The organism is Billgrantia pellis (assembly GCF_008297955.1).
Taxonomy (GTDB): Bacteria; Pseudomonadota; Gammaproteobacteria; order Pseudomonadales; family Halomonadaceae; genus Halomonas; species Halomonas pellis.
Window position 1 is genome coordinate 1 of the sequence record NZ_VTPY01000010.1, and the last position, 46,753, is coordinate 46,753.

A 46,753-nucleotide genomic window follows, 5' to 3' on the forward strand; every position below is an offset into this window, starting at 1 on the left:
GACGCTGGTGGCCTGGATCTGCACCAGTACCTCGCCCGCCTTGGGCGGCTCGACGTCGATCTCGGTGAGCTCGAGCGGCTTGCCCGCTTCCCAGGCAACGGCGGCGCGCGATTTCATGGCGAACTCCCTTGTTGTTGTCGTGACGGTCGTGGTAGCGACCGGATTGGGCGACGCTGATTCAGTCTAGGTGAGTGCAAGCAAAACGATTGTGACGTGACAACACAACAGAGTTGCTTATCGGCAACATTAGCGCGAATAAAAACAGGCTGACGCTCCATACAGAGCATCAGCCTGTCGAGTCGTGCGTCTTGTCTGAAAAGTCCTTGCCTGACGAGTTCAGCGGTTGGAAATGTACAGGGTCACTTCGAAGCCCAGGCGTAGATCCGTATAGGTTGGCTTGGTCCACATAGTCATTCCTCCACGTGGTGGATTGCGGCGTGCCTTCTCAGTTAAGCAGCTAACGGCATTCGTTCCTTTCGACTTAAGTCTAAGATATCCCGTTCGGCGTGAGTAGGATGCGCTGAACCCGCGTATGACGCGGCTTGGAAACGGATCGGAAACATTATTGCCACGAGGCAAAAGTCATTTGACTCGGAGCGGAGGGCTAAATTTCCTCTCTCCAGCCTGCCGATGCCCAAAGTTGTGCTAGACCTTTTGTGTCAATAGCTGAAACACAACTACACAAGATGTGCCGATTCCCCAGGCACACCTTCAGTGAGACGGAGAAAAACGCCATGCTTCGGGAGATCGGGTATGCCCTCACGGCCACAGGGCTAATGGCCGCATCGGTAGCTTACGCCAACCAGAACCAGCTCGAACTCCAGCAGAACCCCGACTTCTGGGCCACTCAGCTGGGCAATTATCAAGGCAATCGCTTCAGTGAACTGGATCAGATCAATCGCGACAACGTGGGTGAGCTGCGATCGGTCTGGCAGTTCTCCACCGGCGTGCTGCGCGGACATGAGGGCGGTCCCCTCTACGTTGGCGACGGGCGCCTTTACATACACACTCCCTTTCCCAACAAGGTTTTCGCGCTCGATCTCGAGGATGAGGGGCGCGTGGTCTGGAGCTACGAGCCGGACCAGGATTCGCGCGTCATTCCGGTGATGTGCTGTGACACGGTCAATCGCGGGCTGGCCTATGCCGACGGCCGCCTCTTCCTGGGCCAGGCCGACAATACTCTGATCGCCCTGGACGCTGAGTCGGGCGAACTGTTGTGGGAGGCCAGCAACGGCGACCATACCGTCGGCGAATCCAATACCATGTCGCCGCTGGTGGTGCACGACAAGGTCCTGATCGGCATCAGCGGCGGCGAGTACGGTATTCGCGGCCACATGACTGCCTACGATGTCGAAACCGGCGAGCAGGTGTGGCGGGGTTATTCCACCGGTCCCGACGACGAAGTGCTGATCGACCCCGAGACCACCACGATGCTGGGCGAGCCGATCGGCGAGGCCGACCTCGGCGTCTCCACTTGGCCCGAGGGCGAGTGGGAGCGGGGCGGCGGCGCCCCTTGGGGGTGGATCACCTACGACCCTGAACTCGACCTGGTCTACTACGGCACGGGCAACCCCGGTACCTGGAACCCCGAGCAGCGCACCAAGGATGGCGAACCGGCTGACAATAAGTGGGCCATCACCGTCTTTGCTCGCGATCCCAACGACGGGTCGGTCAAGTGGGTCTACCAGAAGGTGCCCTTCGACGAGTGGGACTACGACGGGGTCAACGAGAACCAGTTGATCGACATCGAATACGAGGGCGAACAGCGCAAGGGCCTGGCGATCATCGACCGTACCGGCTTCGGTTTCTTGCTCGATCGCGAAACCGGCGAGCTGCTGGTCGCTGAAAAGTTCGCTCCCGAAACCAACTGGGCCGACGACTACGACATGGAGACCGGCCGGCCCAACGTCAGCGAGGAATACAGCACCTACCGCCAGGGCGTCGATGTCAACACGACCGACATCTGCCCCACCGCGATGGGCGCCAAGAACATGCAGCCGTCCGCCTACTCGCCGCGTACTGGGCTGATCTATGCGGGTATCAATCGGATCTGCATGAACTACGAGCCCTTCGAAACCGAATACGTGGCCGGCCAACCCTACGTCGGCGCCACGCTGACCATGATGCCGGCGCCAACGCAGGAGGGCGATATGGAAGGGCGCATGGGCAGCTTCATCGCCTGGGATCCGGTGGCTGGCGAGACCGTGTGGAAAGTCGACGAGCGCTTCGCGGTATGGAGCGGGGCGTTGGCCACTGCCGGCGATCTGGCCTTCTACGGCACTCTCGAAGGCCACGTGAAGGCGGTCGACATCGAAACCGGTGAAGAGCTATGGCGCTTCAAGACCCCCTCCGGCGTCATCGGCAACGTCAATACCTTCATGCACGAGGGCAAGCAGTACCTGGGCGTGCTCTCCGGCGTTGGCGGCTGGGCCGGCATCGGCTTGGCGGCCGGCCTGGAAAACCCCGAGGACGGGCTGGGCGCGGTGAGCGCATTCTCCGCGCTGGGGGACTACACCAAGCTCGGGGGCGTACTGACGGTATTCGCCCTGCCGGATTGAGGTCGGTTCATGATCGGGCGGGTACGGCGATGCCGTGCCCGCCACGCCCCGTCTTCCCGGCGACGTCAGTCTCGACGCGCCTGAAGCTCCTGAAGTTGTAGAAGGAAGTCCTGCATGACGGTATTCGCACGTGCTTGTCGCTGTACCCTCCCTGTATGCGTTGTTTCCCTGCTGATGCTGGGGTTGCCTCTGGCCGGCCTGGCCGATCGCATCACCGGCGAGGCGCCCGGTGCCTTCATCGTCGAGGACGGCAAGGTGGATCCCAATACCTACCAAGGCTATATCGCCTATACCCGGTCCTGTATGGCCTGTCATGGTCCGGATGGCTTGGGCTCCTCCTTCGCCCCTAACCTGATCCGCGTCGTCGAGCGCCGCGGCTGGGAGAACTTCGCCGGTACCATCGCCTCCGGGCGCGAGGTGCAGCCTGGCCAGGTGATGCCCTCCTTCGCCGACGATCCCTATGTCATGGGCAATATCCCAAACATTTTCAGCTACTTGCGCGCGCGCGGCGAGGGTGATCTGGGGCGCGGTCGTCCCAAGATCATCGAGTCGATGCAAGAGCCGGACGAGGCGGATAATGAGGAGGCCGCCGACGTGGGGGACGATGCCACAGAGGAAGCGGATGCCGCAGAAGCGGAGACACCCAGCACAGAATAGGCGACGATCGTTCGCCAGAGCGTTTCCCGAAGCGGAGGATGCATGAGAGCAGGCTATCGTATCGCATCATGGGCGATCGCCCTGGCCGTAGGGCTGGGAGGGATGGCCGCTGCGTCTGCCAACCCTCCCGAACGTCAGGAGCGCGAGGCCTTGCGGGTCTGTGCCGATGGGAACAATCTGCCCTTCAGCAACCAGGCCGGCGAAGGATTCGAGAACCGCATCGCTGAGCTCATGGCCGAGGACCTGGGCGTGCCGCTGACCTACGTCTGGTCGCCCCAGGTGATGGGCTTCGTGCGCAATACCCTGGAGCTACGGGTCTGCGACGTGATGATCGGCGCCGTCGCCGGCTACGGATTCGTCCAGAACACCAACGCCTACTACCGTTCGGTTTACGCCCTGGTGGTGCCCGAGGACTCGGAACTCGAGGTGGCGGGCCTTGGCGATCCGTCCTTGGCCGGGCGTCGCATCGGCGTGGTGGCGGAGACGCCGCCGCTGGTGCCGCTGCGGCGCATGGGGGCGCGCGTCGAGGGCTACCCGCTAATGGTCGACACTCGAATGCGAGCGCCGGTGCGCGACGCCATCGAGGATGTCGCCACGGGAAAAACGGACGGCGCCGTGCTATGGGGGCCGCTGGCTGGTTACTACGCATCCCGTCAGGACCCGCCGCTCAAGGTCGTTCCCTTGGTCGACGACGACACCGGGACACCGCTCGACTATCGCATCACCATGGGCATTCGCCATGGCGAGGTTCACTGGAAGGACTGGATCAACGCGTTCATCGAGCGGCATCAGGAGGAGATCGACGCCATCCTCGCCGAATACCATGTGCCGCTGCTCGACCGCCATGGCCGGCTATTCGACCCTCAGGGCGAGGGAGGTGGGTCATGAACCGCTCCGGTAGCCTGGCGCTGCGCCCCTTGGTACTGGGGCTTGCCATCGGCCTGGCTCTGGCCGGCGCGGAGCGGGGCGAAGCTCAGCGCGCGGCCGCGGGGCCGCCTGATTGGCCATGCGTCCAGCGCCTGATTCCCGAAATGGCCTGGGGCTCGCTGTGGACCGGGCCACCGCTGGACGAGCTGGAACAGGCCTGGTGGGAGGACGAGGAAATCGGACGGGTAGTGCGCTTTGCTACCTCGCGCTCGACCTCCGAGGAGCAAGCGCTTGAGCGGGTGCGTGATTTCATCGACTCGGTGGAAGAGGAGGAAGCCGAGCGGCGCCTGACCCTGCTCTTCGCCGGCTTGTTCGAACTCACCAACCGCGAGCGTCGACACGCCATCGAGGGGATCCGCCAAGCCGCACGCGCTCAGATGGCCCGTCTCGACACCATCTCGTCGATGGTCGATGAGCTCGAGGCGCGTCGTGCCGAGGAGACGGCGGACGAGCGGGAGATCGAGCGGCTCTCCGAGTCTCTCTTCTGGGAGCAGCGCACTTTCCAGCATCGTCAGCAGGCGTTGCCGGCGATGTGCGATCAGCCCTACCTGCTCGAGGAGCGGCTGGCGCGAATGGTCAGGGAGATCATGACGCGCATGCCCTGAACCAAGAAGATCAGGAACGACAACGACAATGGCGGCAGCGCAGGTTGCCTGAGGAGCACGCATGAAAACTCTACCGAGTTCCCTTCGCTGGGTGGCGATGGGGGGGCTAGCCATCGGCCTGGGCTGGTCGACGCTGTTGCCGGCCGATACCGTCGAGACCCTGACCGTCGGTTATATCGGCATGCAGCGTGATGATAATGTCGAGCCGCTCTCGGTGCTCGATCCGGTACTGGACGATGAGGGGCTCCAAGGGGCACGCCTGGGAATCAACGATAACAATGCCACGGCGCAGTTCCTGGGCCAGGAGTTCATGCTGCACGAGGTCGAAGTCGCGCAGGGCGGCGACGTCGGCGAGGCACTGCAGGCGCTGGTCGACGAGGGGGTCGACTGGATCGTCAGCGGTTTGCCCGCCGAGGCGCTGCTCGACGTGATGGCGCATCCCGCACGCGGCGACCGGGTGGTCTTCAACGCCCAGGCGCCCGATGACGAGCTGCGTGGGGAGGCGTGTCATCCCGACCTCTACCACACCACGCCGAGCCGGCGCATGCTGTCCGATGCCCTGGCCCAGTTCCTTGCTTTCAAGCAGTGGGATCGCTGGGCGCTGGTCTATGGCAATACCGAGGAGGATCGCATCCTGGCCGATGTGCTGCGCACCGCGGCCGAGCGCTACGGCCATCGCATCGTGGGTGACAAGCAGTGGCCCCACGACCCCATGGCGCGCCGCGCCGAAGGCGGCTTTCATGCCATCCAACGCGAAATACCGGTGTTCGTGCAAGACCTTCCCGAACACGACGTGCTGGTGATTGCCGACGAGACCGACTACTTCGGCGAGTACTTCCCCTATCAGACCTGGGCGCCGCGCCCCGTGGTGGGTACCCAAGGGCTGGTCGCCGCACCCTGGCATCGTGCCCATGAATCATGGGGGGCGGTGCAACTGCAGCGGCGCTTCGAGGACCTCGCCGAGCGCTGGATGACGCCGCGCGACTTTGGTGCCTGGCTGGCAGTACGTTCGCTGGGCGAGGCGGCGGCGCGCACCGGTTCCGTCGAACGCGATGCGATACTCGACTACCTGCTCAGCGAGGAGTTCGAGCTCGCCGGTTACCTGGGCTTGCCGGTCAGCTACCGTACCTGGAACCACCAGCTGCGCCAACCCATTCTGGTGACGGGGCCGCGCATGGTGGCTTCGGTGTCGCCGCAAGAGGGCTACCTGCATCCACGCACGCCACTCGATTCGCTGGGTGCCGACGAGGGGGAATCGACATGCCGTTTCTGAGTCAAGGGGATAGGAAACCCACCACCAAGCATTTCACCCTCGGGCTGGTGCTGGGAGGGCTGTTGTGGCTGCCGCTGACCGCCCAGGCCGAGCGTATCTTCATTTCCAATGAGAAGGACAACACTGTTTCGGTCATCGACGGCACGAGCCTCGAGGTGATCGAAACCATCCGGGTAGGGCGCCGCCCCCGTGCAATGGCCTTCAGCAGCGACGGCAGCGAACTGTTCGTGGCCGTGGGAGACGACGAGGCGATCGACATGATCGACCTGGAGACATTGCAGGTGGTGCGCAGCCAGTCCTCGGGCGAAGACCCGGAAGTCATCCGTGTCGATCCCAACCGGCCCTACATCTATGTCTCCAATGAGGACGACAACATCGTGTCGGTGCTCGACTACGAGGCGCGTACCCTGGTGACCGAGATCCCGGTGGGCGTCGAGCCCGAGGGGCTTGGGATCAGCCCCGATGGCCGCTGGCTGATCGCAACGACCGAAACTTCCAACATGGCCCATATCATCGATGCCGAGGCCATGGAGGCGGTGCATCACCGCCTGGTGGGCGCCCGCCCGCGACATGCGGAATTCTCCCACGATGGCAGCGAGGCCTGGGTCTCGTCGGAGATCGCCGGCATGGTAACGATCCTCGACATGGAGGAAACCTTCGACGTCAAGCACGTCATCCGGTTCGACGTGCCGGGCGTGCCACGCGAAACCGTGCAGGCGGTCGGTGTCGCCCTGACCTCCGACGGGCGCTACGCCTTTGTTGCATTGGGACCTTCCAATCGGGTGGCGGTGATCGACCAGCAGACCTATGAGGTGCTCGACTACCTCCTGGTCGGGCAGCGGGTCTGGCACCTGGCGCTCAATGCCGACGAGAGCCGGCTCTATACCACCAACGGGGTCAGCGGGGACGTGACCGTGATCGACGTCGAGGGCCTGAGGGCGATCAAGTCGATTCCGGTGGGGCGCTTTCCCTGGGGCGTCATCGTCGAGCCGTGAACGAGGTGGCCGAGGAACGCAGCGAAGCGAGGCCTGCTCTCGAGGTCGCCGACCTGAGCTTCGCCTACGACAGGAAACCGGTGCTCGAGGCGCTCACCCTGGCCATTGCGGAGGGAGAGTTCGTCGTCCTGCTCGGGCCCAATGGCGCCGGCAAGACCACCCTGTTCTCACTGATTACGCGACTCCACGACTCCCGCCATGGTGAGGTTCGCATCGGAGGCTTCGATGTGCGCCGCCAGGCGGTGCAGGCGCACGCCCGCATCGGCGTGGTGTTTCAACAGCCGACCCTCGACCCCGACCTCAGCGTGGCGCAGAACCTTGACTATCACGGCGCCTTGCACGGGATGAGCCGCCGCGAGGCGAGTTCGCGCGCCGAAGCGCAGCTCGCCCGGATCGGGCTCGCCGAGCAGCGCCGAACGCGGGTGCGTCGCCTTTCCGGTGGCCAGCGGCGGCGGGTGGAGATCGCCCGGGGGCTGATGCATGCTCCGCGCCTGCTGCTGCTCGATGAGCCCACCGTGGGACTCGACATCGCGTCGCGCCGCGACCTGGTCGAGCACGCCCACCAGCTGTGTGCCGAGGAGGGCGTGGCGGTGCTGTGGGCGACCCACCTGATCGACGAAGTGCGCCCCGGCGACCGGGTGCTGGTGCTGTATCGCGGACGGTTGCTGGCCGATGGCCCGGCTGAAACGCTCAGCGAGCGCCTTGGCGTCGACACCCTGGGCGAAGCCTACGATCGGCTGGTGGGGGAGGAGAACGCATGAGGCCGACGCCCTGGCTGCACTGTCTACGCGGCGTGGTGGGGCGCGAACTGCTTCGCTTTCTCCATCAGCGCAGCCGCTTTCTGGCTGCGCTGGTGAGGCCGTTGGTGTGGCTTTTCGTGTTCGCCACGGGGTTTCGCATGGCGCTGGGCGTGGCGATGACCGAGCCCTATCAGACCTACATTCTCTATGAAGTCTACATCGTGCCGGGACTGGTTGGCATGATCCAGCTGTTCAACGGCATGCAGAGTTCGTTGTCGATGGTCTACGATCGCGAGATGGGCAGCATGCGGGTCCTGCTGGTGAGCCCCTTCCCGCGTTGGTACCTGCTGATCTGCAAGCTGTTGGCGAGCACTCTGGTCTCGATGGTACAGGTCTACGTGTTCCTGGCCATTGCCTGGGCCTACGGCATCCAGGCGCCTGCGCTGGGCTATCTCTTTCTGCTGCCGGCGCTGCTGGTGACCGGTTTCATGGTCGGTGCCCTGGGCCTGTTGCTCTCCTCCCTGATTCGTCAGCTGGAGAATTTTGCCGGAGTGATGAACTTCGTGATCTTCCCGATGTTCTTCCTCTCCTCGGCGCTCTACCCCCTGTGGCGCATCCGCGAGGGCAGCTACCTGGTTTACCAGATCGCCGCGCTCAATCCCTTCACGCATGCCGTTGAGATGATCCGCTTCGCTCTCTACGAGCGCTTCAACATGGAGGCGGTGCTCATCAGCGTGTCGGTGGCAGCAATACTGCTGGCGCTGGCCATTCTGGGGTACAACCCGTCACGGGGCATGATGGCCCGCAAGGGCGGCTGAAGCGGTGCGATCCTCTGCCGCCGGAGTTGCACCGCCCTGCTCAGCGCTCGCCACTTTCGCTCACGAGGTAATCGATGATGCGTCCGCGTGTCCGCTCGTCGAGCCCCCACAGCACCATGCGCGTTCCGGGTAGGAAGTCGTCGGGGCCGGCAAGGAAGGCGTCGAGGGTGTCCCGGTTCCAAACCAGATCGGCCTCGCGCAGCACCGACGAGTAGTCGAAGTCCGTCAGGCTGCCCGCAGGACGGCCCACCACTCCGTGCAGGCTGGGGCCCGCCAAGTGCACGCCCGGCTCGATGCTATGGCAACCGACGCACTGAGCGCGGAACAGGCGCTCGCCTTGAGCGCGTTCGGTGTCGGTGCCCGCATGGGCGAATGTAGCGCCCAGCAACGCCAACCACAGGCCGGCGGCGAGGCAGGAGACAGCGGAGCGAACAGAGGCGCCTGGCATGGGCGCCTCAGAAGCAGCGCAGGTTGGCGTCGGCCTGGGCCTGATGCAGGGCGTCTATCTGATCCTGCATGCCGCGCTCGGTGCGGAACAGCACACCGAGCTCGCCGCGCTGATCCTGCATGCCCAGCACCGTCTCGACTTGCTCGTAGGTCTTGTAGGGCAGATGCTCGGCAATCACGTCGATGCTGCACGAACATTTCTGCATGGTCAGGTAGCTGTTACCGTTGGCCGCCATGCAGCCGAGCACGTAATCGACGCGTGCCTCGGTGGGGTAGTCGTTAGCCTGGGCGGTCCAGGACAGGGAGAGAAGCAGCGTGCCGAAGACGCAGAGGCGCATGCGCCTGGGCGTCATCCGAAGTCGAAGCATTATTGTTGTCTCCGGAGCGTGAGTGTCCTGTTTCAAGTTATGGCAATCGAGCCGTTTTTGCCACCGTGAGCGTTAGCTTATCGTCCCGATGGCGAAAGCCTATTGGCCGTCGCCGAAGCGAAACGGTAATGTGCCTAGGTCGGCTTAGGCCGACTGTCTGCATCCCCTGCATGACAGGCTTTCGACCCGCCTCCTGGCGGGTCTTTTTGCTTTTCTTTTTGCTTTTCTTTTTTCTTTTGCTTACCTGCCGCGCTCGTCGTCCCTGACCTGGTAATCGCCCTCGAGCAGCTCATGCTCGGAGTGCCTTCGGCCGTCTCGGTAGACCGTCTCCTCGCGATAGTAATAGCCGCTGCCGGCGTCCCGGGCCTGCTCGGCGCGCATCTGCTCAAGGCGCTTTTTCATGCGGTGGCGTACGAACGGCAGCATCGCCCAGCCGATCAGCAGGAAGAACAGGCCGAGCAGCGTACCGACGATCAGCAGCAGTCCGAATAGCAGCCAGGTGAAGATCAGCTTCAGCCCGCCGAGAGGACCGCCCGGGGTCTGACGGGTGCGGGCACGCCATTGCTGGGCCGCTTGCCAGGCGGCGTTGCGGCGCGGATCGTTGGGGTCGAGCATGGGCATCTCCGGTAATGATGCCGCGAAGCGGCATGCGGAATGGCTGTCCCTTTGAGGCTATGGGGCAGGGATCGTTCCCCTATGCGACCAGCCGCCACAGGGCAGCGGTGAAAATGCCGGCGGCAATGGCGGGCAGCGGCTTTTGCAGCGTCAGCATCGCAGCGAGGGTGGCGAGCAGCGCCAGCCGGGCGCCCCAGTCGCCCTGCACGGCCATGGGCGTGATCACCGCCACCAGCACCGAGCCCGCCATGGCGTTGATGAAACGCTCCACCCGGGGACCGATGGGGAGGCGCGACATCACGAACACGCCTCCGGCCCGGGTCAGGTAGGTAACCAGCGCCATGATCATGATGGCGATGGCGGCTCCCGCCGCTGTTGAAGGCAGGCTCACGCGGTTGCCTCCCGCTCCTCGCGAGCTGGAAACAACAGGCCGGCCACTCCCCCGGCCAGCGCGCCAACGATCACATGGGAATGCATCGGCAACCAAGTCATCGCCGCCAGGGCGGCCAGTGCGGCGGCCGTCCACGGCAGCAGCATGGAAAGATCGCGGCGACCGCCCACCAGCATGGCCAGCAGGAAACAGCCCATGATCACATCGAGGCCGAAGCGCTGCGGCTCCTCGATGCCGCTGCCGAAGATGACGCCCAGCAGCGTGCCCAGCACCCAGGTCAGCCACAGAGCGATACCGCCGCCGACCAGCATGCCGACATTGGTCTCACCGTTCTGGCGATCGGCGGCGGCCATGGCCCAGTTGGAGTCACTCATCAGCACCAGGCTGCCATAGCGTTGGGTCGGCGGCAGGTGCGCCAGCCAGGGCTGGATGGCCGCTCCCATCAGCAGATGGCGGGCGTTGATGGCGAAAGTGGTGGCGATCAGCGGCAGTAGCGGAATCTCGTCGCCCCATAGCTCGAGGGCGGCGAACTGGGAGGCGCCCGCGAATACCAGCGCACTCATCATCAGCGCTTCCAGGCCGGAGAGGCCGCGTGACAGGGCGGCCACGCCAAAGGCCAGGCCGAACACCACCACGAACAGCGACAGCGGCGCCATGCGGCGAATGCCAGTGAGAACACCGGCCAGGTCCATGTGGGCGCCAGGTGTCTCCGAGCTCATGACCGCCACACCTCGGCCACGATTTCATAACTCCTCAGCCGGTCCGCGCTGGCATAGGCGTCAGTGTTGAGCATCAGCTCGTCGGCGCCGGTCGCTTCGAGAAAGCGCTCGAGTCCTGCGCGTACGGTGTCGGGGCCTCCGATTACCGCGGCCCCCAGGAACTGCTCCACCTGGATCCGCTCCATCGGCGTCCAGTCGAGCGTCTCCACCGGCGGTAGCGAACGGGTACGTCGCCCACGCACCATGCCGAGGAATTTCTGCCGCGTGGTCGAGGCGAGGAATTGAGCCTGTTCGTCGGTCTCGGCGGCGATCACCGGCAGGCCGACCATGGCGTAGGGACGATCGAGCACCGCGGAGGGGCGGAAGTTGTCGCGATAAAGCCGCAGCGCCTCGTGCAGGTAGCCGGGAGCGAACTGGGCAGCGAAAGCGAACGGCAAACCCTCGCGGGCGGCGAGCTGAGCGCTGTAGCCGCTGGAGCCGAGCAGCCAGATCGGTACCCGGGTACCCTGACCGGGCACCGCGCGGACGCGCTGACCGGGCCGCTCTTCGTCGAGGAAGCCCTGTAGCTCGGCGAGCTGATCGGGGAAATCGTCGACACCGGCGTAAGGGTCGCGGCGCAGCGCGGCCATGGTGGCGGCGTCGGAGCCGGGCGCCCGGCCGAGCCCCAGGTCGATGCGGCCCGGATACAGCGTTTCCAGGGTGCCGAACTGCTCGGCGATCACCAGGGGGGGATGATTGGGCAGCATGATGCCGCCGCTGCCGATGCGCATGCGTGAGGTGGCGCCGGCGATGTGGCCGATCAGCACGGCAGTGGCGGCACTGGCGATGCCGTCGAGGCTGTGATGCTCGGCCAGCCAGTAACGGGAGAAGCCCAGGCGTTCGGTCAACTGGGCCAGCGCCACGCTCTCGGCGAAGCTGTCGGCGATGGTGCCGCCCTGACGGATCGGCGCCAGGTCGAGCACGGAGAGGGGAGTCCGGGGGAGTCGGGGCATGGAAATTTGGCCCTTGTCGAATATGTTTAGCCTGCTGGGTTTCCCCAGAATCGTCCGGGAAGCGATTCGATGCAATGGTTTGTGACTTCGACCGCCAATCGCGGTAGAGGATCGTGTGCCCTCGCGGATGGGCTGATAGGATAGAGACACTCATGGATGAAACAGAAGGAACCGCACATGGCCAACCACGGAGGGCAGCGTGTCTTTGCCGTCTCGGCGTTGATCATCGCGACGCTGGTGATGATAGGTGCCAGTTTTCCCGAGAGATTCGGCAGCGCGGCCGATGCCGCGCTCGCGAGCGTGACCCATTTCTTCGGTTGGTTCTATCTGCTGTCGGTTTTCGGCTTCGTGGTCTGCCTGCTGTTTCTCGCATTTAGCCGCTACGGCAAGATACGCCTGGGCCCTCAGGACAGCACGCCGAGCTTCAGCTTCTTCTCCTGGGTCAGTATGCTGCTCGCGGCGGGCTTCGGGGTGGGCTTGGTGTTCTATGGCATGGCCGAGCCGATGTTGCACTACGTCGAGCCGCCTTATGGCGACTTGCCGGCCGAAACCGCCGAAGCGGCGCGCTACGCCATTCAATACAGCTACTTCAATTGGGGCGTCCACCAATGGGCGGCCTTTTCGCTCGTGGGACTGATCATCGCCTACTTCCAGTTTCGCAAGGGGCAGGCCGGCCTGGTCTCCTCGGTGCTATCGTCGATCGCGGCCAAGCATCCGCGCATTCGCCCCTATGCGCCGGCGTTGGATGTTTTCGCCGTGGTGGCCACGGTAATGGGGGTGGCGACCTCGCTGGGGCTCGGCGTACTGCAGCTCAACGGCGGTTTCAATGCCGTGTTCGGTCTGCCCGAGAACCGGTTGTGGCAGTTCATCATTCTGTTCACCATGTTCCTCGCCTACATGGCATCCACCTGGTCGGGCCTGGACAAGGGCATAAGGCGGCTCTCCAACCTCAACATGCTGTTGTGCATCGCCCTGATGCTCTACGTGCTGATAACCGGCCCCACGGTGGCGATCCTCGAAACCATCACCCTGGGTATCGGTGATTACCTGCAAAACTTCGTCGGCATGAGCCTGCGCATCGCCCCCTTCGGTGACAACGCCTGGGGCGCCAATTGGACGATCTTCTACTGGGCCTGGGTGATCGCCTGGTCGCCCTTCGTGGGCACCTTCGTGGCGCGGGTTTCGCGTGGGCGCACCATCAAGGAGTACGTGTTCGGCGTGTTGATCGTCCCGCCACTGCTGGCCTGCCTGTGGATTGGCGTGTTCGGCGGCGCGGCGCTGCATATGGAGCTCGGTGGCGACGCCGGGTTGGCGGCGGCCACCGCGGATAACATCACCGTGGCCCTATTCGAGATGTTCGAGCGCATGCCCTTCAGTGGCGTGCTGTCGATCGTGGCGATGCTGCTGATCTTCATTTTCCTGGTGACTTCGGCGGATTCGGCCTCCTATATCGTTGCCCAGATGACCGACAACGGCTCGATCAACCCACCGTTGTACAAGCGGGTGGCGTGGGGTGTGCTGATCGCTGCCATCTGCTTCACCTTGATCGCCGCGGGCGGGCTGAGCGGACTGCAGTCGGCCGCCGTGCTGTCAGCGTTGCCGTTCACCTTCATTCTTTACGGCATGCTTATCGTGCTGGTGCGCGAGCTGCGCGCCGACCGACAAGCCATGTTGACCCAGCTCTACCGTCGCCATGGCGAGACGCCAGTGGGCGCCGACGCCTTCGAGGCCGAGCTGCTAGGCGAGCAGGAGCGATTGCGGCGTGCGCCCAATGTGGTCAATCGGAGGATCAATCGTCGTGACGGCGGTTGAGGCCAGTCAGCAGTGGCAAGGCGTAAGCGCAAGCCGTAAGCTCAGCGGAAATGAGGAACCGGATCGCTACCATGTCTCTGATCGGCTCGGGCCGCGGCCCGATTTTGCGCGGCGCTACCCGCCGGCGCCAGGCACCGCGCCGGCGTCCCGCCAGCTTTGATCGCTGGCTCGACCGTGCGGTCGATATCGCCGTGATCACGGCACTGCTGGTGGGCGGCGTGGCGCTGGTACTGCACCTCTGGCTGAGCTGATACGGCGCTCATGCGGTCCTTTAAGGTCCTGCTGCTCGTATCGGCGCTGGCGGTTCCGTCCTGGTGGGGCTTCGAGGCGCGCATTCCGCGCCACTGGCACCCATGGCAACCGCTGACCGTGGACGATCCGCTGACTCCGGTAACGCGCTGGAAACTGCGCCGGCTGGGTGACGATCCCGAGGGCTGTCTGGCGGCGCTCGGCACCGCCCCCGATGATGACTTGCGCGTCACCCCGCTTGATGACCACGAGCCGGTGGCCGGCTGTCCGCTCGAGAACGTGGTGCGGGTTCACCGTGCGGGTGTGACGTTCAACGCCAGCTTCGTTGCCACTTGCCCGCTGGCCCTGGCCTGGACCCTCTACGAGCGACATCGCCTGCAGCCGGCAGCCGAAGCCCACTTCGGCACAGGAGTGGCCCACGTGGTGCATTATGGCAGTTTCGCCTGCCGCGGGATCTACGGACGCGAAGAAGGACGCCCGAGCGAGCATGCCACCGCCGAGGCGCTGGACGTGGCGACGTTTCGCCTGGCCGACGGCCGTGAGGTATCGCTGCAACGGCACTGGGAAGATGACGGGGCACGCGGCGATTTCCTGCGTGCCGCCCGCGACGGCGCCTGCGATCTGTTCGGCAGCGTGCTGGGGCCCGACTACAATCAGGCTCACGCCGATCATCTCCATTTCGGCATGCGTGGCTTTCGCCTGTGTCGCTGAGCGCGTGGGGCTCGCTTGCCACCGCCCGCCCCCGTACACTCAAGGCATCGCTCTCAGATCGCTGAGTTACGAGGCTTATGCTGGGATTTCTGCAGGGATTTGCATACGGACTGTTCGTCACCTGCCTGCCGTGGTGTCTGGTTGGCCTGGTCAACCCGCGCCTGGCGCTGCCCACCGACAACCCCACCCGTTTCCAGGTGCTGTTCCGCTACTGCTTGCTGGTGCCCTTCATCAGCACGGTACTGTGGCTGACCTCGCTGTGGGGCGGCTTCGGGCCGAGCCTGGGCGGTTGGCTGGCGGGGCTGGTAGCGGTAGGGGTGTCGCTTCCGGTCGAGCGTGGCTGGCGACGCTGGCGGGCTCGCCGGCATCAGCGCCGGCTGCGGGAGCGGCTCGAAGCCGAGGCCGAGCGTCGGCGCGCCGAGCGTGAGCGGGAAACGCGCGAGGCGGGAGTGGCGGAACTCGACCCGGCGCACCCGCCAGCGGACGCCGATGACCTGATCCTGGCGCTCTGGCGGGCCAAACAGGCGCTGCTGGAGGTGCGCCGTCCCAATCTGGCGACCCAGGTCGACCGCTGTTACACCCGATACTGTCACGTCATGGCGGTACTCGGCGCTCGCTTCGATAGCGGCGAGCTGGCCTTCGAGCGTTCGCAGGGGCTGGTCAGGGAGGTGTGTCTCGGGGTGGTGGACTCCTTTACCTCCATGGCGGCTCAGGCACGTGGTGTGATGGGACTGGACGAAGCCTACGTACGTCGCCGGTTATCGCAGGAGGAGGGGCAACTGGCGATCGAAGAGCGTATCGCCCTCAAGCGGCGGCTCGAGCTGATCGAGGAGACCGACAAGCGCCTGCGGCGCTTGGCGGCGCGCAACGAGTCGGCTCTGACTCTGCTCGACGATGCCGCGGTGGCACTGGCACGGGTCGAGACGGGGCGCCCTCAGGCGTCGCTGGCAACCGATCAGGCGCTGGAGGAGCTGCGACGCTTCATCGGCCGGGCGGAGCGATACAGCCGCAGTGATCGGCACTGATGCACCGACCCCAAGTATGGCTTAATGTCACCAACGCGTTGAAATGGGGAGACGAACATGAACCCGCCATCCGAACGTGGCTCGCCCCTCTCGTTGCCGCCAGTGGAGGAGATCGCCAGGGAACTGGAGGAGATCGCCCCCGAACCGGTGGATGGCGCCGAGGTCGAGGACGAGATAAACGATCCCGAGCTCGAGACAATGGCCGATCGCTTTGTCGAGGAAGTGCTGGCCAGCGGCGACGGCGCCGATCTCGATCGCCAGCGTCGCGCGGTGGACGAGATGGGACTCGAGCTGCAGCAGCAGGCCGCCCACCATAGCGAGATGCTGCAGACGCCGCTGCGCAAACTGGCGCATCAGGGTGACGAGGGCGGGCCGGTGGCCAAGGCGCTGATCGATCTGCGTGGGCGCATGCAGGAACTCGACCCGCAGCAGCATCGGCTGGCGTCGGGCCCACTGGATCGGTTGCTGGCGCGTATTCCCGGCGCCGGCAGCCGCATACAGCGCTACTTCCGCAAGTTCGAGAACGCCCAGCAGGCGCTGGACGCGATTATCGCCGACCTGGAGTCGGGACGGGATATGCTGTATCGCGACAACATCACCCTCAGCGACGACCAGGAGAGCCTGCGCCAATTGCTCGAGCGACTGCAGCGCCAGATCAACCTGGGGCGGCTGATCGACCGGCGCCTGGGACAGGCGCTGACGCGATTGGGCAACGACCACCCGCAGCGTGCCTTCATCGAGGAGGAGCTGCTCTTCCCGTTGCGCCAGCGCATCGTCGACCTGCAACAGCAGTTGGCGGTGAGCCAGCAGGGCGTGCTGGCGCTCGAGGTGATCATCCGCAACAATCGCGAACTGATGCGTGGCGTCGATCGGGCGATCCATGTCACCGTGTCGGCACTGACCGTGGCGGTGGCGGTCGCCCTGGCGCTGGCTAACCAGCGGCTGGTGCTCGATCGCGTCGAATCGCTCAACACGACCACTTCCGAGATGATTGCCGGTACGGCCAAGGCCCTGCGTCAGCAGGGCGTGGAGATCCAGACCCGCGCGGCCTCGGCGCAACTCGACATGCAGGCGTTGGAGCAGGCGTTCGGCGATGTGTTGGGCGCCATCGACGATCTGTCACGCTATCGTCAAGAGGCTCTGCCAAAGCTCGATGCCCAGATCGACCGACTGGCGGTGCTGGCGCGACAGGGTGGCGGTGCGATCGAGAAGCTGCAGCGCGGCAGCGAAGTGCATGCCGCAAGCGACGGCCTCACGCCAGGGGACGAAGGCGGCGGCGAGCGGCAGGGTTGAGCCGACCGGAAATCGGATCTTAGGGTGACCCCCCCGGCGATCGGCGTGTCGGCTCGTCGTCGTCAGCATTCCGATCCGGCGCGTGGGCGTAGGCATCGCGCAAAGCCTTGCGCATCAACTCCCAGGCATCATCCAATCCTTCCCGCAGCGATTCCCAAGCCGCTTCGCTGGCGAATTGCAGCGCCTCCAAGCGCTGCCGAGTCTCGTCCCGGCGACGCTTCAGCCGCTCGATATCTTCCCGATAGCGGGTCTGGGTCTCGGCGCCGGCTCGCCGTGCCCGGGCGGCCAGTTCATCGATCTCGGCATTCCATTCGTCCAATTGAGCCTTCATGCGCTCAATGAATTCATCGCGTCTGTTCATGGTGGCGTGCCTCCGACTGGGACTCCTATCGAGTCTACGCGTGCGAGAGGGTTCCTGCCCAGGACTCAGGTCTGCGAGGCGACTCGATCACGCCCCTGATGCTTGGCGCGGTAGAGCTGGCTATCGGCTTGGGCCAGCAGCGTCGCACGATCGCTCCTGCCGTCGGCGGGAAAGGCACTGGCCACGCCGAGGCTGGCCGTGACCCGGCCGGCCTGGGTGGAGTGGGCATGCGGAATGTTCAGGTCATGGATTGCCTGGCGGATGCGGTCGGCGACCTGGCGGGCGCCCTCCAGGTCGGTGTCGGGCAGCACACAGACGAACTCCTCGCCGCCGTAGCGGGCCACCAGGTCGGAGGCGCGATTGACCACTCGTGTCAACGTTTCGGCCATGGCGCGCAAGGTATCGTCGCCGGCCACATGACCGTAGTGATCGTTGAATTCCTTGAAGTGATCGATATCGAGGAAGATGACCGACAGCGGGTGACCGCAGCGGTGGGCGCGCTGCCACTCCTGAGTCAGGAAATCGTCGAAGCGGCGGCGGTTGGCGATGCCGGTCAGCCCATCCATGGTGGAGATTTGGTGGAGCCGGTCACGCTGCTCGAGGCCCTGCTGGAAAGCGTTGAGCAGCTCATCGAGGCTTTCCACCAAGTGCCCCAATTCGTCATTGGCATGGCCTCCCATGGCGGGCTTCGGCCAGCGACCGGGCTGACGCGGATCGGCGCTGACGATGGCGGCATGTACCTGGAGCAGCGGACGAGTGATATAGGCATGGAAGGCGATGGCCAGCAGGGCGGCGATGGCCAGCGCCTTGATGACGCCCAGCGAGAAGATCAGCAGGCTGCGGCTGATGAAGTCGCGGCCCAGGCTATCCAGGGCCAGCGTGAGTTCCAGCTCACCCATCGGTTCGTCGAGCGACCCGACACCTGCCCGATAATCGAGCGCTTCCTTATAGTGAAGGATGTCGCCGAACAGAGCCCGGGTCAGCCAGTCGGAAGGTGCCTGGTAGGCACGATGGCGCTCCGCCATGATGCGTCCGAAGTCATCGCGCAGCACGACGCTGGCCACTCGCCCGCCACTGAACAATCCTTCAACGACCTGATTGGCCAGGTCCGGGTTGAGCTGGAAGGCGGCCTCGGCGGCGGTACCGTCGACCAGCTCCAAGCGGTGCTGGGTCTGGTGCACGACTTCCTGGCGCATCTTGCGGGCATCCAGGGCCAGCTCGATGGCGCCGGCCAGAACGCTAAGCAGCAGGGCGATGGCGAGAGTGAGCAGCGCCTGCTTGGCGGTTAGGCTGCGCCTGTGGCGGTGACGGCCCATGCCGCCGTGACGGATCACGGCGGGCTCTCGGCGTCGTGGCGTGCGGCTTGTTCCGTGGCGGCCTCTGCCGCCAGTTGACGATCGAGCGCCGCTTGGAGCCGGGCGATGAAAGGATCGGGGACCGAGGGATGACAGGCGAGGTAGAGTTCGACCTCCTGGAAATCGAACAGGCGCCGCAGTTCCACACCGGCCTCCTCGGCAAGGAATCTGGCGGTCCGTTCGCCCGTGACCCAGGCATCGATCATGCCTGCCCGCAAGCGGGCGATGTTCTCACGTTCGGCGCTGGCCACCACGATCGGCACCCCTCGACGGGCCGCGAACTGGCCCACGGCGTCTTCGCGGAAGCTGCCGACGCGCAGTTCTGACAAATCGTCGAGCGAAGCGGCTTCGATGGCTGAATCGGCCAGGGTGTAAGCGGCCCAGGTGCTGGTCGTCAATGGCCCGACCCAGGTGAACAGGGGCTCGCGCTCGGGAGTTCGGGTGGTGGAGTAGACGCAGTGGCGCTCGCGCAGCTGGGCTTCGGTGAAGGCACGAGCCCAGGGCAGCAGGCGAAAATCGGCGCTGAGCTTGGCATCGTCCAGCGCCGCGCGCAGCAGTTCGGTCGAGCGACCGGTGATCGTGCCGTCAGCCTCCTTGAAGTTGTAGGGTGGATATTCCTCGGTATTGAAGGCGATGGTGCCGCCGAGAATCTCGCTGATGATCCCCTGCTGGCGCAGGCGATCCAGCGCTTGCTGCATGCGTTCGACCAGCGCGGGGTCGGTATCGCGATGCAGGGCGTAGTAGAGATCGGATTCGCTGATGGTCAGGACCGGCATGTAGTCGGTGGTGGGCAGGTCATGCTCCTGCATCAGCCAGAACGCCACGTCCTCGCCATAGGCCCACAGGTCGACTCGGCCCCGCTCCAGCATGCGCAAAGCGCTGACGTTCGACATGGCCATTTGCACTTGCTCTTGCGGCACACCGATCGCCTGCAGCCGCTGGGCGCCGACATCCTCGCGAATCGCGGCGATGCGATAGCCGCCCTCGATCACCTCCTCGATGTTCTGCACCTGGATGTCGCTATCCCGCCGGGCGATCAGCGTCACTCGGTCGGTGGCAATGGGGCCGACCCACCGGAACAATGCTTCGCGCTGCTCGGTGCGGGTGGTCGAGAACAGCACCGTGCCGGGTTCGGAGAGTGCCGTATCGTAGCCGCGGGCCCAGGGCAGGTAGAGCACGTCGCGGCGGGACAGCGCAGTCCCGGTTTCCTCGAAGATTCGCTCGAGAATCTCGACGGAGATGCCTTGGAGATGCGCGTCGCGTTGGTAGTTGTAGGGCGGGTATTCCTCGGTAACGAAGGTCAGACCTTCCAGGCCGGCCGTCGCCGGGAACGACAGCGCCAGGAGCCATAGCGATAACCACTTTTTCATGCGCCCTGAGTCCCTTTCCTGCTTGTTATTCTTGCCATCGCTTGCACGCGCCTACCACGCGACATCGCGCGTACCTGACCCTGTCCGCCCGCGCGCTTCCACGAGGGGAATCGAGCGAGGCGGCACGCCATCACGTGGGTTGACCTCGATAATGCCCGTGGGAAGGCAAGAAGTGAAGAACGCCGCTTCCACGCTGAGGCTGCAGCACCCCGCGGCCCGCCACAGGTGGCAGGCCGGGGTAGGGTCACTCGGCCGGCTCGAGTCGATGCAGGGCGGCATCCGAGCCGCCGGTGAGGATATAAAGATAGCCATCGGGGCCCAGGCGAACGTCGCGAACCGGCCCGATCGATTCGGACAGCAGCGGCTCCACGTCGACCTCGTCTCCCGAGACTTCGACACGATAGAGTGTCTCGCTCTCCTGGCCGCCGACGATCAGGTTTCCCTCCCATTGGGGATAGCGCTCACCGCGGATCAAGGCCAGGCCGGTGGGGTCGATGGAGCCGTCAAAGCGGTGAACCGGCTTGACCAGCGACTCGTCGGTGCTGGCGATTTCTTCCAAGATGCCGCGACTACCGGCGTCTTCGCCCAGGGTGAGTTCGGGCCAGCCGTGATTCTCCCCCGGCTCGATTCGATTCAGTTCGTCGTTGCCGCTGGGGCGTGCCTCAACGACCCAGACGTCGCCGCTTTCGGGGTCGGTGGCGATACCCTGCACCTCGCGGTGCCCCCAGGAATAGAGCCTCGGCAGGTGGCCGGCTTCGTGGAACAGCGGATTGTCCTCGAGTGCCAGGCCCGCCGGGTCCATGCGCAGGATCGAACCGGCGTGATCCTCGGTGTCCTGGGCCCGCTCCGGGTCGCCGCGGTCGCCCACGCTCATCAGCAAGGAATCGTCCTGCAGCCAGGCCAGGCGCGAGCCATGGCGCCGGCCGGGTTCCGATGGCCGATTCTCCTTGAACAGTTCCTCCACGTCGGTTAACTGATCGCCGGCGAGGCGACCCCGCGCCAGTGACGTGGCGGTGGCGTCGGCGTCGCCGCTGGCATAGGTGAAATAGAGCCAGCCGGTGTCGGGAAAATCGGGTGAGGCGATGATGTCGTGGAGACCGCCCGCGTCATTGGCGTACAGCGAAGGCAGCCCGCCGACCTCCTGCCGTTCGCCGTTGAAGACGCTTACGATACGACCGGAGCGTTCGGTTATCAGGTAAAGTTCCCCGGGGAGCACGGCCAGGCCCCAAGGTTCGTCGAAATCCTCGGCGAGCGTGACCAGCCGCAACGTTGGCTGCTCGGCGCTCATGGCCTCTTCTTCGGCGAGGGCAGCCGCGGCAACCGTCAGCGCCAGCAGGGAAAAGCCACTCCAGCGTCGTTTCATTGCTTACCTCCGGTGCGAATGCCCCTATCAGTGTAGTGAAAGCTCGGCGGACGTCATTTCATCAACGAATACCTGCTAGGCTAGGCGCTTTCGGGCAGGTCTCGCGGGAAGAGGAGGCGGGGGCGATGGGCGTGATGCCGGTGACAGGGGAAGTGTCGTCCAGACAGCGGGCATCGAAGAGGGAGATTCTGGGCTGGGCGATGTTCGATTTCGCCAACCAGGCGTATACGCTGTTGATCATCACGGTGGTCTTCGGCGAGCTTTTCACGACCGTTATCGTCGGGGATCGCGACGACGGCTATCGCCTGGCCAACCTGCTGTGGAGCGTGGCGCTAGCCACCAGCTACCTGCTGGTGGTCGTTACCGGTCCGCTATGCGGCGCAGTGATGGACTACCGGGCGGCCAAGAAGCGCTTCCTTTTCGTGAGCTATGTCGTCACCGTGGCGGCCACCGCGCTGCTCTACTTCGTGGCGCCGGGCTACGTCATGCTGGGGCTGCTGCTGCTCGTGGTATCGAACTACGCCTATTCCATGGGCGAGTCGTTCATCGCCGCCTTCCTGCCCGACCTGGGCCCACCCGAAGATCTCGGCAAGATATCCGGTTTCGGCTGGGCGCTGGGTTACGTGGGCGGTCTTTGTGCCGCGGGTTTCACACTGGTGGTGCTGGGCGAGGCCACGGCCGAGAACTTCGAGCGCATTCGCTGGGTGGGCCCGTTCGCCGCGGCGTTCTTCCTCGTCACTGCGATTCCCACCTTTCTTTGGGTCAAGGAGCGTGGCAACCCCCAGCCGCACGCCATGTCCTATCGCCGGATCGCCTGGCAACGGATCGCCACCACGCTGCACGAGCTGAGACGCTTCCGCGATCTCGGTATCTTCCTGGTGTCGCTGCTGTTCTCCATGGCCGGGGTCTACATCATCATCGCTTTCGCCTTCATCTATGGTGCCCAGGTGATCGGCTGGGATGAGTCGGTCCGCAATGTCATGTTCATCATCGTGCAGATCACCGCCGCGGCGGGAGCGCTGGGTTTCGGCTTCCTTCAGGATCGCATCGGCACCAAGTTCACCTACCAGCTGACGCTGCTGCTGTGGGTGGCGGCGGTCGTTGCCATCTGGGCCACGCCCGAGGTCACCGCTTTCCTTAACGGTGCCTTCGGTCTCGGCTGGGAGGCCCAGCACCTGTTCCTTGTGGTGGGGTGTCTGGCGGGGCTGTCGCTGGGGTCGAGTCAATCGGCCAGCCGCGCGCTGGTCGGGCTTTTCTCCCCCGCGCGCAAGGCCGCCGAGTTCTTCGGCTTCTGGGGGTTGGCCAATAAACTCGCCGGGGTGATCGGCATCATCGGTCTGGGATTGTTGCAGTCGATCGTGGGACTGCAGGGCTCCATCCTGCTGTGCGCGGGACTGTTCGTCGTTGCCATCCTGATCTGCCTGGCCGTGGATCAGGCGCGTGGTCAGCGGGCGGCAAACGATTGGGAGAAACGCAACAGTGATGCATTGCAGGAGGGGGGTAAGTGTTAGCGATCGATCCGTTGCTGCTGGCGCTGGTAGCGGCGACCTTCTTGATAGCCGGCATGGTCAAGGGCGTGATCGGAATGGGCCTGCCGACGGTTTCGCTGGCGCTGCTGACGGCAACCGTGGGGCTGCCGTCGGCGATGGCACTGCTATTGGCCCCGACTATCGTGACCAACGTCTGGCAGGCACTGGTGGGAGGCTACCTGACGGCGATCCTGCGTCGCCTGTGGGTTTTCCTGCTGGCGTCGGTGGTGACCGTCTGGCTGGGCGTCACCATTCTGGCGAGGGTGGAAGTGCGTTGGCTCTCGGCGCTGCTGGGCGTACTGATCGCCTTCTATGCGCTATCCGGTCTGCTGCGCCTGGAGATCGGCAGGGTCGTCTCGCGAGGGCGTCACGCCGAGGCCGTCAACGGTGGCCTGACCGGTTTGCTCACCGGCATGACCGGTTCCTCGGTGTTCCCCGGGGTGGCTTATCTACAGGCGCTGGATCTCCCACGGGACATGCTGATTCAGGCCATGGGCGTACTGTTCGTGGTCACGACCACGGCACTGGGCCTTGCCATGGGCGGGCAGCGCCTGCTCAGCGCCGAGCTGGTGGGACTCTCCCTGGCAGCGGTGGTGCCGGCGCTGGTCGGCATGCAGCTAGGCCAGCGCCTGCGCCGCCGGCTGTCCGAAGCGACTTTCCGACGCGTTTTTCTCAGCGGACTGCTGGCCATGGGCGGGTATCTTCTGCTGCGGTCGCTGCTGGGCTGAGCCGGCAGCGACCGCGCTCGCTCACTTGGCGAGAAAGTCGCGAATCCGCGCTTCGGCCTGTTGGATAGCGACCACGCCGTCGAGGTGGCCTCGGTTGCCTTCCAGCGTGACCCGCTCGACCGGGGTGCCGTCGGCCTCGATCATCTCGGCCGTCGCGCGCACGCTCTCGGGAGCGAAGACCAGGTCGTTCTCGCTGTACAGCATCAGCGTCGGTGCATCGATGCGCGCCAGCCCTTCTTCCACGCTATCGCCGTGGCCGGCGAGAAACGCCTGGTTGGCCTTGACCAGGTAGAGCAGGTGATTGGCATCGGCAACCTCGGCGCGCGAGGCGGCGATGTCGTCGAGGGTCCGCTCGATGGCGTAGCGCGCCTCGAGGTGGCGGGCCGGATCGGCTTCCGCGTCGGCCCAGCTGCGGTCGAAGGTCGCGTTCGCCCACTGCCAGTGGTTGGCATTGAGCGTGACCAGCTTTAGCGACTCGCGCAGACCATCCAGCGGCGGCTCGCCGTCGTAGTAGTCGCCATCGTTCCAATTGGCGTCGAGGCGGATGGGGGCGGCCCAGGCGCTCAACGTGGCAAGAAGCCAGGGATCGGCCGCTCCCGCGCCAATGACCGGTATCAGCCGCTCGACGCGATCAGGATAGGCGCTGGCCCATTCGTAAGCTTGCAGCGCGCCCATGGAGGCGCCCATGACCGCATGCAGGCGCTCGATACCCTGGCTCTCGAGCAGCGCCTTCTGCACCTCGACGAAGTCGCGGATGGTGACCACCGGAAAATCCGTGCCCCAGGGTTCGCCGGTGTCGGGGCGGGGCGTGGCCGGTCCGGTGGTGGTCACGTTGGGGTCATGGGCGTTGAGGTTGACCAGGGTATCCGAAGCGATGATGTAGTACTCGTCGGTATCCAGCGGCTTGCCGGGACCGATGATGGCGTCCCAGTAGCCGGGAGCCGGATCGTCCTCGGCGTAGCGCCCGGCGGCATGGCTGGTGCCGGAGAAGAAATGCGTGATCAGGATGGCGTTGTCCTTCGCCTCGTTGAGCGTGCCGTAGGCCTCCCAGCCGATGCGCACCGGGCCGATGGACTCGCCGCCGGTGGTGGTGTACGCCGGCATCTCGAAGACCTGCTTTTCCACCTGACCGTCCCAGGCCGTCGCCGCAGCGCTGGCCAGCATGAGCGCCCCGGAGAGAACGAGGCCGGCCAACCTGCCGTGCGGGCCGCGGAGCGTATCGGCGTCGTGCGATGATGTGTTGCCGTCGTGCATGTGACTATCCTTGTTGTTGTCGAATCGTCGTTGTCATCGGTCGTTGCGAAAGCCGACTCCGAGCATGCGCCTCGGAGAATGGCCAAATAAGGACTTGGCGCCCTTAGTAAAGTCGGCGGCATCAGGGGTGTCAAAATGCGGGCCTGCCCGCTGAACCGGGAGGGGGAATGAGTCGAGAGCATGGGTCGGTCCGCGGGGCCGGAATGGGCATGATGCTGCTGTTCTGGGTGGCGTTCATTGCCTTTGGCAGTTGGTGGTTTCATGGCTATCTCGAGACTCAGCGCAATCCCAACGCCCATCTCGTCAATGCCTCGGGCGACGCTGGCGAGCCGCTCGTGCTGGAGCGTAACCGGGCAGGGCACTTCGTCGCCTCGGGGCGCATCAATGGCGAGCCGGTCGAGTTTCTGCTCGACACCGGTGCCACCTACGTGGCCGTCCCCACCGAGCTTGCCGAGCGGCTGGCGCTCGAGCCCGTGGGCTCGGCCTGGTTCAATACGGCCAACGGCCGGGTGCGCGGCGACCTGACTTGGCTCGACGAGGTCAGCCTGGGAGGCTTCACTGCCGCCGAGGTGCGTGGCTCCATCAGCCCGGGGCTTGAGGGCGATGTGGCCCTGCTGGGCATGAGTTTTTTGAACCGCTTCGACATCGAGATACGGGATACGCAAATGGTTCTGCGACCCGCACAGCGACATCAAGGAGCGCCATGACTCGATTTTGCGCGGACGACGTGCCGCCAGGCCGAGCCAGATTCCCGGACCCGGCTGGCTGGATGTCGCCTGGCGAGTCATGAAGGAGGTATCAGAAGATCGGGTCGGCATGCTGGCGGCCGCGATTGCCTTCTATGCCCTGCTGTCGCTTTTTCCCGCCATTGGCGCGGTCATCTCGCTGTGGGCGCTGGCCCTCGATCCGCAGGAAATGGCCCGCCAGATCGGCGAGCTGAGCCGGTTCGTTCCGCCGGGCGGGGCCAGGCTCGTCAACGAGCAGGCCAGAGAGGTCGGCGAAAACACCGACAAGGGGCTTAGCCTGACCGCGCTGGTGAGTCTGGTGGTGGCGATGTTCCTCGCCTCGAAGGGCGTGCGTGGGCTGATGGTGGGGCTTAACGTGGTCTATGGGGAAGGCGAGAAGCGCGGTTTGTTGAAGCGCATGCTGGTCGTCGCTGCGCTGACGCTTGGGCTGGTCGTGATGTCCCTGGTGGCGACGAGCTTCGTGGCCCTGTTTCCGCTGGCCGTCGAGTGGCTGATGTTGGACCCTGGGCTGGTCACGCTGATCACCTGGCTGCGCTGGCCGGCCTTGCTGCTGATGATGATGTTCGTCATTGCCGTGCTCTATCGCTTTGGGCCCTATCGTCGGGCGCCGCGCTGGCAGTGGGTCAGTGTAGGCACGGTGATCGCGACGCTGCTGTGGCTGGTCGGCTCGGCGGGTCTGTCGCTCTACGTCAGCCAGTTCGCCCGGATGGATGAACTCTATGGCTCGCTGGGGGCCGTGGTGGTGCTGATGCTGTGGTTCTGGCTTTCCTCCTTCGTCGTATTGCTGGGCGCCGAGATCAACGCTGAAATGGAGCGCCAGACCCAGCGCGACACTACCATCGGTGAGGATCGCCCAATGGGCGAACGCGAAGCCTATGCCGCCGACACCTTGGGGCCCCGGCGTCATGAGGAACACCAACGACAGCAGGGAGAGCGATCGTGAACCTGACTCGCCAGCTTGGCATCGAAGTTCCCATCCTGCAGGCGCCGATGGCGGGTGCCCAGGGCGCGGATCTCGCACTGGCCGTTTCCGCGGCAGGCGGACTCGGTGCCTTGCCCTGTGCCATGCTGACCCCCGATACCATGGCCGAGGCGCTACATCGCATCCGCGCCGAGAGCTCCCGGCCGGTCAATGTCAACTTCTTCTGTCACGAACCGCCGGTCCATGACGCAAGGCGGCTGGAGCGCTGGCATCGGGCCCTGACGCCCTACTACGCCGAGTTCGGGCTCGATATCGACAACGTACCGACCGGTACCGGACGCCGTCCGTTCGATCACGAAACCTGTGATGCACTCGAGCCCTTCCGACCCGAGGTGGTCAGCTTCCATTTCGGCCTGCCGGAGCCGGCGCTGCTGGAGCGGGTCAAAGCCTGGGGAGCGACGGTGCTTTCGTCGGCCACGACGGTCGAGGAGGCGCGCTGGCTCGAAGCACATGGTGCCGATGCGGTGATCGCTCAGGGGCTCGAGGCGGGCGGTCATCGCGGTATGTTCCTGACCGACGATGTCACCACTCAGCTCGGTACCTTTGCTCTGCTGCCGCAGGTGGTGGCGGCCGTCTCGGTGCCGGTGATCGCCGCCGGGGGCATTGCCGATGCCCGCGGGGTCGCGGCGGCCTTCAAGCTGGGCGCCGAGGCGGTCCAGGCCGGCACGGCTTTTCTCTGCTGTCCCGACGCCGCCATTTCGGCGCTGCATCGCCAGGCGCTGCAGAGCGAGGCCGCGCGCCATACGGCGCTGACCAACCTGTATACCGGGCGGCCGGCTCGCGGCATTGTCACGCGGCTGATGCGTGAGCTCGGCCCGCTCGGCGACGTGGCACCCCCGTTCCCGCTGGCAACCGCTGCCATCGCGCCGCTGCGCAGTGCCGCCGAAGCGGCGGGCAGCAGCGATTTCTCGCCGTTATGGGCGGGGCAGAACGCCAGCACTTGCCGCGAGGTGGCGGCGGCCGAGGTGGTGCGCTCGCTTGCCGCAGGCGTGAGCTGAACATCCGGGCTGGCGGGGGGGCGCAGGGCTGATATCATGGATACATGAACAGTATCCTGCCGGCCGCTCCGGTCACCGCATCGCTCGACGACCCCTTTTACTACCTGGCGAACTTTCGCTTCGTACTCGGCTGGGTCGGTAAGCGCCACGGCGATCTCCTGACTCCGGCGGAGCATGATTTCATCGCGTCGTTCGATGCGCTGCCGCGTGCCTCCCGCGCGCTTCTGGTACGCATGGTCATGCGCAAGGGGGAATTCTTCCGTACCGCCAAGCTCCTCTACGCCGAGATCGGCGATCCCATGCGCGCATTGGCGCCCCTGTTGGCGGCCGGCTGGGTCGAAGCCGACCCCGAGCTGTCGTTGGCCGAGCTGTTTCGCCTGCTGCGCATGGCCGAGCTGCGCCAGGCACTGGCCGGGGAGATCGCCGCCGCGGGGCTGCCTCGTTCGGCGGGCAAGGCGGCGCTGGGCGAAGCGCTTTCCCCGCGCCTGACCGGCGTGCGCCGCCTGATCGAATGGTGGCCCCAGGTCAATGAGGCACTGGCCGGTGAGCGTATCGTTCGGCTGGCGGTCATGCCGCTGTGCGATCGGCTGCGGCTGATGTTCTTTGGCAACCTGCGCCAGGACTGGGCCGAGTTCGTGCTCACCGAACTCGGCCGGCAGCGTTTCGAGCGAATCGAGCTAACACTCGATTCGCGCGCCTTTCACCGTCGCGAGGAGGTAGACGCCTACCTGGCAATGGATCGCCTGCGTGAGCGGCTGGAGGGGGGCGAGTCACCCGCCATGCTGGAGGACGAGATACCGACGCTGCCTCAAGGCAATGCCTGGCTGGCGCAGCGCCGCAGTCGGCTCTTGCTCCGCCTGGCGCAGACCGCCGAACGCGAGGCTCACTACGAACTGGCGCTGCGCCTCTACGAGCGGAGCGGCGAGGGAGCGGGGGGGCAGGTCCAGGCGCGCATACGTCGGCTGCGACTGCTTGAACGACAGGGCGAGCACGAGCGGGCCCATACGCTGGCGTGCGCATTGGCGGAATCGCGGGCGAGCGAGCAAGAGGCCCAGGCGCTCGAGCGATTGCTGCCGCGGCTGCGGCGCCGGCTGGGGTTACCGCCGGCTGGGCACCGTCCCGAAGCGGCGCCACGACGCCTGGATGTATGCTTGCCGCGTCCCGCGCCGGGTGAGTGGCGTGGTGTGGAGTGTGCCGTTCGCGACGCTCTGGATCGGCCGGATTCGCCGGTGCATTACGTCGAGAACACGCTCTTCACCGGTCTCTTCGGGCTGCTCTGCTGGCCGGCGCTCTTCGCGCCGCTGGCCGGTGCCTTCTTTCATCCTTTCCATCGTGGCCCCGCGGACCTGCATCACGACGACTTCGTGGCGCGCCGTCGCGAACGCTTCGACGTCTGTCTGGCCCGGCTCGACGACGGCAGTCACAGCGAGGCGATCCTCTCGGCCTGGCGGACCAAGCGGGGAGTGGCGTCGCCTTTCGTCCACTGGGAGGCGCTTGACGAAGCGCTGCTCGAACAAGCGCTCGCCTGCCTGCCGGCGGCCCACCTGAAGGCCTGCTTCGAGCGCTTGCTGAGCGATCTCAAGACCAACCGGGCCGGGCTGCCCGACCTGATCCAGTTCTTGCCTGCCGATACCGACGGGCCTCGCTATCGACTGATCGAGGTGAAGGGACCTGGCGACCGGTTGCAGGACAACCAGCGGCGTTGGCTGGCGTTTTTTCGCGAGCACGCCATCCCCGCGGCTGTCTGCCACGTGACCTGGCAGGACGAGGCGCTGTCGTGAGCGCCACCGAAGCGCCGCTCTATCGCGTGGCGGTGCGCGCGCTCTGCGATTTCACCGCCCGCGAAGGCGATCTGGACCATCGCTTCACGCCGTCGCCCAGCGCGCGCGAGGGGATCGAGGGGCATGCGCTGGTGACGGGCCGCCGTGCTGACGGCTACGAGACCGAGCTGCCGCTCTCCGGCCGTTATGAGGGGCTCATGGTCACCGGCCGGGCCGACGGCTACGATCCCGCACGCAACTGCCTCGAGGAGATCAAGACCCACCGTGGCGACCTTTCGCGCATGGCGGCCAACCAGCGCACCTTGCACTGGGCCCAAGTCAAGGTCTACGGGGCGCTGCTGTGTGGCGAACGTGGGCTCGACAGCGTGACCCTGGCGCTGGTCTATCTCGATATCGCCACCCAGAGGGAGACGCGGCTGACCCAGGAGGCGACGGCCGCCGAACTGAACGCCTTCTTCGCGGCACAGTGCCGGCGCTTTCTCGCCTGGGCCGAGCAGGAGCGCGACCATCGCGAGCGGCGCGACCGGTGGCTCGCGGCGCTGAGCTTCCCACATGCCGAGTTCCGCCCCGGCCAGCGTGAGCTGTCGGAGAGCGTCTACAAGGCGGCGGCCACCGGGCGCTGCCTGCTGGCGCAGGCGCCCACCGGCATCGGCAAGACCATGGCGACGTTGTTTCCCACGCTCAAGGCGATGCCGCGCCAGCGAATCGACCGGGTTGCCTTCCTGACCATGAAGACGCCGGGGCGGCGCCTGGCACTGAACGCCCTGGCTCAGTTGGAGCTCGCCGAGCCATATGTAGAGGGCCAATCCGGGCGGCCGGCGCTGCGGGTGCTGGAACTGGTGGCGCGCAACAAGGCCTGTGAGCACCCCGACAAGGCCTGCCACGGCGACACCTGCCCGCTTGCTGCAGGCTTCTACGACCGGCTGCCGGCGGCGCGCCAGGCGGCGGTCGCCCGGGGTTGGCTCGACCGCGAGGCACTGCGCGCGGTGGCTCTCGAACATGGCGTCTGCTCGTACTACCTGGGGCAGGAGCTGGCCCGCTGGAGCGATGTCTGCGTGGGTGACGTCAACCATTACTTCGACAGCACCGCCCTGCTGCATGGTTTGGCCCAGGCCAATGGCTGGCGCCTGGCGCTGCTGGTGGACGAGGCCCACAACCTGGTGGACCGGGCGCGCGGCATGTACAGCGCCGAGCTCGACCAGCGTGCCTTTTCCCGCCTGCATCGCAACGCACCCGCGCCATTGGTGAAGTCGCTGGGGCGATTGGTGCGCCAGTGGCAGGCCTTGGTGCGCGAGCAGCGCGAGGCGGACGCGACGAAGGCCGAGCGGGAAGGCTACCGTGTCTTGACGGCCTTGCCTCAGCGGCTGGTGGCGGCACTGCAGCAAGTGGCGGTGGCGATCACCGACTACCTGGCCGAGCATCCCGGCGGCGCCGATCCGACACTGCAGGAGCGGCTGTTTGAAGCGCTGGCGTTCGTCCGCCTGGCCGAGACGTTCGGCGACCATTCGCTGTGCGATTTGAATCAGCAGGGCCGAGGCCAGACGGTGCTCGGCCTGCGCAACCTGGTACCGGCGGACTTCCTGGCACCGCGTTTTGCCCAGGTACACAGCGCGGTGCTGTTTTCGGCCACGCTGAATCCGCCGCGCTATTACCGCGACCTGCTGGGGCTGCCGTCGGACTGCGTATGGAGGACGGTCGCCACGCCGTTTCGCGCCGAGCAACTGGAGGTGCGCATCCAGGGCGACATCTCGACTCGGCTGCGTGACCGCGAAGCTTCGCTCGACCCCATCGTCGCCGAGCTGGCCGGCCAATATCGTCGCCGGCCTGGTCTCTATCTGGCCTTCTTCAGCAGTTTTGCGTATCTCGAGCGGGCGCTGGCGCGGCTGGCCGAGACGCAACCCGACGTGCCGGCCTGGGCCCAGACCCGCGGCATGGCCGAGGCCGAGCGAGACGCCTTTCTGTCCCGTTTTCGGCCAGGCGGCCGCGGGATCGGTTTCGCGGTGCTGGGGGGGGCCTTCGGCGAGGGCGTGGATCTTCCCGGCGACCGGTTGATCGGCGCCTTCATCGCCACCCTGGGCCTGCCGCCCTTCGATCCCTTCAACGAGGCGCTCAAGGCCAGGCTGGAGACCCGCTTCGGCTGCGGTGACGCCTACGCCTACCGCATTCCCGGCATGATCAAGGTGATCCAGGCCGCCGGACGCGTGATCCGCGATCCCCAGGATCGCGGCACGCTGGTATTGATGGACGACCGCTTCCGACGCCCCGACGTACGTCGCCTTCTGCCCGAGTGGTGGCGGGTCGAATGAGCCGCTCTGTTCACATATCGCTACAGTCCCGGTTTGTTAGCTGTGCCGGGACGTGCTAATTCTTGAACCATCATGCCGCTGGACAAGGAGACGTCTGATGGGAATCGAAGTGGGTGGCCTGTTGGGCCTGATTTGGCTGATCATCCTGATCTGGGCCATCGTCAAGGTAGCCAAGAGTTCAGCCGGGACCTTCGCCAAGATCCTGTGGATTCTTGCGCTGTTGATATTCCCGCTGGTCGGCCTGATCGTCTGGCTGTTGATGGGACCGAAGGGGTAGCGGGCCGGCCGCTCGGGGCTGGTCACGGGTTGTCCCGAGGCTCGTCCCGTTCGCATTTCACGCATTCGAGTGTCAGGCCGAGGCGGGACCGGCGTCCGGCTTCCGTCATGACCCAGGGGCGCTCGATCCATGGCGGCTGATGGCGAACGTGCTGGTTATGACCACAGGTGAGTTCGGCGACCCAATGGCCCTCTTCATCGCGGTGGTAGCCGATGATGGTTTGCTGCATGACGCCTCCGATCATGGTGTCCTGCGTCAGCAGGTGGGCGGATCGCCCAGGCGAACCCGGCCGAAGTTGCTGAGTATCAGCCGAGCGCCGCGACCACTGCGGCCGCAGATACGAAAAGTGCCGTTGTGGCCTGCGGGACGACCCAAGGCACTGTAACGTATCGGTTTGCCGTCCTGCCGAAACTCGACCGTGACGCCGCGGCCGCTTTCGAGCACTCGCAGCAGGTCATCGTGATGGAAGCTGCCGCCCGTCGCGGAACCCAGGACGATGGCCAGCGGGGCGTTCCACCGAGATTGGCTGCAGGTCGTGCGGTCGTCGCTGGGGCAGACCGTCACTGTCGTTCGCCGGGCGATGGCGGTATTGCGCGCTAGCGAGAGCGCCGTGCGCAGGCGATGCACCTCGGCGCTCACTTCCTGACGTGCCGTCATCGCCTGCAGGCCGGGAACGGTCCAGCCCAGCAGCAGCATGGCCACCGCGAGGACCACCAGAAGCTCGGGAAGGGTCAGGCCGCTCTGACCGGCGGCGCGGGAACGAAGAACAGGCATTGCGCCCATGAGGCTCTCCCTGCAGTAAGACGTCCGCGTGATACGAGGTCTCACTCTAGGCGAGCAGGACGCATGTTCCATAAGCCATTGCCGATTCAGTTTGTCAGCGATCGCCGTCGTGATGGGAGGGCTTACTCGCTTTCGTCGGACTGTCGCTCCTGTAGATAACGGTCGCGATGAGCGCTACTGCAGAACCACTCGCCCTTGTCGCGCAAGGCCTCGGATTCCGGCACGTGAACTTGGCACCAGGCACAGCGCACCATTTGCTTCCCCTCCCCGTGACTGTCGGCTGGCGAGCCTTCGTGATCGAGCTTCCATTGGCGGTACATCCGGTAGAGCTTGAGGCCGACGAGGAACAGCACGGCGAAGATGATCAGGCGAATGATCAACAGATTCATCCTTATCAGACTCCCAGTCGGGGGCTAGCGGCTTTGCCAGCCGGACGCCCTTGCGGGACAATACGATGACTTCGGATTCTCAAGAGATTTCTACGCCCATGCAAGACTTGACGCTGGTGATGGCGCAGTTGGACCCGTTGGTAGGGGACATTCCCGGCAACGCCGATCGCGCCATCGAGGCCGTTCGCGAGGCACGCATCGAACATGGTGCCGATATCGTGGTGTTTCCCGAGCTGTTCCTCAGCGGTTATCCCCCCGAGGACCTGCTGCTGCGCCCTTCCATGGAGACCCGTCTGCGCGAGGCTCGCTCTCGCATGGCCGCCAAGATGTCGCGTGACGTGCTCGTGATCATCGGTTATCCGGGGCGCCGTGAAGGTCTGAGCTATAACCTGGCCGGGCTGCTCTACAACGGCGAATGGATCGGAGAGTATGCCAAGCAAGCGCTGCCCAATTATCAGGTCTTCGACGAGCGGCGCTACTTCGCTACCGGCGAGCGAAGCCTCGTGGTCGAGCACAAGGGGGCCAAGCTTGGCATTCTGATCTGCGAGGATCTGTGGTACGGCGAACCGGTGAGGTTAGCGCGCGATGACGGTGCCGATATCTTGATCACGCTCAACGCTTCGCCCTATCACCTGGACAAACCGTCCGAGCGCCTGAGCCTGCTCGAGGCGCGTGCCGCCGAGGTGTCGCTGCCGCTGGTCTACGTCAACACCATCGGCGGGCAGGACGAACTGGTCTTCGATGGCGGTTCGGCCTGCGTCGATGCCGAGGGGCAGCCGCGCGTGGTGGCACCCTACTGGCAGGCGGGGTTGATGCCGGTGCAGTTCGTGCGGGAAGCGGGCCGTTGGGTGCCGCAGGAAGGAGAAATCGAACCTCTTGAGGAGCCCGAAGAGAGCCTCTACTGCGCCCTGGTCAGTGGCGTGCGCGATTACGTCAACAAGAGCGGCTTCCAGGGGGTTGTGCTGGGCCTTTCCGGCGGCATCGATTCGGCCCTCACGCTTGCGATCGCCGTGGATGCGCTGGGGCCGCAGCGCGTGCATGCGGTGATGATGCCCTATCGCTACACCGCCGACATGTCCCAGGAAGACGCCGCCGAACAGGCCCGCCTGCTCGGCGTGCATTACGAGGTGCTGCCGATCGAGCCTATGGTGGATGCCTTCATGACCGCGCTGGCCGATACCTTCGCCGGGACCGAGCGCGACACTACCGAGGAGAACCTGCAGTCACGCTGCCGCGGCGTGTTGTTGATGGCCATCTCCAATAAGAAGGGGCTGATGGTGCTCACCACCGGCAACAAGAGCGAGATGGCGGTGGGCTATGCCACGCTCTACGGTGACATGGCGGGTGGCTTCAATGCGCTCAAGGACGTGTACAAGTCGTGGGTCTATCGCCTGGCTCGCTGGCGCAATACTCAGTCGCTGGCGGTCCCCGAGCGTGTCATCGCGCGCCCGCCTTCCGCCGAACTGGCGCCAGACCAGAAGGACACCGACTCGCTGCCTGACTATGACGCGCTCGATGCCATCCTGGTGCGTTATATCGAGGGCGACATGAGCGCCGAGGCGATCATCGAGGCCGGATTCGAGCGCGAGGACGTCTACCAGGTGGTCAAGCTGGTCGACCGCAACGAGTACAAGCGACGCCAGGCGCCCGTAGGCGTGCGGGTGACGCCGCGAGGCTTCGGCCGGGATCGGCGCTATCCCATCGTTAACGCCTGGCAGCCGGGGGAGTAGGCTCTAGCGCTACGAGCGACGAGCCAAAAAGAACGCCACCGCTCGAATGGGCGGCGGCGTTCTGCTGTTGGAGTCGGACTCTGCCGGCCACAGCCGCAAGAATCAGGCAGAGATCGACTCCGCCTCGACGTGCTGCGGCTGGTAGGTGCGACCGCGCAGGCGATCGTGGTTCGGGGCGTTCTCGATCAGCACCTGAAGCACCTCGCGGGCGCGGTCGCGCATGTCGAGTCCCAGGTAGCCTTCCACCATCACCGCCAGCGCATCGCGCGTGGCTTCCGCCTGGGGATAGTTCTCGATGACCCAGCGTCCGCGTTCGACGGCGGCCAGATAGGCACCCTTACGCAGATAAAAATCGGCAACGTGGAGTTCGTGACGCGCCAGCAGGTTGCGCAGATAGACGATGCGCTGCTCGGCGTCGGGGGCGTATTCGCTGTCCGGATAACGGGTGATGAGTTCGCGGAAGTCGGCGTAGGCGTCGCGTGAGGCGCCGAGGTCGCGCTTGGAGATGTCGATCAGGCGCAGGCGTTCGAGGCTGAAGCGCCCGGCCTGCCAGGAAGCCAGTCCGCGCATGTAGAGTGCATAGTCGGCTTGGGGATGCGTGGGATGCAGGCGAATGAAACGGCTGGCTGCGGCGCGTGTGGCTTCCCAGTCGTTGGTCTCGTAGTAGGCGTAGATTAGCTCGAGCTGCGCCTGCTCGGCGTGACGTCCGAAGGGGAAGCGAGTATCGAGCGCCTCGAGACGAGTGATGGCGGAGGGGTAGCGTCCGCCTTCGAGCGCATCGCGCGCCTCGTCGTAGAGCTGCTGCTCGGCAACGCCTTCGAACTCATCTACCTCTTCTTCCGTGGCGGACCTGCCGGCACAACCGCTGACCAGGGCGGCGGTCAGTAGCAGGGCAATCAGGCGTGTGGCGATGGGGGAAACGCGCATCGTGATCCTCGTGTCTAACAAGCCGTGTCGGCCGTGATAGAATCGACCGTAACCCGTCCACTATAAAGCACCTCGCGTGAAAACGCAGTCCGAGGTTGCTTTCCAGCGATAGCCCCCTATGCCCCAGATCGTGGAAGCCCAGCAACGCGTGCCCGTCTCACTGGCCGGCTGCCGTCTCGACCAGGCCGCCGCCGAGCTCTTTGCCGATCACTCCCGTGAGCGTCTCAAGGGTTGGATCAAGGAGGGCGCGCTGACCGTCGACGGACGCCCGGGCAAGCCCAAGGACAAGATGGCAGGTGGTGAGTGGCTGCAGCTCGCTGCTGAAGTCGCGGAAGACGCCCGCTTCGAACCCGAGGCGATACCGCTCGAGGTGATCCACGAGGATGACGAGGTACTGGTCATCGACAAGCCTGCGGGACTGGTAGTGCACCCGGCGGCCGGCAACCCCGACGGCACCCTGCTCAACGCACTCTTGCATCATTGCCCGACGCTGGCCACCGTGCCGCGGGCCGGCATCGTGCATCGCCTGGACAAGGACACCACCGGTCTGATGGTGGTGGCCAAGACGTTGGCCGCGCAGACCGCTCTGGTCGAGCAACTGCAGGCGCGCACGGTTTCCCGCGAGTACGATGCCGTCTGCGTCGGCGTGATGACCTCCGGCGGAACGGTGGATGCCCCCATCGGCCGGCATCCCAAGGATCGCAAGCGTCAGGCGGTGCACGTCAGCGGTAAACCTGCCGTGACCCACTACCGCGTCGTCGAGCGCTTCCGCACCCATACCCACGTGCGCTGCCGGCTCGAGACCGGTCGCACCCACCAGATTCGCGTGCACTTGGCGCATCGGCGTTTCCCGCTGGTCGGCGATCCGGTATACGGAGGGCGACTCAAGCTGCCAGCCGGGGCGGGGGAAGGGCTCAAGGCGCTATTGCGCGAGTTTCCGCGCCAGGCGCTGCATGCCCGTAAGCTGGCCTTCCTACACCCCGGCAGCGGCGAACCGGCGACATTCCGCGCTGCCTTGCCCGACGACCTGCTCATGCTGATCGATTACCTGCGCGACGATAGCGAAGCCTGAGCCGAGGAGCCTCGAATGAGCGACGCCCCCCACCTGCAACCGACCCTGATCGAGCCTGACTGGCCGGCGCCCGCGAGCGTGGGTGCCTTTGTCACCACTCGTGAAACCGGTCCGAGCCAGGGTGATTTTGCCTGCTTCAACCCCAGTGACGGAGTGGGCGATAACCCCGCCCATGTGGCGTTATGCCGCCGCCTGATCGGTGCTGAGGTCGATGACGAGCGGCCGCTGCTGTGGCTCAAGCAGGTGCACGGCGCCCGGGTGCAGCCGAGCTACACCGAGAGTGTTCCCGAAGCGGATGCGTCGGTGGCTTTCGATCGCGGTCACGTCTGCGTGGTGTTGACCGCCGACTGCCTGCCGGTATTTTTCTGCGATCGCCAGGGAACGCGCATCGGCGTGGCGCACGCCGGTTGGCGCGGGCTGGCCGGCGGTGTTCTCGAAGCCACGGTGGCGGCGCTCTCCACCCCGCCGGAAGCGTTGATGGCTTGGCTGGGGCCGGCCATTTCCAATGCTCAGTTCGAAGTGGGGCCCGAAGTACAGCAGGCCTTCACTGGCGTGCACCCGGAAGCCGCTGCCGCCTTCGACCCTAGCCCTTACCGGCTAGGCCATTACATGGCCGACCTCTACAAGCTTGCCCGTCTGCGCCTGGAGCGGCTCGGTGTGGCGCATGTCAGCGGCGGCCATTTCTGCACTGCCTGCGAGTCGCGTTTTTATTCTCACCGACGCGATGACGGTAGGACCGGACGCATGGCAAGCGTGATCTGGCTCAGGTAGCACGGGCCGCGGGCTTCGAACCATGCTGTTCGTCCACAGCCTTTGGTCCGCGTCAAGCTGACGCGCCCCCCTCCTGGCCGGCGACTTGAAAGCCGGCCATGCTGACTCCATTGAACCTGTCAATACGATACGACAGGGCCAAGCGGTGCGTCTGACCGCGCCGCCACCCCAATGGAGGAATTGATGCGACCCGATAAATTCACTGCCAAGCTGCAGAACGCCGTGGCCGACGCCCAGTCCCTGGCCGTTGGGCGAGGGCACAACCAGCTCGAGCCTGGACACTTGCTGCTGGCCCTGCTGGATGCCCGCGACACCGGTATCAAGTCGCTCATCCAAAAGGCCGGCGGCGATGCCGCACGGCTGCGCGACGGCTTGGTGGGGCACCTCGACGATCTGCCCAAGGTGGGTCAGTTCACTGGCGAGGTGCAGCCCTCGCGTGATTTCGCCAAGCTGTTCAACCTGACCGACCGCGAAGCGCAGAGGCGCGGCGACCAATACATTGCCAGCGAGTTGGTGTTGCTTGCGGCGCTCGAGATGGGTCATGCGGTGACCAAGCTACTGCAACAGGCCGGCCTCAGCCGCCAGGGACTGGAGCAGGCCATCGACAGCGTGCGTGGCGGCGAACGGGTCGACGACCCCAACGCCGAGGAGCAGCGCGAGGCGCTGGAGAAGTACACCCTTGATCTCACGGCGCGTGCCGCCGACGGTAAGCTCGACCCGGTGATTGGCCGCGACGACGAGATACGTCGCACCATCCAGGTGCTGCAACGGCGCACCAAGAACAATCCGGTGCTGATCGGTGAGCCCGGCGTGGGCAAGACGGCCATCGTCGAAGGTCTGGCCCAGCGCATCGTCAACGGCGAGGTGCCGGAAGGGCTCAAGGACAAGCGTGTGCTGTCGCTCGACATGGGCGCGCTGCTGGCCGGGGCCAAGTTCCGCGGTGAGTTCGAGGAGCGGCTGAAGGCGGTGCTTAAGGAACTGGCCCAGGAGGAGGGCCGGGTGATCCTGTTCATCGACGAGCTGCATACCATGGTCGGTGCCGGCAAGGCCGAAGGCGCCATGGACGCCGGCAACATGCTCAAGCCGGCGCTGGCGCGCGGTGAACTGCACTGCGTGGGCGCCACCACCCTCGACGAGTACCGCAAGTACATCGAGAAGGATGCCGCGCTCGAGCGTCGTTTCCAGAAGGTTCTGGTCGACGAGCCCTCCGAGGAGGATACCGTGGCGATCCTGCGCGGCCTCAAGGAGCGTTACGAGGTACACCACGGTGTCGACATCACTGACGGCGCGATCATCGCTGCGGCCAAGCTCTCGACCCGCTACATCACCGACCGCCAGTTGCCCGACAAGGCCATCGACCTGATCGACGAGGCGTCGTCGCGTATTCGTATGGAGCTCGACTCCAAGCCCGAGGAGATGGATCGCCTCGATCGGCGGCTGATCCAGCTCAAGATGGAACGCGAGCACCTCAAGAAGGAGACCGACGAAGCCTCGAAGAAGCGTCTCGAGAGCCTGCAGGAGCAGATCGACGATCTAGAGCGCGAATACGCTGACCTGGACGAGATCTGGAAAGCCGAGAAGGCCAGTATTCAGGGCGCCGCCCAGTTCAAGGACGAGCTCGACCGTGCTCGCATCGATCTGGAGCAGGCGCGTCGCCAGGGCGATCTCGGCCGCATGTCGGAACTGCAATACGGCGTGATACCCGAGCTGGAGAAGAAGATCGCCGAGTCGAGCGAAACCGAGGCCGACACTTCGAGCCATAAGTTGCTGCGCTCCAACGTCACCGAGGAGGAAATCGCCGAGGTGGTGTCGCGCTGGACCGGCATTCCCGTCGCCAAGATGCTCGAGGGCGAGCGCGACAAGCTGCTGCGCATGGAAGAAGCGCTGCATCAACGGGTGATCGGTCAGGAGGAGGCGGTCACCGCCGTGGCCAACGCCGTGCGCCGTTCGCGTGCGGGGCTTGCCGACCCCAACCGGCCCAACGGCTCGTTTTTATTCCTCGGCCCGACCGGGGTGGGCAAGACCGAGCTGTGCAAGGCGCTGGCCAGTTTCCTCTTCGACACCGAGGAGGCGATGGTGCGCATCGACATGTCGGAGTTCATGGAAAAGCACTCCGTGGCGCGGCTGATCGGCGCACCTCCCGGCTACGTGGGCTACGAGGAGGGCGGCTACCTGACCGAAGCCGTGCGGCGCAAGCCTTACTCGGTGCTGCTGCTCGACGAGGTGGAGAAGGCCCACCCGGACGTCTTCAACATTTTGCTGCAGGTGCTGGAGGACGGGCGTCTCACTGACGGTCAGGGGCGCACCGTGGACTTCCGCAACACGGTGATCGTGATGACCTCCAACATGGGCTCGGACATCATCCAGCGCATGGGCGGTGCCGACGAGCAGTACGAGGAGATGAAGAGCGCCGTCATGGACGTGGTGGGCATGCATTTCCGCCCCGAGCTGATCAACCGTATCGACGAGGTGGTGGTATTCCATGCCCTGCGCCAGACGCAGATCGAGGCGATTGCCGGCATCCAGCTCGACCGCCTGCGCGCTCGCCTGGCCGAGCACGGCATGCAGCTCGAGGTCAGCGACGAGGCGATGGCCCAGCTCGCCCTCGCGGGTTTTGACCCGGTGTTCGGGGCACGGCCGCTCAAGCGAGCGATACAGAGCCGCATCGAGAACCCGTTGGCCCAGGACCTCCTGGCGGGTCGGTTCGCTGCCGGTGACGTCATTCACGTCAAAGCCGAAGGCGACAAACTGGTGTTTCGAACGTAATACCAACCCTTACGCATTCGCCATCCGCGAGGCTGGCGAAAGGCTACACTGTTCTATAGGTTGCGTCCTGTAACCCCCTTTGCCCGCCCGCTACTCGCCGGCGGGCTTTTTTAACTCCCACGACGCCATTCGAAAGTGCTAGCCGCGACGGCGCAGCGGTTGACACTGCCGCATGGCTATTGGAATCTTGAGCGTTCCTGATTTGCGGGCACGGATACTCGAGGGCGATCCCCCACTTCCGTGCGAAGGGTAGGCCAACGGGCCTCTACCCGCCGAAGGATACCGGAGCCGGCCAACCGCCGGTCCGGCCAACGCCCCGACGCGGCGATCCGCCGCGATGAGAGTGCAGGCCCCAACCGGGCCAGTAGGATGCGTGCCGTCACGATCGCATCCAATGCCAGGGTTTGGCATCAGGTGCCGGCAGGGCCGGCAGCGGCGTATCGCCGCACTCGACCCCGTGCCCATTCCGGGCGCGGATCGCACTCGAGACCTCCAGGGGAGATACACAAGTGGAATTGCTTTCCGGCGCGGATATGATCGCTCGATTCCTGCAGGATGAAGGCGTCGAGTATATCTATGGCTATCCCGGCGGCGCAGCGCTGCATATCTACGACGCGCTGTTCCGCCAAGACAAGGTCAAGCACATCCTGGTGCGCCATGAGCAGGCGGCGACTCATGCCGCCGATGGCTACGCTCGGGCTTCCGGCAAGCCCGGCGTAGTCCTGGTCACGTCCGGACCCGGGGCCACCAACGCCGTCACCGGCATCGCCACCGCCTACATGGACTCGATTCCCATGGTAGTGCTGTGCGGCCAGGTAATGAGCCACCTGATCGGCGACGACGCCTTCCAGGAGACCGACATCATCGGCGTGACGCGTCCGATCGTGAAGCACAGCTTCTCGATCAAGCACCCGACCGAGATTCCGGAAGTGCTCAAAAAGGCCTTCTATCTGGCCTCGACCGGGCGTCCCGGCCCGGTGGTGGTCGACATTCCCAAGGACATGACCGCGCCCACCGAGCGTTACGAATACGTCTATCCGAAGAAGGTCAAGCTGCGCTCCTACAATCCGGTGGCGCGGGGGCATACCGGCCAGATCAAGAAGGCCGTGGAGCTGATGCTCAAGGCCAAGCGGCCGGTGTTCTACACCGGTGGCGGGATCATCACGGGGCGCGCCTGCGAGGGGCTTACCGATCTCGTCAAGCGGCTCGGCTTTCCCATCACGACCACGTTGATGGGCATCGGGGCCTATCCGCAAAGCGATCGCCAGTGTCTGGGTTGGCTGGGCATGCACGGCTCCTATGAGTCGAACATGGCCATGCACCACGCCGACCTGATCATTGCCATCGGGGCGCGCTTCGACGATCGCGTGACGAACAACACGTCCAAGTTCTGTCCCACGGCGAAGATCATCCACGTCGATATCGACCCCAGTTCGGTGTCGAAGACGGTGCGCGCCGACGTGCCCATCGTCGGGCCGGCGGCCAGCGTCATCGACGAAATGATCAGCCTGGTGCAGGGTAAGGAACTCGCTCACCCCGAATCGCTGACCGAGTGGTGGCAGAAGATCGATGGCTGGCGCGAGGAGCGCCGCGGCAAACTCTACGAGCCTTCGAAGCCGGGCGAACAGCTCAAGCCGCAGGAGGTGATCGAGGCACTGTGCGAGGTGACGCGCGGCGAGGCGTACGTGACCACCGACGTAGGCCAGCACCAGATGTTCGCTGCGCAGTACTACAAGTTCGACAAGCCCAACCGCTTCATCACTTCGGGCGGGCTCGGTACCATGGGCTTCGGCTTTCCGGCCGCCATGGGCATCAAGCAGAACTTTCCCGACGAGCAGGTGGTTTGCGTCACCGGCGAAGGCAGCTTCCAGATGATGATGCAGGAGCTTTCCACCTGTAAGCAATTCGGCGGAGGGGTGAAGATCATCAACCTGAACAACGCATCGCTGGGTATGGTGCGTCAGTGGCAGGATCTCAACTACAAGTCACGACATGCTCACTCCTACATGGAGTCGCTGCCGGACTTTGCCAAGCTGATCGAGGCGTATGGCTTCACCGCGCTGCGGGTGGAGACGATGGACGAGCTTCGTCCGGCACTGGAGCGCACCTTTGCCGACAAGCACGAGCTGGTATTCGTCGATGTCATCGTCGACCCGCGCGAGCACGTTTACCCGATGCAGGTGCCTCTGGGCTCCATGCGTGACATGCTGCTTTCCAAGACGGAGCGGACCTGATGCGCCATATCATCTCGATTCTCATGGAAAACGAACCGGGCGCACTGTCTCGCGTGGTGGGGCTGTTCTCGCAGCGCAACTTCAATATCGAGACGCTCAACGTGGCGCCGACCGAAGACCCGTCGCTATCGCGACTGACCGTGACCACCGTCGGGGACGACCGTGTGATCGAGCAGATCACCAAGCACCTCAACAAGCTGATCGATGTGATCAAGCTGGTCGACCTCACCGAGGGCAACCACATCGAGCGAGAACTGATGTTGGTGAAGGTCAAGGCGCTGGGAGCGACACGCGACGAGGTGAAGCGGACGGTAGACATCTTCCGTGCGCAAATCGTCGACGTCACGCCGAGTCTCTATACCGTGCAGATCACCGGGGATGCCTCCAAGCTCGACGCCTTCCTGCAGGCCATGGGGCCGGTGGGAATTCTCGAGGTGGCGCGGACCGGCGTGTCGGGTATCGCGAGAGGGGATAAAGTGCTGAGTCTCTGACGAGATGAGCGACAGCGATTCAATAGCGCTTGCCGCCCTGCGGGGCGGCTTTTTCGTCAGCGCTCCTCGACCTCGTCCCACAGCGCCTGGATCAAGGGGCTCTTGAGCTGCCGGTGGAGCACGCACAGGCCAACGTCATAGTGAGGCAGCTCGGGTTTTACCGGCAGCACGCGTACCCGCTCGGCGAGTGGACTGTTGTCGAGTACGATTTTCGGCACCACGCCGATACCGAAGCCCAGACCCACCATGCTGACGATCGCCTCGTGGCCGGCGACCTGGGCGTAGATGGTCGGCGCCACGCCCAGTGCCTTGAACCAAGTATCGGCATACTCTCGCGAGAGCCCCGCTTCCGAGAGCACCATTGGCACACCCTGCCACTGCTTGGCGGAGGGCGAGTCGGGCGTGGCGGGGATCCATGGCGCCTGCTCCACCGGGGCGATGAATACCAGCGGCGAACGGGTCAGCGACTTGAAGGCCAGTGCGCCTGGGGCGCTGCGCGGTCGAGGTGTGATCGCCATGTCCTCTTCACCGGCCAGCACCCGGCTCATCGCTTCCGCCGGGTCGCCGGTGTGCAGCTTGAGCTCGATGCGCGGGTGGCGCAAACGGAAGTCACTGAGTAGGTCGTAAAGGAAGCTATAGCTGGCGGTGACCGAGCAGTAGATGCTGATTTCGCCGGCGAGCTCGCCGGCCTGACTGCTCAGGGTGTGGCGTAACAGCTCCCACCGAGATAGAGCCTCACGCGCGTATGCCTGGAACAGCCGGCCCTGATGCGTCAGGGTGACGTGTCGGTTGTCGCGAACAAAGAGCGGGGCGTCGAGCATCTCCTCGAGCTGGCGGATGGTGCGCGAAAGGGTCGAGGGACTGACATGACATAACTCGCTGGCACGACCAAAGTGCAGCGAGTCGGCCAGAGCGAGGAACTGCTTGAGCGGGCGCATATCCATTCGGGCATTATTGCACGAACTGGCATGTCATGTTGCAAATATCGCGTTTTACGCAATGTGGTCATGGCGCTAAGGTGGAGTTCATCGAATGAGCCGACTCCCAGCGCCGCGACAGACGGCGCGGGTGGCCATCAACGCTGACACGAACACATGCCAACCTTTTCTTTTCAGGAGCAGCACCATGCGCGTCTACTATGACAAGGATTGTGACCTCGCCCTCATTCAGGGCAAGAAAGTCACTATCGTGGGTTATGGTTCCCAGGGGCATGCCCATGCCAACAACCTAAAGGAGTCCGGTGTCGACGTTACCGTCGCCCTGCGATCGGGCTCCTCCTCCGCCGCCAAGGCCGAAAGTGCCGGCCTCAAGGTCGCCTCCGTCGAGGAGGCATGCCGGAGCGCCGACGTCGTGATGATGCTGGCACCGGACGAGAATCAGAAGGCGATTTACGAGAACCAGATCGAGCCGAACCTGAAGGAGGACGCCACGCTGGCATTCGCTCACGGCTTCAATATTCACTACAACCAGATCGAGCCGCGTCGCGACCTCGACGTGATCATGGTCGCTCCCAAGGCGCCGGGTCACACCGTGCGCTCCGAGTTCGTCAAAGGCGGAGGCATCCCGGATCTCATCGCCATTCATCAGGATGCGTCCGGCAAGGCCAAGGAGCTCGCGCTCTCCTATGCCGCGGCCATTGGCGGCGGACGTAGCGGTATCATCGAGACCACCTTCAAGGATGAGACCGAGACCGATCTGTTCGGCGAGCAGGCCGTGCTGTGCGGCGGTGCCGTGGAGCTGGTCAAGGCGGGCTTCGAGACGCTGACCGAGGCCGGGTACGCTCCTGAGATGGCTTATTTCGAATGCCTGCACGAGCTGAAGCTGATCGTCGACCTGATGTACGAGGGCGGCATCGCCAACATGAACTATTCCATCTCGAACAATGCGGAGTACGGCGAGTACGTCACCGGCCCCGAGGTGATCAATGAGCAGTCTCGCCAGGCCATGCGCAATGCGCTCAAGCGCATCCAGACCGGTGAGTACGCCAAGATGTTCATTCAGGAAGGCAGCACCAACTATCCCTCGATGACCGCGCGTCGCCGCTTGAATGCGGAGCACGATATCGAGCAGGTGGGGGCCAAGCTGCGGGCCATGATGCCGTGGATCGCTGCCAATCAACTGGTCGACAAGACCAAGAACTGAAGACAATTCTGTCCCTTCGAAAGGGCGCGGTTATTCCGCGCCCTTTTTGCGTTCCTTGTATCGTACGCTTTTCGCCTAGTCGCCACCGTGTAGAATGAGGCGTACCACCTCCGGGTGACCTTTTTTCTGGCAACGGACGAGATGAATGAGTCAGGAACCAAGCAATAGCGAACGCACTCCCCGTCCCGATGGCGCCGAGTCGGGGGCGGATGAGCAGGAGCGGGCTCCGTCGGGCGAGGAGGACCTGGCCGCTGCCTTCCTGCGCGAGACCGAAGTCGTCGAGGAGTCGATCGAGGATGGGAAGAAGGTAAGACGCAGGGGAATCTACCTGCTTCCCAACCTGTTCACCACTTCGGCGCTGTTCGCTGGCTTCTTCTCGGTAGTGGCCGGCATCAATGGGGATTTCACCGCCGCCGCCGTCGCCATCTTCATCGCCATGGTACTCGATGGCCTGGACGGTCGAGTCGCACGACTGACCAATACCCAGAGCGCCTTCGGCGCCGAGTACGATAGCCTCTCGGACATGCTTTCCTTCGGTGTGGCGCCCGCGCTGGTGGCATTCACCTGGCTGCTGCAGGACATCGGCAAGACCGGTTGGGTCGTGGCGTTCCTCTATGTCGCCTGCGCCGCTCTGCGGCTGGCCCGCTTCAACGTGCAGATCGGCAGCGTCGACAAGAAATGGTTCATTGGTTTACCTAGCCCTTCTGCCGCCGCTCTCGTTGCGGCTAGCGTATGGACCTTCCATAGCTTCGATGCCGAAGCTGTCGGCTTCAAGCTATTGATGCTATTGGTGGTGGCGGCTGCAGGGGTGCTCATGGTCAGCAATATCCGCTACTACAGCTTCAAGGATATCGATCTCAAGGGGCCGGTTCCCTTCGTGGTGCTGCTCGCCATCGTGCTGGGGTTCGTGGTGATCTCGGTCGAGCCCTCCGTGATGTTGCTGTTGCTGTTCGGCACCTATGTGGCGTCGGGGCCGGTCCTTGCCATCATGCGCAAGATGAAGCAATCACCCCACGAAAGTTGAGCTGTCCACTCTTCGTATCGTCGCCCGCCACGTGCGGGCGTTGTCGTCTTCGCCCCCCGGCGCAAAACCATCCACAGGCTCGCGCGGCGAGCGCCTGTGGATAGTTCTGCCGTCATCGCTTCTTCATGCGCCTGCCGTCATTCTGAAACTTTTTTGCCAGCGGCCCTTGCGGGGTCGCG

The 46,753-nt window shown here is 64.8% G+C and carries 46 protein-coding genes and 1 pseudogene; 29 read left to right on the forward strand and 18 right to left on the reverse strand.

Going from position 1 to position 46,753, the window contains the following annotated elements:
* Both F0A17_RS20300 and pqqA read right to left on the reverse strand, forming a co-directional pair.
* Positions 1–117: pseudogene (locus F0A17_RS20300) on the reverse strand (S-(hydroxymethyl)glutathione dehydrogenase); the annotation flags it as partial.
* A gap of 219 nt (positions 118–336) precedes the next feature.
* A complete protein-coding gene (gene pqqA, locus F0A17_RS20305) occupies positions 337–408 on the reverse strand; it encodes a pyrroloquinoline quinone precursor peptide PqqA (RefSeq protein WP_140162547.1) in 72 nt (23 codons plus the stop codon).
* 326 nt (positions 409–734) lie between these two features.
* Between pqqA and F0A17_RS20310 the strand changes: the two genes are divergently transcribed.
* The 8 genes from F0A17_RS20310 to F0A17_RS20345 all read left to right on the forward strand — a co-directional run bounded on the left by F0A17_RS20310 (position 735) and on the right by F0A17_RS20345 (position 8,573).
* Entirely contained in the window at positions 735–2,558 is a 1,824-nt protein-coding gene (locus tag F0A17_RS20310) for a methanol/ethanol family PQQ-dependent dehydrogenase (protein WP_149330194.1), read from the forward strand.
* A 114-nt stretch (positions 2,559–2,672) separates the two neighbouring features.
* Positions 2,673–3,215, forward strand: a complete 543-nt coding sequence (locus F0A17_RS20315) for a c-type cytochrome (protein WP_149330195.1) — start codon at positions 2,673–2,675, stop codon at positions 3,213–3,215.
* Between the two features lie 42 nt (positions 3,216–3,257).
* Entirely contained in the window at positions 3,258–4,103 is an 846-nt protein-coding gene (locus F0A17_RS20320) for a substrate-binding domain-containing protein (RefSeq protein ID WP_149330196.1), read from the forward strand.
* On the forward strand, positions 4,100–4,747 hold the full coding sequence (locus tag F0A17_RS20325; RefSeq protein ID WP_149330197.1) for a hypothetical protein: 648 nt from the start codon (positions 4,100–4,102) through the stop codon (positions 4,745–4,747). Before F0A17_RS20320 ends, F0A17_RS20325 begins: the two co-directional genes overlap by 4 nt.
* 61 nt (positions 4,748–4,808) lie before the next feature.
* Positions 4,809–6,020: an ABC transporter substrate-binding protein gene (locus F0A17_RS20330; protein ID WP_149330198.1), complete on the forward strand. Its 1,212-nt coding sequence runs from the start codon at positions 4,809–4,811 to the stop codon at positions 6,018–6,020.
* The gene (locus F0A17_RS20335) at positions 6,008–7,015 is read left to right on the forward strand and encodes a PQQ-dependent catabolism-associated beta-propeller protein (RefSeq protein ID WP_149330199.1); all 1,008 of its coding nucleotides are present in this window, start codon (positions 6,008–6,010) and stop codon (positions 7,013–7,015) included. The genes F0A17_RS20330 and F0A17_RS20335 overlap by 13 nt, the downstream gene beginning before the upstream one ends.
* Positions 7,012–7,776 (forward strand): ABC transporter ATP-binding protein, encoded by a 765-nt coding sequence (locus F0A17_RS20340; protein WP_228716983.1) that lies wholly within the window; start codon positions 7,012–7,014, stop codon positions 7,774–7,776. The genes F0A17_RS20335 and F0A17_RS20340 overlap by 4 nt, the downstream gene beginning before the upstream one ends.
* Complete coding sequence (locus F0A17_RS20345; RefSeq protein WP_149330200.1) at positions 7,773–8,573, forward strand: ABC transporter permease; 801 nt, start codon at positions 7,773–7,775, stop codon at positions 8,571–8,573. The genes F0A17_RS20340 and F0A17_RS20345 overlap by 4 nt, the downstream gene beginning before the upstream one ends.
* Positions 8,574–8,613: 40 nt before the next feature.
* On the opposite strand, the gene F0A17_RS20350 is transcribed toward F0A17_RS20345, so the two are convergent.
* From F0A17_RS20350 to F0A17_RS20375, 6 genes are all read right to left on the reverse strand, one after another.
* The gene (locus F0A17_RS20350) at positions 8,614–9,021 is read right to left on the reverse strand and encodes a c-type cytochrome (RefSeq protein ID WP_149330201.1); all 408 of its coding nucleotides are present in this window, start codon (positions 9,019–9,021) and stop codon (positions 8,614–8,616) included.
* Positions 9,022–9,028: 7 nt separating this feature from the next.
* A complete protein-coding gene (locus F0A17_RS20355; RefSeq protein WP_149330202.1) occupies positions 9,029–9,388 on the reverse strand; it encodes a hypothetical protein in 360 nt (119 codons plus the stop codon).
* A gap of 240 nt (positions 9,389–9,628) precedes the next feature.
* Positions 9,629–10,003: a hypothetical protein gene (locus F0A17_RS20360; protein WP_422671217.1), complete on the reverse strand. Its 375-nt coding sequence runs from the start codon at positions 10,001–10,003 to the stop codon at positions 9,629–9,631.
* Between the two features lie 79 nt (positions 10,004–10,082).
* A complete protein-coding gene (locus tag F0A17_RS20365) occupies positions 10,083–10,394 on the reverse strand; it encodes an AzlD family protein (RefSeq protein WP_149330204.1) in 312 nt (103 codons plus the stop codon).
* Positions 10,391–11,113 (reverse strand): AzlC family ABC transporter permease, encoded by a 723-nt coding sequence (locus F0A17_RS20370; RefSeq protein WP_149330205.1) that lies wholly within the window; start codon positions 11,111–11,113, stop codon positions 10,391–10,393. The genes F0A17_RS20365 and F0A17_RS20370 overlap by 4 nt, the downstream gene beginning before the upstream one ends.
* Positions 11,110–12,105 (reverse strand): LLM class flavin-dependent oxidoreductase, encoded by a 996-nt coding sequence (locus F0A17_RS20375; RefSeq protein ID WP_149330206.1) that lies wholly within the window; start codon positions 12,103–12,105, stop codon positions 11,110–11,112. The genes F0A17_RS20370 and F0A17_RS20375 overlap by 4 nt, the downstream gene beginning before the upstream one ends.
* A 177-nt stretch (positions 12,106–12,282) precedes the next feature.
* Here F0A17_RS20375 and F0A17_RS20380 point away from each other — a divergent pair, with 177 nt between their 5' ends.
* The 5 genes from F0A17_RS20380 to F0A17_RS20400 all read left to right on the forward strand — a co-directional run bounded on the left by F0A17_RS20380 (position 12,283) and on the right by F0A17_RS20400 (position 17,195).
* Positions 12,283–13,917, forward strand: a complete 1,635-nt coding sequence (locus F0A17_RS20380) for a BCCT family transporter (RefSeq protein WP_149330207.1) — start codon at positions 12,283–12,285, stop codon at positions 13,915–13,917.
* Between the two features lie 71 nt (positions 13,918–13,988).
* Positions 13,989–14,168, forward strand: a complete 180-nt coding sequence (locus F0A17_RS20385; protein ID WP_149330208.1) for a hypothetical protein — start codon at positions 13,989–13,991, stop codon at positions 14,166–14,168.
* A 10-nt stretch (positions 14,169–14,178) separates the two neighbouring features.
* On the forward strand, positions 14,179–14,877 hold the full coding sequence (locus F0A17_RS20390; RefSeq protein ID WP_149330209.1) for an extensin-like domain-containing protein: 699 nt from the start codon (positions 14,179–14,181) through the stop codon (positions 14,875–14,877).
* A 77-nt stretch (positions 14,878–14,954) separates the two neighbouring features.
* Complete coding sequence (locus tag F0A17_RS20395) at positions 14,955–15,902, forward strand: cobyrinic acid a,c-diamide synthase (RefSeq protein WP_149330210.1); 948 nt, start codon at positions 14,955–14,957, stop codon at positions 15,900–15,902.
* A 57-nt stretch (positions 15,903–15,959) separates the two neighbouring features.
* Positions 15,960–17,195 carry a toxic anion resistance protein gene (locus F0A17_RS20400; RefSeq protein ID WP_149330211.1) on the forward strand — a complete coding sequence of 412 codons (1,236 nt, stop codon included), beginning with the start codon at positions 15,960–15,962 and terminating at the stop codon, positions 17,193–17,195.
* Between the two features lie 19 nt (positions 17,196–17,214).
* Here F0A17_RS20400 and F0A17_RS20405 read toward each other — a convergent pair whose 3' ends face one another.
* From F0A17_RS20405 to F0A17_RS20420, 4 genes are all read right to left on the reverse strand, one after another.
* Positions 17,215–17,556 (reverse strand): sll1863 family stress response protein, encoded by a 342-nt coding sequence (locus F0A17_RS20405; protein WP_149330212.1) that lies wholly within the window; start codon positions 17,554–17,556, stop codon positions 17,215–17,217.
* Between the two features lie 65 nt (positions 17,557–17,621).
* Complete coding sequence (locus F0A17_RS20410; RefSeq protein ID WP_228716984.1) at positions 17,622–18,890, reverse strand: GGDEF domain-containing protein; 1,269 nt, start codon at positions 18,888–18,890, stop codon at positions 17,622–17,624.
* Positions 18,887–20,281 carry a substrate-binding periplasmic protein gene (locus tag F0A17_RS20870; protein ID WP_228716985.1) on the reverse strand — a complete coding sequence of 465 codons (1,395 nt, stop codon included), beginning with the start codon at positions 20,279–20,281 and terminating at the stop codon, positions 18,887–18,889. Before F0A17_RS20870 ends, F0A17_RS20410 begins: the two co-directional genes overlap by 4 nt.
* A 244-nt stretch (positions 20,282–20,525) precedes the next feature.
* Positions 20,526–21,644 carry a PQQ-dependent sugar dehydrogenase gene (locus tag F0A17_RS20420; protein WP_149330213.1) on the reverse strand — a complete coding sequence of 373 codons (1,119 nt, stop codon included), beginning with the start codon at positions 21,642–21,644 and terminating at the stop codon, positions 20,526–20,528.
* Between the two features lie 134 nt (positions 21,645–21,778).
* On the opposite strand from F0A17_RS20420, the gene F0A17_RS20425 reads away from it, so the two are divergent.
* Positions 21,779–23,155 (forward strand): MFS transporter, encoded by a 1,377-nt coding sequence (locus F0A17_RS20425; RefSeq protein WP_228716987.1) that lies wholly within the window; start codon positions 21,779–21,781, stop codon positions 23,153–23,155.
* Positions 23,149–23,901, forward strand: coding sequence for a sulfite exporter TauE/SafE family protein (locus tag F0A17_RS20430; RefSeq protein WP_149330214.1), 753 nt, complete (start codon positions 23,149–23,151; stop codon positions 23,899–23,901). Before F0A17_RS20425 ends, F0A17_RS20430 begins: the two co-directional genes overlap by 7 nt.
* A gap of 21 nt (positions 23,902–23,922) precedes the next feature.
* On the opposite strand, the gene F0A17_RS20435 is transcribed toward F0A17_RS20430, so the two are convergent.
* Complete coding sequence (locus tag F0A17_RS20435) at positions 23,923–25,155, reverse strand: E22 family MetX-like putative esterase (RefSeq protein ID WP_149330215.1); 1,233 nt, start codon at positions 25,153–25,155, stop codon at positions 23,923–23,925.
* 167 nt (positions 25,156–25,322) lie between these two features.
* On the opposite strand from F0A17_RS20435, the gene F0A17_RS20440 reads away from it, so the two are divergent.
* The 6 genes from F0A17_RS20440 (at position 25,323) to F0A17_RS20465 (ending at position 32,245) form a co-directional block, all read left to right on the forward strand.
* Complete coding sequence (locus F0A17_RS20440; protein ID WP_149330216.1) at positions 25,323–25,862, forward strand: retropepsin-like aspartic protease family protein; 540 nt, start codon at positions 25,323–25,325, stop codon at positions 25,860–25,862.
* A 79-nt stretch (positions 25,863–25,941) separates the two neighbouring features.
* On the forward strand, positions 25,942–26,844 hold the full coding sequence (locus F0A17_RS20445) for a YihY/virulence factor BrkB family protein (RefSeq protein WP_149330217.1): 903 nt from the start codon (positions 25,942–25,944) through the stop codon (positions 26,842–26,844).
* The gene (locus F0A17_RS20450; RefSeq protein WP_223111586.1) at positions 26,841–27,881 is read left to right on the forward strand and encodes an NAD(P)H-dependent flavin oxidoreductase; all 1,041 of its coding nucleotides are present in this window, start codon (positions 26,841–26,843) and stop codon (positions 27,879–27,881) included. Before F0A17_RS20445 ends, F0A17_RS20450 begins: the two co-directional genes overlap by 4 nt.
* Positions 27,882–27,925: 44 nt before the next feature.
* Positions 27,926–29,662 (forward strand): VRR-NUC domain-containing protein, encoded by a 1,737-nt coding sequence (locus tag F0A17_RS20455; protein ID WP_149330219.1) that lies wholly within the window; start codon positions 27,926–27,928, stop codon positions 29,660–29,662.
* Positions 29,659–31,968, forward strand: coding sequence for an ATP-dependent DNA helicase (locus F0A17_RS20460; RefSeq protein ID WP_149330220.1), 2,310 nt, complete (start codon positions 29,659–29,661; stop codon positions 31,966–31,968). The genes F0A17_RS20455 and F0A17_RS20460 overlap by 4 nt, the downstream gene beginning before the upstream one ends.
* Positions 31,969–32,065: 97 nt before the next feature.
* Entirely contained in the window at positions 32,066–32,245 is a 180-nt protein-coding gene (locus tag F0A17_RS20465) for a PLDc N-terminal domain-containing protein (protein WP_149330221.1), read from the forward strand.
* 22 nt (positions 32,246–32,267) lie between these two features.
* On the opposite strand, the gene F0A17_RS20470 is transcribed toward F0A17_RS20465, so the two are convergent.
* The 3 genes from F0A17_RS20470 to F0A17_RS20480 all read right to left on the reverse strand — a co-directional run bounded on the left by F0A17_RS20470 (position 32,268) and on the right by F0A17_RS20480 (position 33,417).
* Positions 32,268–32,474 (reverse strand): DUF3565 domain-containing protein, encoded by a 207-nt coding sequence (locus tag F0A17_RS20470; protein WP_149330222.1) that lies wholly within the window; start codon positions 32,472–32,474, stop codon positions 32,268–32,270.
* 26 nt (positions 32,475–32,500) lie between these two features.
* Entirely contained in the window at positions 32,501–33,028 is a 528-nt protein-coding gene (locus tag F0A17_RS20475) for a GspH/FimT family pseudopilin (RefSeq protein WP_187774757.1), read from the reverse strand.
* Between the two features lie 122 nt (positions 33,029–33,150).
* Entirely contained in the window at positions 33,151–33,417 is a 267-nt protein-coding gene (locus F0A17_RS20480) for a PP0621 family protein (protein ID WP_149330224.1), read from the reverse strand.
* Between the two features lie 98 nt (positions 33,418–33,515).
* Between F0A17_RS20480 and F0A17_RS20485 the strand changes: the two genes are divergently transcribed.
* Entirely contained in the window at positions 33,516–35,147 is a 1,632-nt protein-coding gene (locus F0A17_RS20485) for an NAD+ synthase (RefSeq protein ID WP_149330225.1), read from the forward strand.
* Between the two features lie 102 nt (positions 35,148–35,249).
* On the opposite strand, the gene F0A17_RS20490 is transcribed toward F0A17_RS20485, so the two are convergent.
* Positions 35,250–36,074: an outer membrane protein assembly factor BamD gene (locus F0A17_RS20490; RefSeq protein WP_149330226.1), complete on the reverse strand. Its 825-nt coding sequence runs from the start codon at positions 36,072–36,074 to the stop codon at positions 35,250–35,252.
* Between the two features lie 118 nt (positions 36,075–36,192).
* On the opposite strand from F0A17_RS20490, the gene rluD reads away from it, so the two are divergent.
* From rluD to ilvN, 5 genes are all read left to right on the forward strand, one after another.
* Positions 36,193–37,146, forward strand: coding sequence for a 23S rRNA pseudouridine(1911/1915/1917) synthase RluD (rluD, locus tag F0A17_RS20495; protein WP_149330227.1), 954 nt, complete (start codon positions 36,193–36,195; stop codon positions 37,144–37,146).
* A gap of 15 nt (positions 37,147–37,161) precedes the next feature.
* Positions 37,162–37,917: a peptidoglycan editing factor PgeF gene (gene pgeF, locus F0A17_RS20500; RefSeq protein WP_149330228.1), complete on the forward strand. Its 756-nt coding sequence runs from the start codon at positions 37,162–37,164 to the stop codon at positions 37,915–37,917.
* Between the two features lie 183 nt (positions 37,918–38,100).
* Positions 38,101–40,683 (forward strand): ATP-dependent chaperone ClpB, encoded by a 2,583-nt coding sequence (gene clpB / locus F0A17_RS20505; protein WP_149330229.1) that lies wholly within the window; start codon positions 38,101–38,103, stop codon positions 40,681–40,683.
* Positions 40,684–41,192: 509 nt separating this feature from the next.
* Positions 41,193–42,917: an acetolactate synthase 3 large subunit gene (locus tag F0A17_RS20510; protein WP_149330230.1), complete on the forward strand. Its 1,725-nt coding sequence runs from the start codon at positions 41,193–41,195 to the stop codon at positions 42,915–42,917.
* Positions 42,917–43,408 carry an acetolactate synthase small subunit gene (ilvN, locus tag F0A17_RS20515; RefSeq protein WP_149330231.1) on the forward strand — a complete coding sequence of 164 codons (492 nt, stop codon included), beginning with the start codon at positions 42,917–42,919 and terminating at the stop codon, positions 43,406–43,408. The genes F0A17_RS20510 and ilvN overlap by 1 nt, the downstream gene beginning before the upstream one ends.
* 56 nt (positions 43,409–43,464) lie before the next feature.
* Here ilvN and ilvY read toward each other — a convergent pair whose 3' ends face one another.
* Positions 43,465–44,352 (reverse strand): HTH-type transcriptional activator IlvY, encoded by an 888-nt coding sequence (ilvY, locus tag F0A17_RS20520; RefSeq protein ID WP_149330232.1) that lies wholly within the window; start codon positions 44,350–44,352, stop codon positions 43,465–43,467.
* Positions 44,353–44,533: 181 nt separating this feature from the next.
* On the opposite strand from ilvY, the gene ilvC reads away from it, so the two are divergent.
* Both ilvC and pssA read left to right on the forward strand, forming a co-directional pair.
* Positions 44,534–45,550, forward strand: coding sequence for a ketol-acid reductoisomerase (gene ilvC / locus F0A17_RS20525; protein ID WP_149330233.1), 1,017 nt, complete (start codon positions 44,534–44,536; stop codon positions 45,548–45,550).
* Positions 45,551–45,695: 145 nt separating this feature from the next.
* On the forward strand, positions 45,696–46,574 hold the full coding sequence (gene pssA / locus F0A17_RS20530) for a CDP-diacylglycerol--serine O-phosphatidyltransferase (protein WP_149330234.1): 879 nt from the start codon (positions 45,696–45,698) through the stop codon (positions 46,572–46,574).
* Positions 46,575–46,753: the final 179 nt, after the last annotated feature.

Excerpts from the sequence above, each read along its gene's own strand:
- F0A17_RS20310 (WP_149330194.1), top strand. The coding sequence starts at position 735 with ATGCTTCGGGAGATCGGGTATGCCCTCACGGCCACAGGGCTAATGGCC.
- F0A17_RS20315 (WP_149330195.1), top strand. The coding sequence starts at position 2,673 with ATGACGGTATTCGCACGTGCTTGTCGCTGTACCCTCCCTGTATGCGTT.
- F0A17_RS20320 (WP_149330196.1), top strand. The coding sequence starts at position 3,258 with ATGAGAGCAGGCTATCGTATCGCATCATGGGCGATCGCCCTGGCCGTA.
- F0A17_RS20325 (WP_149330197.1), top strand. The coding sequence starts at position 4,100 with ATGAACCGCTCCGGTAGCCTGGCGCTGCGCCCCTTGGTACTGGGGCTT.
- F0A17_RS20330 (WP_149330198.1), top strand. The coding sequence starts at position 4,809 with ATGAAAACTCTACCGAGTTCCCTTCGCTGGGTGGCGATGGGGGGGCTA.
- F0A17_RS20335 (WP_149330199.1), top strand. The coding sequence starts at position 6,008 with ATGCCGTTTCTGAGTCAAGGGGATAGGAAACCCACCACCAAGCATTTC.
- F0A17_RS20345 (WP_149330200.1), top strand. The coding sequence starts at position 7,773 with ATGAGGCCGACGCCCTGGCTGCACTGTCTACGCGGCGTGGTGGGGCGC.
- F0A17_RS20350 (WP_149330201.1), bottom strand. The coding sequence starts at position 9,021 with ATGCCAGGCGCCTCTGTTCGCTCCGCTGTCTCCTGCCTCGCCGCCGGC.
- F0A17_RS20355 (WP_149330202.1), bottom strand. The coding sequence starts at position 9,388 with ATGCTTCGACTTCGGATGACGCCCAGGCGCATGCGCCTCTGCGTCTTC.
- F0A17_RS20360 (WP_422671217.1), bottom strand. The coding sequence starts at position 10,003 with ATGCTCGACCCCAACGATCCGCGCCGCAACGCCGCCTGGCAAGCGGCC.
- F0A17_RS20370 (WP_149330205.1), bottom strand. The coding sequence starts at position 11,113 with ATGAGCTCGGAGACACCTGGCGCCCACATGGACCTGGCCGGTGTTCTC.
- F0A17_RS20375 (WP_149330206.1), bottom strand. The coding sequence starts at position 12,105 with ATGCCCCGACTCCCCCGGACTCCCCTCTCCGTGCTCGACCTGGCGCCG.
- F0A17_RS20380 (WP_149330207.1), top strand. The coding sequence starts at position 12,283 with ATGGCCAACCACGGAGGGCAGCGTGTCTTTGCCGTCTCGGCGTTGATC.
- F0A17_RS20385 (WP_149330208.1), top strand. The coding sequence starts at position 13,989 with ATGTCTCTGATCGGCTCGGGCCGCGGCCCGATTTTGCGCGGCGCTACC.
- F0A17_RS20390 (WP_149330209.1), top strand. The coding sequence starts at position 14,179 with ATGCGGTCCTTTAAGGTCCTGCTGCTCGTATCGGCGCTGGCGGTTCCG.
- F0A17_RS20395 (WP_149330210.1), top strand. The coding sequence starts at position 14,955 with ATGCTGGGATTTCTGCAGGGATTTGCATACGGACTGTTCGTCACCTGC.
- F0A17_RS20400 (WP_149330211.1), top strand. The coding sequence starts at position 15,960 with ATGAACCCGCCATCCGAACGTGGCTCGCCCCTCTCGTTGCCGCCAGTG.
- F0A17_RS20405 (WP_149330212.1), bottom strand. The coding sequence starts at position 17,556 with ATGAACAGACGCGATGAATTCATTGAGCGCATGAAGGCTCAATTGGAC.
- F0A17_RS20870 (WP_228716985.1), bottom strand. The coding sequence starts at position 20,281 with ATGAAAAAGTGGTTATCGCTATGGCTCCTGGCGCTGTCGTTCCCGGCG.
- F0A17_RS20420 (WP_149330213.1), bottom strand. The coding sequence starts at position 21,644 with ATGAAACGACGCTGGAGTGGCTTTTCCCTGCTGGCGCTGACGGTTGCC.
- F0A17_RS20425 (WP_228716987.1), top strand. The coding sequence starts at position 21,779 with ATGCCGGTGACAGGGGAAGTGTCGTCCAGACAGCGGGCATCGAAGAGG.
- F0A17_RS20435 (WP_149330215.1), bottom strand. The coding sequence starts at position 25,155 with ATGCACGACGGCAACACATCATCGCACGACGCCGATACGCTCCGCGGC.
- F0A17_RS20440 (WP_149330216.1), top strand. The coding sequence starts at position 25,323 with ATGAGTCGAGAGCATGGGTCGGTCCGCGGGGCCGGAATGGGCATGATG.
- F0A17_RS20445 (WP_149330217.1), top strand. The coding sequence starts at position 25,942 with ATGAAGGAGGTATCAGAAGATCGGGTCGGCATGCTGGCGGCCGCGATT.
- F0A17_RS20455 (WP_149330219.1), top strand. The coding sequence starts at position 27,926 with ATGAACAGTATCCTGCCGGCCGCTCCGGTCACCGCATCGCTCGACGAC.
- F0A17_RS20465 (WP_149330221.1), top strand. The coding sequence starts at position 32,066 with ATGGGAATCGAAGTGGGTGGCCTGTTGGGCCTGATTTGGCTGATCATC.
- F0A17_RS20470 (WP_149330222.1), bottom strand. The coding sequence starts at position 32,474 with ATGCAGCAAACCATCATCGGCTACCACCGCGATGAAGAGGGCCATTGG.
- F0A17_RS20475 (WP_187774757.1), bottom strand. The coding sequence starts at position 33,028 with ATGGGCGCAATGCCTGTTCTTCGTTCCCGCGCCGCCGGTCAGAGCGGC.
- F0A17_RS20480 (WP_149330224.1), bottom strand. The coding sequence starts at position 33,417 with ATGAATCTGTTGATCATTCGCCTGATCATCTTCGCCGTGCTGTTCCTC.
- F0A17_RS20485 (WP_149330225.1), top strand. The coding sequence starts at position 33,516 with ATGCAAGACTTGACGCTGGTGATGGCGCAGTTGGACCCGTTGGTAGGG.
- F0A17_RS20490 (WP_149330226.1), bottom strand. The coding sequence starts at position 36,074 with ATGCGCGTTTCCCCCATCGCCACACGCCTGATTGCCCTGCTACTGACC.
- rluD (WP_149330227.1), top strand. The coding sequence starts at position 36,193 with ATGCCCCAGATCGTGGAAGCCCAGCAACGCGTGCCCGTCTCACTGGCC.
- pgeF (WP_149330228.1), top strand. The coding sequence starts at position 37,162 with ATGAGCGACGCCCCCCACCTGCAACCGACCCTGATCGAGCCTGACTGG.
- clpB (WP_149330229.1), top strand. The coding sequence starts at position 38,101 with ATGCGACCCGATAAATTCACTGCCAAGCTGCAGAACGCCGTGGCCGAC.
- ilvN (WP_149330231.1), top strand. The coding sequence starts at position 42,917 with ATGCGCCATATCATCTCGATTCTCATGGAAAACGAACCGGGCGCACTG.
- ilvY (WP_149330232.1), bottom strand. The coding sequence starts at position 44,352 with ATGGATATGCGCCCGCTCAAGCAGTTCCTCGCTCTGGCCGACTCGCTG.
- ilvC (WP_149330233.1), top strand. The coding sequence starts at position 44,534 with ATGCGCGTCTACTATGACAAGGATTGTGACCTCGCCCTCATTCAGGGC.
- pssA (WP_149330234.1), top strand. The coding sequence starts at position 45,696 with ATGAGTCAGGAACCAAGCAATAGCGAACGCACTCCCCGTCCCGATGGC.